The following is a 55,838-nucleotide window of genomic DNA, read 5'->3' as shown; positions in this document are numbered from 1 at the left end:
TGAGCGCAAGTTGGCCGGTCGGTTGGGATGGTTTGGTCACAACGACGACCCTCCGCACACGCGGATGTCTTGCCCGGTAATGGCGGCAGCAGCAGGCGACAACAGGAAGGCGACCAGCGCCGCGATTTCACCTGGCTCGATCAGCCGGCCCATCGGCGGCAGCTTGGGCTGCTCCGACTGTCGCGCCGGGTCGGCCAGCATGCCGGTGCGCGTGGCGGCCGGCGACACCACGTTGACGGTGACGCCGCGCGCCACCACCTCGGCTGCCCAGCTGCGCGCCAGCGCGACCATGGCCGCTTTGGTCGCGGCGTATTGACTGCGGCCCGCCACGCCAGAGGCCACGCGGCTGCCGATCAGCACCACGCGGCCCTGGCCGGCGGCGGCCATCGCGGGCACCAGCCGGTTGGCGATGCGGCTCAGCGCGTCCACGTGCAGCTGCCACATGCGGGCGCCATCGTCCGGCAGCAGGCTGCCCAGCGGCGCCACGCGCATGACGCCGGCCGCGTGCACCAGCGCCTGCGCGCCGACGGCGGCTGCGCTGGTGGCCTCGGTCGCCACCGGGTCGGCCAGGTCCACCTCGACTGGCTGGAAACGCGGGTGCGCAATCGTGGGCGCCGCGCGGTCGAAACCGGTCACCGCCCAGCCCTGGTCCAACAGCGTTTGCGCAATGGCCGCGCCGATGCCGGCACTGCTGCCGGTGACGACGGCACGCGCCTCATTCGACACGGATATTGGCCTCCTGGATGGTCTTGAACGCGCGCGCCGTGTCGTCCTTCTGAAAGCGCGCGAACTCGTCGGGCGTGCCACCGCCCAGCAGAATGCCCTGACTGGTCAGCCGTTCCTTCATTTCGCCGGCCAGCGCCTTGTTCACCTCGGCGTTGAGCTTGGCCGTGACCTCGGCTGGCAGCTTGGCCGGGCCCCACAGGCCGTACCAGCTGTAGAACTCATAGCCGGGGATGGTCTCGCCGACGGTCGGCACGTCAGGCAGTGTGGGCAGGCGCGTCTTGGAAGTGACGGCGATGATCTTCAGCATGCCGCTCTTGTAGAACGAGGTGGCGCCCAGCACCGGGTCGACGAACCCCGCGATCTGGCCGCCGATCAAATCCTGGTAGGCCGGGGCCGAGCCTTTGTACGGGACGATCTGCACTTCCATGCCGCCACCGCGCTTGAGCAGCTCGGTCGAGAAATGCCCGGCCGAGGCGATGGAGCCGACGGCAAAGCTCAGCTTGCCGGGGTTGGCCTTGGCATGCGCGATCAGCGACTGGACATCGGTGACCGGCAAGTCCTTGTTGACCGAGACCGACAGCGGCGCCTTGGCCACCAGCGCGATCGGCGTGAAGTCGGTTGCCGGGTCGTAGGGCGGCGTCTTCAGGAAGTGCGTGGAAGTGGTGAAGGTGGAGGCGTTGAACAGCAGCGTGTAGCCGTCGGCCGGCGACTTGGCCACTGCACCTGCGCCGATGGTGGCGTTGCCGCCCGGCCGGTTCTCGACGACGAAGGTCTGGCCGGTCTGCTCGCCGAGCTTGAGCGCGAGCAAGCGACCGACCGTGTCCAGCGTGCCGCCCGGTGGGAACGGGATGATGACCCGCACCGGCTTGCTGGGGTAGGTGTCGGCAAGCGCTGCCGTGAATGGGAGCGCGAGGGCGAGGGCCGTCAGGGCCCGGCGTGAAATGACGTGCATGTGGGTCTCCAGTTCGACTTGGGAATGAAGGCCGGCAACCGTGCCGGCCGGGGGTCACTCGACGCCGTGCACCGCCAGCAGCGTGCGCATGCGCTGGACGGCCACATCGGGCTTTTCCAGCACGTTGGCCGCGTCGGCCAGCCGGAACAACTCGGCGAAATGCTGCAGCGAGCGCGTGCTCTGCTGGCCGCCGACCATGGTGAAGTGCTTCTGGTGGCCGTTGAGCCAGGCCATGAACACCACGCCGGTTTTGTAAAAGCGCGTGGGCGCCGCGAAGATGTGGCGCGACAGCGGCACCGTGGGGCCGAGGATGGCGTGGAACTCCTGCGTCTTGCCCTGCGCCAGCTTGCCCAATGCGGCGCTGGCGGCCGGCGCGATGGCGTCGAAGATGCCCAGCAGTGCGTCGCTCTGGCCGTGCATGGGGTCGCTGCCGTGGCCGTCACCGGCGATCAGCTCGGCGTAGTTGAAGTCGTCGCCCGTGTACATGCGCACGCCCCGGCCGTCGAGGCCGCCCACGGTCGGCAGGCGCCGGCGCATGGCGATTTCCTTGTCCTTGTCGAGCAGCGAGATCTTGATGCCGTCGACCTTGGAGGGGTTCGCCGCGATCACAGCCAGGGCCGTGTCCATCGCAGCGTCCACGTCCTTCGTGCCCCAGTAGCCGGCAAGGGCCGGGTCGAACATGTCGCCCAGCCAGTGCAACACCACGGGCTGCTTCGCTTGCGACAGCACGCGGTCGTACACGCGCTCGTAGTCGGCCGGGCTCTTGGCCACGCGCGCCAGCGCGCGGCTGGCCATGACGATGAGCTTGCCGCCCAGCTTCTCGATGGCGGCCATCTGCTCCTCGTAGCCGCGGATCACGTCGTCCACCGTCTTCACGCTGTCGATGTCCAGGTGGTCGGTGCCGCAGCCCGAAGCGACGAGCGCGCCGGGGTGGTCTTTGGCGGCATCGAGCGAGCGGCGGATCAGCTCCAGCGAGGTGGGCCAGTCCAGCCCCATGCCGCGCTGGGCCGTGTCCATCGCCTCGGCCACGCCCAGGCCGAGCGACCACAGGTGCTGGCGGTAGGCGATGGTGGTGTCCCAGTCGATGGCGGCCGTCAGCCAGGGGTCGACGGCGGCCAGCGGGTCAGCGACCACATGGGCTGCCGAGTACGCGATGCGGTTGAATTGGAGCCCGGCCGGCGGGCGTGCCAACGGCTGGCCGCGCAGCGTGTAGTCGGCCAGGCCAGCCGGCGTCGGGAGCTTGAGCGTGAGCGCCATGGTGCCGCTCCTCAGACTGCCAGCTCGGGCACGTCGACCCAGCGGCGTTCGTTGTGCGACTGCAGCGCGGCCTCGACCAGCTGCACGCCCTTGGCGCCTTCGGGCAGCGTCCAGGCGTAAGGCGCGTCTTCGACCACGTGTCGGATGAAGTGCTCCCACTGGATCTTGAAGCCGTTGTCGTAGACCATCGAATCAGGCACCTCTTGCCACTGGTCGAAGAAGTTCATGGTCTGCTTGACGTCCGGGTTCCACACCGGGCGCGGCGTGTTCACGCGGCTCTGGGCGCGGCAGTCCGATAGGCCCGCGACGGCCGAGCCGTGCGTGCCGTCGACATGGAAGGTGACCAGGTCGTCGCGGCGCACGCGCGTGGCCCAGCTCATGTTGAGCTGCGCGATGACGGATTCGCCCTTGTGGCCGGTCAGCTCGCAGGTGGCGTAGGCGGCGTCGTCGGCGGTGCACTCGTATGGATGGCCTGCTTCGTCCCAGCGCTTGGGGATGTGGGTGGCGGCCAGGCACGAGACCGAGTTGACCTTGCCGAACAGGTTGTCCAGCACGTAGCGCCAGTGGCACATCATGTCCAGGATCATGCCGCCGCCGTCTTCTTGGCGGTAGTTCCAGCTGGGGCGCTGGATGGGCTGCAGGTCGCCTTCGAACACCCAGTAGCCGAACTCCAACCGCACCGAGAGCATCTTGCCGAAGAAGTCGGCGCGGCGCAGCATGTCCAGCTTGCGCAAGCCGGGCAGGAACAGCTTGTCTTGCACGGCGCCGTGTTTGAGGCCTGACTTGCTCGCGGTCTTGGCGATCTCCATGGCCTCGGCCAGCGTGGTGGCAATGGGCTTTTCGCAATAGACGTGCTTGCCGGCGCGCAGGGCGTTGGCCAGCAGCGTGGGGCGCATCTGCGTGGTGCCGGCGTCGAAGAACACCGTGTCGTCCTTGTTCGCGAGAGCGGCTTCGAGGTCGGTGCCCCAGCGGGCGATGCCGTGGGCGCGGGCCAGGGCTTCCATCTTCTCGGCGTTGCGGCCGACGAGGATGGGGTCGGGCATGACCTTGTCGCCGTTCGAGAGCGTCACGCCGCCCTGGGCGCGTATCGCCACGATGGAGCGGATCAGGTGCTGGTTCATGCCCATGCGGCCGGTGACGCCGTGCATGATCAATCCGAGGCGTTGGGTTGCCATATCAGTAGTCCTGCAAAGTTGGGTGGATACGCGAGGAGGGGGTCAGGGCGCGGGTGCCAGGCCGGCGGCTTTGACCAGCTTGGCGTTGGTGCCGATCTCGGTCTTGATGTAGGCGTCGAACGCTTCGGGCTTCATGGTCCAGGCGTCGGCGCCCAGCTTCAGGAAGCGCTCCTTGACCTCGGGGCTGGCCAGCGCCTTGACGACCTCGTCATGCAGGCGGTTCACGATGTCGCGCGGCGTCTTGGCCGGGGCCATCATGCCGATCCAGAAGTTGAACTCGGAGCCTGGCACGCCGGCCTCGGCCGTGGTCGGCACGTCGGGCAGGGCCGTGGCCCGCTGGGGTGAGCCGACAGCCAGCGGCAGCAGCTGGCCGTCGCGGATCTGGCCGATGACGGGGGCGATGGGCGAGAAGTAATAGTCCACGCGGCCAGCCAGCACCTCGGTCACGGCTTCGGCCGAGCCCTTGAACGGGATGTTTGTGGCGTCGATGCCTGCTGCCATCTTGAACTTCTCGGCGTTCAGGTGCGTGGCGCTGCCCTGGCCGGCGGACGCGAAATTCAGCGTGCCGGGGTTGGCCTTGGCCTTGGCGAGCAGCTCCTGCACCGACTTGATGCCTTTGGAAGGCGAGATCACCAGCACGTTGGGCGTGCTTGAGATGGGCGTGACGCCGGCGAAATCGACCAGCGTGTCGAACGGCAGCTTGGCAAATGTCGAGGGGCTGACCGTGTGCGAGGACGAGTGAACCATGATGGTGTAGCCGTCCGGCGCGGCCGTGGCCACCGCCTGCTGGCCGATGGTGCCGCTGGCGCCGCCGCGGTTGTCGATCACCAGCGTCTGGCCCATGCTGGTGCCCATCTTGTCGGCAATGGCGCGCGCAATGATGTCCGTGGTGCTGCCGGCCGCGAACGGCACGACGACGCGGATCGGCTTCGTCGGGTAGCCGCTCTGGGCGGCGGCGACATGGGGCAGCAGGGCGGCTGCGGCGAGGACGACGGCGAGATAGGGGAAGGTCATGGTGAGCTCCATAGTGGTCTTGATTTCACCAGAAGGTGAATTACAGGATTCTAGGAACCGTGCCGCGCTGCCGTCAACGCACCTCAAGCCTCAGCTTCTAAGGACATACCCTAGGACCACTTCGCAGATGTGGGACAGGCGTTCGTGCTGCGCCTTGGGAGTCATCAGGTCGCGGCCGAACACGGCCGCCAGCGTGTGCTGGTTGGACAGGTAGAAGTACGCCATTCCGGCGATCGAGACGTACAGCTGCAGTGGGTCGACGCCGCCGCGGAACAGGCCCTCGGCGCGGCCGCGCTCCAGGATGGTGGCCAGCGTGTCGATCAGCGGCGAGTTCATTTCGCGCACCTTGCCGGAGCGCGCCAGGTGCGTGCCCCGGTGCAGGTTTTCGCTGTTGAGAAGGGTCAGGAACTCGGGGTGCGCGAGGTAGTAGTCCCAGGTGAACTCGGTCAACCGGCGGATGGCCTGGGCGGGGGGCAGCGCGTCCAGGTGCAGCTGCTTTTCGGCCTCGCGGATGTCCAGGTAGGTCTGCTCCAGGACCGCCAGAAACAGCCCGTCCTTGCTGTCGAAGTAGTAGTAGATCAGGCGCTTGTTCACGCCCGCGCGCTCGGCGATACGGTCAACGCGGGCGCCGGCCAGGCCGTGGCCGGCGAACTCCTCGCGGGCTGCGTCCAGGATGATCAGTCGCGAGCGGTCGGCATCCCGGGTGCGTGGTTCGGCGGGCTTGTCGGCGGGCGAAGGCAGGGGGCTCATGGCTTGAATAGTTAACTATATGGTGAATAAAAGCAAGGCGAGCCCGTGGCCCTGGGCTGGGTGTGGAGCGGCGCGCGGCAGATAATGCGGCGGCCGGGGCGCCCCGGCCTTTTCATTTCCACGCAGGATTCTCATGAGCAAACAGATCGCAGGCCATTTGTTGGTGCAGTGTCTCGTCGAGCAGGGCGTGAGCCACGTCTTCGGTGTGCCCGGTGAAAGCTACCTGGCCGCGTTGGACGGCTTTCATGTCTACCGAGACCGCGTCCAGTTCGTCATCAACCGACAGGAGGGCGGGGCCGCTTTCATGGCCGAGGCGCACGGCAAGCTGACGGGGCGCCCGGGTGTGTGCTTCGTGACACGCGGGCCGGGTGCGACCAACGCCTCGATCGGCGTGCACACGGCCTTCCAGGATTCCACGCCCATGGTGCTGTTCGTCGGCGACGTGGCCAGCGATTCGCGCGACCGCGAGGTGTTCCAGGAGGTCGACTACCAAAGCTTCTTCGGCCCCAGCACCAAGGGCTTTGCCAAGCGGGTCGAGCGCATCGACGACGCCCGGCGCATTCCGGAGTACGTGGCGCGTGCATTCGCCACGGCCATGAACGGCCGCCCTGGCCCGGTGGTGCTGGTGCTGCCGGAGGACATGCTCGTGCAAGAGGTGGATGCCCTGCCGCTGGCCCGCGTCGAGCCGGTGCAGGCCTGGAGCGACCCCGGCGCGCTGCGCACGTTGCGCGAGATGCTGCTGGCCTCCAGCAAGCCCTTCGTGATCGCCGGCGGCAGCGGCTGGACGCCGCAGTCGGCCCAGGCGCTGCAACGCTTTGCCGAAAGCTGGAAGCTGCCGGTCGGCAACGCTTTTCGCTTTCAGGACACCTTCGACAACTGGCATCCGCTGTATGCGGGCGACGTCGGCATCGGCCTGAACCCCAAGCTTGCACAGCGCATCAGGGACAGTGACCTCATCATCGCGATCGGCCCGCGCCTGGGCGAGATGACGACGGGCGGCTACACGCTGCTGGAGGCGCCGCGCTCCAAGCAGAAGCTGGTCCACATCCACGCCAGCGCCGAGGAGCTCAACCGCGTGTACCAGGCCGATCTGGCCATCAACGCGACGATGAACGCGGCTGCGCGTTCGCTGGAGGTGCTGGCGGCGCCGACCACGCTGCCCTGGGAGGAGTGGGCACAGGGCTGCAATTCGGATTACCTGGCCAATCTGCAGCCGCAGGCGCTGCCGGGCAGCATCGACATGCCGGCCATCGTGGGACTGCTGCAAAAGCACCTGCCGGCGGACGCGGTGGTGACCAACGGCGCCGGAAACTTTGCCAGCTGGATGCACCGGTTCTTCCGCCACCACGGGCTGGCCAAGGGCCACAAGACCCAGCTGGCGCCCACCAACGGCGCCATGGGCTATGGGGTGCCGGCCGGCATTGCGGCGGCCATCACCACGGGCCGGGTGGCGTTCACGATCGCCGGGGATGGCGACTTCCTGATGAATGGGCAGGAATTGGCGACGGCCGCGCAGTGCGGCGCCAAGAGCATCATCCTGGTCCTGAACAACGGCATGTTCGGCACCATCCGCATGCACCAGGAGCGCGAGTACCCGCGCAACGTGAGTGGCACGGCGCTGGCCAATCCCGACTTCGTGAAGCTGGCCGAGGCCTATGGCTACGCGGGCGTTCGCATCACGCACACAGGGGAGTTCGAAGCGCAGCTGCTGGCGGCGCTGGAGCGGCCGCAGGGCACGCTGATCGAGGCGATCTTCGACCCCGAAGTGATCACCACGCGCGGCACGCTCTCGGCGATCACCGAGGCGGCGCTGAAGAGGTTCGCTCAGGGTTAGCGAGCGCCGGCTGCAGGCGCAAAAAAGGCCGGGGAGTCCCGGCCTTTTGACTGACGGTCAGTGCCGTCTTACTTGAGGTGCTTGCCGATCAGGCCAGCCATCTCGAACATGGACACCTGGGCCTTGCCGAAGACATCCTTCAGCTTGGCGTCAGCGTTGATCATGCGCTTGTTGGTGGCGTCTTGCAGCTTGTTCTTCTTGATGTAGACCCACAGCTTGCTGACCACTTCCGTGCGGGGCAGCGCGGTGGTGCCGACGACGGCAGCCAACTGCGCGCTGGGGGTCAGGGCCTTCATGAAAGCGGCGTTGACGGCGCGCTTCTTGGCAGGGGCCTTCTTGGCCGGAGCGGCTGCCTTCTTGGCAGGAGCCGCCGCCTTCTTTGCCGGAGCGGCTGCCGTCTTCGCAGGTGCCGCCTTCTTCGCAGGTGCGGCGGCCTTTTTTGCCGGTGCCGCCTTCTTCGCTGGTGCCGCTTTTGCCGGCGCTTTTTTCGCAGTTGCCATGATGAATTTCCTTTTTGGTGTTGAGTCTTCACCAGCGAAAGAATGCTTCCTCACTGGCACAGCGGATGCTAATGGAGATGAAACGCGTTTCCAAGAGGAAAGACAGCTTTTTTCGCTGGGAGAGTGGGTGGTTTTCACTCTGGTGGAAGGCTCTGCGCATCGGTTGCGCGCAAGGTGCGGCAAGGCCGCCAAATCGAGCTGCTGCAAGGTGTGGCGCGGAAGCGCATGCCGGCTCATTCCTGGTCTGCCCGCTCTTGGCCATGGGAAGATCTTTGTGGATTCCTGAAAGTTCAATCCTTGATTTGTTTGGATAAGGTAAATTTGCGAACAGCCTTCATTTTGATAAGTTAATTCCATGAACACCGAAGCCCATGCGCTCGACGGATACGACGACAAGATCCTCTCCGAGCTGCAGCGCGACGCCCGTCTGACCATGGCCGAGCTGGGTCGCAGGGTGCACCTGAGCCAGCCTGCGGTCACCGAGCGGGTGCGCAAGCTGGAGATTGCGGGCGTCATCAAGGGTTACCGCGCGCAGATCGATCTGTCGCGTCTTGGCTACGGAATTCGCGCGCTGGTACGGGTGGGGCGTGCCGAGTACGCGCGGGTCGTCAAGCTCATCGACCAAACACCGGAGGTCATCAATGCCTTCAACGTGACCGGCGAAGACAGTTGGATGTTGGAGATCGCGGTGATCGACGTGGCGCATCTGGATGCAGTCGTCAGCAAGTTCTGTCTGCTGGCGGACACCTCGACCTCGATCGTGCTGAACGCTCCACGCGAGCATGCGCCAGTGCTGGCAGCGCGACAGGAGAACGTGCGCCCTGCAGCGCACCGCATCACAGCGCGTTGATGTCGCGCCGCCCGGGCATGGTGGCCAGCGCGACGCCGACGAGTGCCAAGGCGAACGCCAGCACCTGCAGTACGCCCATCGTCTCGCCGAGCGCCAGCACGCCGACCAGCGCCGCGCCGATCGGCAGCAGCACGGTGAAGACGCCGGCCTGCGCGGCCGGCACGGCGCGCAGGCCGGTCATCCACAGCCAGACCGTCCAGATGCTGGCCGCGAGCGCGTAGAACACGAGCAGCGCCCAGGTGCCAGCGGTGACGCCCCGGAAGTCGAACGACGCGGCAAAGTACAGACCGAACGGCGTCGCGAGCACCAGGCCCCACAGGTTGATGAGGGCGCTGATGCGCTTGGGCCCCAAGGTGCCGGTGAGCTTCTTGCCGATCACGGCATAGGCGGCCTCGCACAGCACGGCGGCGAAGAGCAGCGCGTGGCCGAGGACGGCATGCCCGCCAGCAACAGTGCCTGCAGCGGGCGTGGGACGCGACAACGCCAGCAGCCCGATGCCCAGCACCGCGCAGGCCACCGCGGCTCCAACGCGGGGGGTGATGCGTTCGCGCAGCACGATCCAGCTCGCCACGGCCACCGCCGCCGGGATCGTCGCCATGACGACACCCGCCGACACGGCACTGGTGAGGCTGACGCCGTAGATCATGCAGATGGAGAACAGGAAGTTGCCGAGGAACGATTCCAGGAACACCAGGCGCCGCACCGACGGCGTCATCGGCGCCTCGCCGGCCGGCTTGCGCAGCCAGGGCAGCATGGCCACGGCCGCGATGCCGAAGCGCAGCCACGCCAGTAGCAGAACCGGGAAGGCGGCCGCCAGCGGCTTGGACAGCGCCACGTAGCTGCCGACCAGCGCCATGCTCGATGCGAGGCAGACGCAGGCCACGAGACGGCTCGGTGCGGGGCTCAATAGACTCATGCTTTTTAGGGTGGAACCAGAGGGACGGTGATGGAGCAGACTTCAGAGAGTGCCGACGCGCAGCCCATGCGCCATGTGTTCGTCTACGGCACGCTGCGCCGGGGCGGCAGCAACGACATCACCCGGCTGAACCCTGCGCCTGTCTGGATCGGCGAGGCCCACATTGCCGGCACCTTGTATGACTGCGGGCGCTATCCGGGTGTTGCGCTGGGCGGTGGTGGGCGTGTGGTGGGTGAGGTGTATGCGGTCGATGCGGTGCTGGAGCGCATTCTGGATGAGATCGAAGAGGTCTATCCCCAGCAGACGGACGAGTACCTGAAGCGTGAGGTTCAAGTGCTTGTGGCCGGTGCGGCGTTGCAGTGCCTGGTCTACGAACTGAGCCCTCGCTACGTCGACCCACAGACCCAGGTGATTGTGGGAGGCGATTGGCTGGCGCACCTGCAGACCCGTTGAATGGCAGCGGTGCGGGCTCAGTCACGATCGGAAACAGCATTTCTCATCATGAAATTTGACCGTGCGCGGGTCGCATCCGAGGCGGCCGCTTTGGAGAACTTGGTTTCTTAATGTGGAAAGAAATTCCTAAAGCATTGAAAATAAACGGCAAAATTCTTGTCTTCTATAAGACATATTTTTGATCTCATGTCTTATAGAAGACTTAGAATTTGCGCATCGAAGACCTGCCGGCAGGCATCGCAATCTTCGACACCCTGATTTCTAGCCACTACCGGAGAAGCTCATGCCCCAATCCCTCACCGAACAACTGAGCCGCGAACAACAAGTTGCCGCACTCGAAAAAGACTGGGCCACCAACCCCCGATGGAAGGGCGTGAAGCGCGGTTACAGCGCAGCCGACGTCGTGCGTCTGCGCGGCTCGTTCCCGATCGAGCACACGCTGGCTCGCCGCGGCGCGGAGAAGCTGTGGGAGAAGATCAATGGCGGCGCCAAGAAGGGCTATGTGAACGCCTTCGGCGCGATCTCCGCCGGCCAGGCCATGCAGCAAGCCAAGGCCGGCCTGGAAGCCGTGTACCTGTCGGGCTGGCAAGTTGCTGCCGACGGCAACACGTCCGAGAACATGTACCCCGACCAGTCGCTGTACGCCTACGACTCGGTGCCCACGATGGTCCGCCGCATCAACAACACGTTCAAGCGTGCCGACGAAATCCAATGGGGCCGGGGCATCGAGCCGGGCAGCAAGGACTTCATCGACTACTTCCTGCCGGTCGTGGCCGATGCGGAAGCCGGCTTCGGCGGCGTGCTGAACGCTTTCGAGCTGATGAAGAACATGATTGCCTCCGGCGCTGCCGGCGTGCACTTCGAAGATCAGCTGGCTGCCGTCAAGAAGTGCGGCCACATGGGCGGCAAGGTGCTGGTGCCCACGCACGAAGCCTGCGAGAAGCTGATCTCCGCCCGCTTCGCAGCTGACGTCATGGGCGTGCCCACCATCGTCCTGGCGCGCACCGATGCAGAAGCCGCCAACCTGGTCACGTCGGACCACGACGCCAACGACAAGCCCTTCCTGACCGGCGAGCGCACGCAGGAAGGCTTCTACCGCGTCAAGAATGGTCTGGAGCAGGCCATCAGCCGTGGCGTGGCCTACGCCCCGTATGCCGATCTGGTGTGGTGCGAAACCGGCGTGCCGGACATCGGCTTTGCCCGTGAGTTCGCGCAGGCCGTGCACGCTGCGTGCCCGGGCAAGCTGCTGTCCTACAACTGCTCGCCTTCATTCAACTGGAAGAAGAACCTGGACGACAAGCAGATCGCCTCGTTCCAGGAAGACCTGTCGGCACTGGGCTACAAGTACCAGTTCATCACGCTGGCCGGCATCCACATCAACTGGTTCAACACTTTCCAGTTCGCCCACGCCTACGCCCGCGGCGAAGGCATGAAGCACTACGTCAACATGGTGCAGGAGCCCGAGTTCGCTGCGCGCGACAAGGGCTACACCTTCGTCTCGCACCAGCAGGAAGTCGGCGCCGGCTACTTCGACGACGTGACCACCGTGATCCAGGGCGGTTCGTCCAGCGTCAAGGCGTTGACGGGTTCGACCGAAGAAGAGCAGTTCCACTGATCTTCTAAGACCCATGCAAGGGCCCCGGCAGCGTGCTGTCGGGGCCTTTTATCTTTGTCGCGGCTAAAATCCGCCGCTGCTGCAACGAACAAGGGCGAGAAAGGCATGCTGGTTATGACACCGCGAACTACGACGGGGACTCCCACCGGCCTTTGAGGCCGCACGTTCGCGCCTGCCTGCATTTCCCACAGACCAAAAGCGCGGACATCCTCCGCGCTTTTGTCGTTCTGGCGCCCTCTCATTCGCTTCCCACGGTTTTCAACATGATCCACATCACGCTTCCAGATGGCTCGCAGCGCGAGTTTCCCGGCCCGGTCTCGGTGGCCGACGTCGCCGCTTCCATTGGCTCCGGCCTGGCCAAAGCCGCGTTGGCCGGCAAGATCCACGGCAAGGTTGTCGATACCAGCCACGTCATCACGGCCGATAGCCCGCTGTCCATCATCACGGCCAAGGACGCCGATGGCCTGGACGTCATCCGCCATTCGACGGCGCACTTGCTGGCCTACGCCGTGAAGGAGCTGTTCCCGGAAGCGCAGGTGACGATCGGCCCGGTGATCGAGCACGGGTTTTTCTACGACTTCTCCTACAAACGTTCCTTCACGCCCGAGGATCTCGCGGTGATCGAGAAGAAGATGGCCGAACTGGCTGCCCGGGACGAGCCGGTGACGCGCCGCGTGCTGCCGCGCGATGAGGCCGTGGCGCACTTCAACGGGATTGGCGAGCACTACAAGGCCGAGATCATCGCCAGCATTCCGGCGGGCGAGGACGTATCTCTCTACCGCGAGGGCTCCTTCGAAGACCTATGCCGCGGCCCGCACGTGCCCAGTACCGGCAAGCTGCGTTTCTTCAAGCTCATGAAGGTGGCTGGCGCCTACTGGCGCGGCGACCACCGCAACGAGATGCTGCAGCGCATCTATGGCACGGCCTGGGCGACCAAGGACGAGTTGCAGCAGCACTTGACGATGCTGGAGGAGGCCGAAAAGCGCGACCACCGCAAGCTCGGCCGTGAGCTCGATCTGTTCCACCTCGACGAGCATGCGCCCGGCATGGTGTTCTGGCACCCCAAAGGGTGGACGCTGTGGCAGGAGATCGAGCAGTACATGCGCCGCGTGTACCGCGACAACGGCTACCTGGAGGTCAAGACCCCGCAGATCCTGGATCAGGGGTTGTGGGAAAAGACGGGGCATTGGGACAAGTACCGCGAAAACATGTTCATCACGGAGTCGGAGAAGCGGGACTACGCGCTCAAGCCGATGAACTGCCCGGGCCACGTCCTCATCTTCAAGCAGGGCATCAAGAGCTACCGCGATCTGCCGCTGCGGTTTGGCGAGTTCGGCAATTGCCACCGCAACGAACCATCGGGCGGGCTGCACGGCATCATGCGTGTGCGCGGGTTCACCCAAGACGATGGCCACATCTTTTGCACCGAAGAGATGATCCAGGGCGAGGTGACGGCGTTCACGACGTTGCTGCAGAAGGTGTACCAAGATTTCGGATTCACCGACATCCTCTACAAGCTGTCGACGCGGCCCGACAAGCGCATTGGCAGCGATGAGAGCTGGGACAAGGCCGAGGCGGCGTTGGCGGATGGTCTGCGCGCGTCCGGCTGCGAGTTCGAATTCCTTCCCGGTGAGGGCGCGTTCTACGGCCCCAAGATCGAGTATGTGCTCAAGGATGCGTTGGGTCGCCAGTGGCAATGCGGCACGATCCAGGTCGACCCGAACCTGCCGGAACGGCTGGAAGCCGAGTTCGTGGGTGAGGATGGCGCCCGCCACAGGCCGATCATGCTGCACCGTGCCATCGTCGGCAGCTTCGAGCGCTTCATCGGCGGGCTGATCGAACACCATGCCGGCGCCCTGCCGGCATGGCTGGCGCCAAAGCAGGTGGCGATCCTCAACATCACCGACGGCCAAGCGCAATACTGTCGCGAACTTGCCAAAACGCTGGCGGATCAAGGGCTTAGGGTTGAGCTTGATCTGCGCAACGAGAAGATTACCCGTAAAATACGCGAGCATTCGATGCAAAAGCTTCCCTACATCCTTGTCGTTGGCGATAAGGAGCGTGAAGCAGGTGCTGTCGCAGTGCGCGCCCGAGGCAATGTCGATCTCGGTGTGATGCCGCTTCAAGACTTCCAGTCGAGAATTGCCAGCGACATCGCTTCCAAGGCTTGAGTCCCAGGTCCCTCCAAGGACTTCTCTGCCGTGGCCCGCGCGCCTGCAATGGCTTTCGCTATTTTTTGAATAGCACTTGATGTTGAAGGACTTGAGCCATCGCTACTGATTTTCGTGACCGTCGTCACCGTGAAGAACGTAAACACCGCCTGAACCGTGAAATCATGGCGCCCGAAGTCCGTTTGTCGGGTCCGGAGAACGAGCCTTTGGGCATCGTCAGCCTGATGGAAGCTCTGCGCATGGCCGGAGAGCTGGACGTTGACCTGGTGGAAATCGTGGCCACAGCCAATCCGCCGGTGTGCCGGCTGATGGACTATGGCAAGTTCAAGTACCAGGAGCAGAAGAAGGCGGCCGACGCGAAAGCCAAACAGACGGTCATCGAGATCAAGGAAGTGAAGTTCCGACCCGGTACCGATGACGGCGACTACAACATCAAGATGCGCAACATCAAGCGTTTCTTGGCGGACGGCGACAAGTGCAAGATCACCTTGCGTTTTCGTGGGCGTGAAATCACGCACCAGGAAATCGGCATGGCCTTGTTGCAGCGCATCCGCAATGATTTGCAGGATCTCATCATCGTCGAGCAATTTCCCAAGTTGGAAGGCCGCCAGATGATCATGATGATTGCGCCGGCCAAGAAGAAGCCGGTCGCCAAGCCGGCGTCCGAGGCGGCACCTGCCGCTTCGTAAGCAGGGCGAATTTCGAATTCGTGGTGTGCAGGTCGGTCACCTGCATGCCGTGATGGCGCCGGGCGCAAGCCTGGTGCCGGATGCGGGCCCGCAAGGTCTGCGTTCCCAAAAGTGGCTCGGGGCCAACAAGTCCGGAATCGGTTTCCGGCGCCTCACGAGCACAAACAAAGAGGAGCATGCACATGCCCAAAATGAAGACCAAGAGCAGCGCGAAGAAGCGATTTCGCGTTCGTCCCGGTGGCACCGTCAAGCGCGGTCAAGCCTTCAAGCGTCACATCCTGACGAAGAAGACCACCAAGAACAAGCGTCACCTGCGCGGTTCGGTTGCTGTGCACGAGACCAATATGGCCTCCGTCGCGCAAATGCTGCCCGGCCGTGGCATCTGATCACGACGAACAAGGAGTAATGCATGCCTCGCGTTAAACGTGGTGTAACCGCCCGTGCCCGTCACAAAAAAGTTCTGACCCTCGCCAAGGGTTTCCGCGGCCGTCGCGGCAATGTCTTCCGCATCGCCAAAGAAGCGGTGATGAAGGCAGGCCAATACGCCTACCGTGACCGTCGTACCCGCAAGCGCGTGTTCCGTCGGTTGTGGATTGCCCGTATCAACGCCGCCGCGCGTGAATTGGGCATGACCTACAGCCAGTTCGCCAACGGGCTGAAGAAGGCGGCGATCGAGATCGACCGCAAAATGCTGGCCGACATTGCCGTGCACGACAAGGCCGCTTTTGCCGGCATCGTCGAGCAGGTCAAGGCCAAGCTGGCGGCTTGAGTGTTGAGGGGGTAGCCCAGCCATTACGGCTGACCTGCCCCGCATCGGCTCAGGACATTGCAGGCCGAGACTTCGCGCGAAGTCTCGGCTTTTTTCTTTGCCAAGAGTTTTTATGACCGATCTGGATGCCATCGTCGAGCAGGCGCGCGCCGATTTCGCTGTTGCCGCCACACCCGCTGACCTTGAGAACGCGAAAGCCCGCTTCCTCGGAAAGTCGGGCCGTATGACCGAACTGATGAAGGGCATGGCCGCACTCAGCGTCGACGAGAAGAAAACGCGCGGCGCCGCGATCAACCAAGCCAAGCAGGCCATCGAGACGGCGCTGAACGCAGCCCGTCAGGCGCTTGCCGCCAGCGATCTCGCACTGCAACTCAAGGCCGAAGCGCTCGACGTCACCTTGCCTGGCCGTCAGCGGGGCGCGGGGGGGCTGCACCCGGTGTCTCGCACGATGGAGCGCATCGAGGCGATCTTCGCCAGCATGGGTTTCGACGTTGCCGATGGTCCGGAGATCGAGAGCGACTGGCACAGCTTCACCTCGCTCAACAACCCGCCCAACCACCCGGCGCGTTCGATGCAGGACACGTTCTACGTGGACATCCAGGGCGAGGACGGCATTGCCTACAACCTGCGACCGCACACCAGCCCGATGCAGGTGCGCTATGCCCATCAGCACGTGGCCAAACACGCTGCCGCGTTTGCCGCAGCGGCGGCCGACACCACCGGCCAGCTCAAGGCGCCAGAGATCCGCGTGATCGCGCCCGGCCGTACCTACCGCGTCGACAGCGATGCCACGCATTCGCCGATGTTCCACCAGTGCGAAGGCCTGTGGCTGGGCGAGAACGTGAGCTTCAAGGACCTGAAGGTCGTGTTCACCGATTTCTGCCGCCGCTTCTTTGAAAGTGACGACCTGGTGCTGCGCTTTCGGCCCAGCTTCTTCCCGTTCACCGAGCCAAGCGCCGAGATCGACATCCAGTTCCAGAGCGGCCCGCTGGCCGGGCGCTGGCTCGAAGTAGCAGGTTCCGGCCAGGTGCATCCCAACGTGGTGCGCCACATGGGGCTCGACCCCGAGCGCGTGATCGGCTTTGCTTTCGGCATGGGCCCGGATCGGCTCGCCATGCTGCGCTACGGGGTGAATGATTTGCGCCTGTTCTTCGACGGGGATCTGCGCTTCCTGTCGCAGTTCCAGTAACGCCACGCCTGCCGATCGACTAGAAGAGACCAACGAGATGCAATTCCCCGAGTCCTGGTTGCGCAGCTTTTGCAACCCGCAACTCAGCAGCGCCGAACTGGCCGAAACGCTCACCATGGGCGGCCTGGAAGTCGAAGACCAGCGCCCCGTCGCGCCGCCGTTCTCGAAGATCGTGGTCGGCGAGATCCGTGAGGCTGCGCAGCATCCCAACGCGGACCGGCTGCGCGTCTGCCAGGTCGATGTCGGGGGCGACGCTCTGCTGAATATCGTCTGCGGTGCGCCGAACGCGCGCGTCGGCATCAAGGTGCCGTGCGCGCTGGTGGGTGCCGAGCTGCCGCCCGGCGATGACGGCCAGCCCTTCAAGATCAAACTGGGCAAGCTGCGCGGTGTCGAGAGCCAGGGCATGCTGTGCTCGGCCCGCGAACTCAAACTCAGCGACGACCACGGCGGTCTGCTTGAGCTGGCTGCCGATGCGCCGGTGGGCACCGATGTGCGCGCATGGCTGGCGTTGGACGACGCCTTGCTGACGCTCAAGTTGACGCCCAACCTGGCGCACGGTCTCAGCGTATTCGGCGTGGCGCGCGAGCTCGCCGCCCTGACCGGTGCGCCGCTGAAGCAGCCAGAGCATCCGGCCGTCACTGCGCGACTGGACGAGCGTCTGCCCGTCAGCGTCGAGGCGCCCGATTTGTGCGGCCGCTTTTCCGGGCGCATCGTGCGCGGCGTCGATACGCAGGTGGCCACCCCCGCCTGGATGGTCGAGCGCCTGGCGCGGTGTGGGCAGCGCAGCGTCTCGCCATTGGTCGACATCTCCAACTACGTGATGTTCGAGTACGGCCAGCCCACGCACATCTTCGACCTCGACAAGATCCACGGCGGCCTGGTCGTGCGTTGGGGCCGTGAAGGCGAACAGCTCAAACTGCTGAACGGCAACACGGTGACGGTGGATGCCAAGGTCGGTGTGATTGCCGATGCGCAGACGGTGGAATCGCTGGCCGGCATCATGGGCGGCGACGCCACGGCCGTGTCCGACGACACGCGCAACATCTACATCGAGGCCGCCTTCTGGTGGCCCGAATCGATCCAGGGCCGTTCGCGCCGCTTCAACTTCTCGACCGACGCAGGCCACCGTTTCGAACGCGGCGTGGACCCGAGCCGCACCGTGGCCATCATCGAGCGCATCACCCAGCTGGTGCTGGACATCTGCGGTGGCGAGGCCGGCCCGGTGGACGACCAGACGCTGCGCCTGCCCGCGCGTGCGCCCGTGACGCTGCGCGTGGCCCGCGCCGCCCGCGTGATCGGCATGCCGCTGACCCAGGCGCAATGCGCCGACGCGCTGCGCCGGCTCGATTTCCCGGTGCAGGAAGCCGATGGCGTCTTGACCGTCAGGCCACCCGCGCACCGCTTCGACCTACTGATCGAAGAAGATCTGATCGAAGAGATCGCACGCCTGATCGGCTTTCAACATCTTCCGACCACGCCGCCGCTCGCCCCGATCACGGCGCGCGTGCAACCCGAGTCGCAGCGCGGTCGCTTCGCCTTGCGCCACCGCGTCGCAGCGCTGGGTTACCAGGAGACCATCAACTTCAGCTTCGTGCAGGCGCAGTGGGAAGCCGAACTGCATGGCAACGCCAACCCGATCACGCTGCTCAATCCGATTGCCAGCCAGATGGGCGTGATGCGCTCGTCGCTCATCGGCTCGTTGCTGCAGGTGCTGAAGTTCAACCTTGACCGGCGCGCCACCCGTGTTCGCGTGTTCGAAGTCGGTCGCGTCTACCTGCGCGATGCAGCGGTCGCCACCACGGACACTACCGTCAAGGGCATCCACCAGCCCATGTGCGTAGCGGGCCTGGCGTTCGGCGAAGCCGAGGCCACTGGCTGGTCGGGCAAGGGGCAAAGCGTCGATTTCTTCGATGTGAAAGGTGACGTGCAGGCCCTGCTCGCGCCGTGCGCTGCCAGCTTCGAGCCCTTCGAGCACCCGGCGCTGCATCCCGGCCGTTGCGCCCGCATCGTGCTGGATGGCGAAGTCATCGGCATGGTGGGTGAGCTGCATCCCCGCTGGCGCCAGTCATGGGACTTTCCGCAGGCGCCCGTGTTGTTCGAGCTGGACATGGCGGCCGTGCTTGCCCGCCCGGTGCCGCAAGCCCGCCCTGTGCCAAGGTTCCAGGGGGCGGAGCGCGACATCGCCGTCGTGGTCAAGGAAACCGTGACCCATGCGGCGCTGATGGCGGCCATCCACGCCAGCGATACCGGAGGGGTGCTGCGCGACGCGCAGCTGTTCGATGTCTATCGGCCCAAGCCGGGTGCCGCGTCGAGCGCGCTGGACGCCGACGAGAAAAGTCTCGCGGTGCGCCTGTTGTTGAACGCCGACGATGCCACACTCACGGAAGAGCAGATCGAGGCGGCTGTCAAGGCCGTTCTCGCCACGCTGGCCGAGCTTCTGGGCGCGCGTCTGCGCGGATGAGTCGATCATGGACGATGCCGATGAACGGAGAAGTGCAGTGAAGATTGCAGTGGAAAGCCTGGAAACCCCGGCGCTGACGAAGGCGCAGCTGGCCGAGTTGCTGTTCGAGCAGATCGGGCTGAACAAGCGCGAGTCCAAGGACATGATCGATGCCTTCTTCGACCTCGTCACCGGCAGCCTGGTCGACGGCACGGACGTCAAGATTTCCAGCTTCGGAAATTTTCAGATCCGTGTGAAGGCGCCGCGACCCGGACGCAATCCCCGCACCGGTGAATCGATTCCGATCGCCGCTCGCCGCGTGGTCACTTTCCACGCCAGCCACAAGCTGAAAGAGCAGATCCAGGGCTGATTCGCGCCGCATGCGAACTTGTGTCGCAGTTACTTGGCGTGGCCGAAGGCTTGGAGTAACCTTCGCGCCTTTTTTCACCTGCCCGAGTCCTATGGGTCACGCCCTGCCTGCCATCCCCGCCAAGCGCTACTTCACCATCGGTGAAGTCGGCGACCTGTGCGATGTGAAGCCACACGTGCTGCGCTATTGGGAGCAGGAATTCACCCAGCTGCGGCCTGTGAAGCGGCGCGGCAACCGGCGCTATTACCAGCACCACGAAGTGCTGATGATTCGGCGCATCCGCGACCTGCTGTACGACCAGGGTTTCACGATCAGCGGCGCCCGCAACAAGCTGCAAGAGCTGGTCCAGGTCGAGCGTGACAAGCGCCGCGTCGACGAAACCGTGCCGGGCGATTCACAGCGTGATGCCCACGAAAGCGTGGAACGCCCCGACGAATCACCGGCGGCCACCCTGCCGGTCGGCGATGCCGGCGTGCGCGCAGAGCTGAGCCTGGACGACGTGCGCCGCGAACTCCACGAAATACGTTTGCTGCTCTCCGATCCGCCCTGAAGCTTTGGCTATAATCGCGGGCTTCGGTGTGTGGCGCAGCCTGGTAGCGCACTTGCATGGGGTGCAAGGGGTCGAAGGTTCGAATCCTTTCACACCGACCAAACAAATCGACGGGTCAGCTCTCACAAGGAGCTGACCCGTTTTTCTTTGTCCAGCGCGGCCGCGCGCCCACATTTCTGCCCTCGCGCTGATCTCGATGTCCGGGCAGCCAGAGTCGGCCTTGGCTGAAGTAGGCGGGTGTTCAGCGCTGTGTCATTCATCGCCGCACGGGCGTTTGATGCAAGGTGCACATCAATTCACCCGAACATTGCAATTCTCAACATCGATCCCGGATTTGAGAATGCCGCATGAGCAAAACCATCCCCTGTGTCCTGATGCGTGCCGGCACCTCGCGCGGCCCCTTTTTCCTGCGTGAATGGCTGCCCGAGGGCGACGAGGGGCGTGACCAGGCGCTGATCGGCGCCATCGGTGCTTCCGACCCGCTGCAACTCGACGGCGTGGGGGGCGGCAGCACGCTGAACAGCAAGGTCGCCATCGTCTCGCGCTCCAGTGTGCCGGGTTGTGATCTGGACTATCTCTTCGCGCAGGTAGGCGTGGGCCACCGGTCGGTCGATACGCGGCCCAACTGCGGCAACATGCTCTCGGGCGTGGCACCGTTCGCCATCGAGCAGGGCCTGATCGAAGCGCAGCACGGTACGACCAGGGTGCGCGTGCACAACGTCAACACCGGCGCGCGGATCGACGTCACCGTGCGCACGCCGGGCGGACGCGTCACCTACGCGGGCGACGCGCGCATCGACGGGGTGGCCGGCACGGCGGCGCCCATCCTGCTCGATTTTCTGGACGCCTGGGGCGCCGTCACTGGCCAGGTGTTCCCCACCGGCCAGCGCATCGACACCATCCAGGGCGTGGAGGTCAGCTGCATCGACGCCGCCATGCCCCTCATGATCGTGCGCGCCGCAGACCTGGGCGTGAGCGGGCGCGAGCAGCCCGTCGCGCTGGACGCCGACAGCGCCTTGCTCGCACGCATCGAGTCGCTGCGGCTGGAGGCCGGCCTGCGCATGGGCCTGGGCGATGTGTCGAGCAGCGTCATCCCCAAGCCGGTGCTGGTCAGCGCCGGAGATTCAGAGAACAGCATCACCTCACGCTACTTCACGCCACTGCGCTGCCATGCGTCCCATGCGGTGACGGGCGCCATCGGCGTGGCCAGTGCCTTCGCGCTGCCGGGCACGGTGGCCAGCGGTATCGCGCGCGCCGCCGGATGCCACCAATTAACGGTGTTGCACCCGGCGGGGCAGATCGATATCGAGGTTGAACTCGGCGGCGCCGGCGAGGCCGTCAGCATGCAGCGCGCAGCGTTGGTGCGCACCGCGCGCAAGATCATGCAGGGCGAGCTGCACCTGCCGGACTATGTCTTCTCGCGTCCAGAAGAGGCCACCAGGCCATCGAAGCGCAAGCCCATCACGCTGATCGTGCCCACCAGCGCGGGCGGTGGCAACGACACCATGGCCCGCATCATCGCCAGCAAGCTCGCGGCCCTGCTGGGCCAGGAGGTACTGGTGGACAACCGCGCCGGTGCCAACGGCGCCGTGGCCAGCGAGTACGTGGCCCGCGCCGAGCCCGATGGCCAGACGCTGATGTTCGGCTACGTGGGCACGCATGCGATGAACCCTGCGCTGCAGAAGCTGGGCTACGACCCTGTGGCCGATTTCGCGCCAGTCGGCCTGGTCGGCTCGTCGCCGACGCTGATGGTGGTGCACCCCGACCTGCCCGCGCGCGACGTGCAATCGCTGGTGGCGGCGCTGCGTGCGCAGCCGGGCCGCTATGGCTATGCGTCGGCCGGCGACGGCACGCCGCCGCATTTCGCCGCCGCGCTGTTTCAGCTGGCGACCGGCACCACGATGACGGGTAGCACCTACCAGGGCGCCGCCCCGGCGATTGCCGACACCGCGAGCGGCCGCACGCAGCTGATGTTCCCCAGCCTGTTCACAGCCCACCCGTTCGTGCGCAGCGGACGGCTGCGGGCGTTGGCCGTGGCCGGGCCGCAGCGGTTGCCTGGCATGCCCGAAGTGCCGACCTTGGCCGAGGCCGGCGTCCCCGGGGTGGACGTCACGCAGTGGTATGGATTGTTCGCCCCGGTGCGCACGCCACAGGCACGGGTCGACGCGCTCAACAGGGCGCTGAACGAGGTGCTGGCTGACCCCGCCGTGCTGCAACTGTTCGAGCGCCACGGTGCCAGCGTGGCGGCCGGCACGCCCGAGGCGCTGCGTCAGCGCGTGCAGGGCGATCTGGCGCGTTGGCAGTCCGTCGTGGCGCAGGGCGGGCTGGGGCTGCGAGACGCGCGTGCCTTGGCACCCGACTGATCTTGGGTGCGCGTTGGCGACGCCGTCGCCGCGCCTGCGCTCGGACGCCGAGGCCATCCAGGCCCGCCGATGCCGGGTTGCAGACTTCATATTTGCAACGTTTTGTGATCTACTTGCGGCGCGCATTTGTGCGCGATGTCGAGCGGTGCATGAGCGCATCCGCCGTCTACAAGATCACAACTACTGGGGAATTCAATGAGCACATCCATTGCTGCGCGTTTGGGCGTTGCATCGCGCGCGCTGGCCGGCACCTGCGTCATGGCCATGGCCTGCATGGCGACGTCTGCGCAGGCCGCATACATCAACATCCTGCCGATCAAGATTTGCGATGACGTCGGCCTTAGTTGCGCCAACAACGGCAACGAGCTGTTCCTGTCCGCCACGAACAAGATCTGGGCGCAGGCGGGGCTGACGTTCAACTATCTTCCCTTCATCACCACCAACTCCAGCGACTTTCTGTCTCTGGATGACCAGCAGGAAGTGGCCGATCTGTTCAGTGCCGCGCCCGCTGCGGCCAGCAACCCTTTCACCATCAGCATGTGGTTCGTTGCGAGCCACTTCGATGCGTACGGCGAGGTCGACACCTTGGGCGGCAACAAGATCGTGATCGACGAGCTGATCTTCTCCGAAGGCCGGCTGGACACCATTGCCCATGAAGTCGGCCACCTGCTCGGCCTGACCCATGACGACGCCGGCGTCGATACCAACTTCCTGATGCGTTCTGGCTCGGATCGTCTGACGCCGAGCACGCTGGCCGACATCACGCCCGACGGCGCCGCGCTGGACCGCCTGACGGCGGAGCAGATCAACGTTGCGCTGGCCGACCCCAAGGTTCTCAACGAAGTTCCGGAGCCGCATTCCCAGGCGTTGATGTTGGCCGGCCTGGGCGCTATGGCGCTGGTGATACGCCGTCGCAATCGAACGCGTGCCTGACAGGCGAGACGCATTGATCGTGTTGGCGGGTGGCCTGATGGCGGCCAGCGCCACCGGTCGGGACGAAAAGGTGCGGCCTCCGGCCCAGCGGCGCTTTGCATCGCCTTGTGCGTCATTCGAACTCGACGTGACGGGTGCGCCGGGTTGGCCGGGTCCACAGGTGCACGCCGAGCTGTTCTATGTCGGCGCCCAAGGCCGCCACAGCCTGTGGTCGCAGCCGTTGCCGCAACGCTACGGGCCCGCTCGGGTGCTGGTGTCCAATGAGGGCACAACACTGCTCGTGGACGAGTGGATCAAAACCCCCAGCCCCTACGCTTTGATGGTGATCGGGCCCACAGGCACGCTGGTCGGCAGGCATGCAATGTCAGACATCGCCGCCGCATCCGGCATCTCTGCCGCCGACCTTGCCGCCAGGGCGACCGACGGTCCCTGGATGTCGGCTCCGCCGCGCCTCGACACGAAAGTCAACCGCGTCGTGCTGGAGGCTGGCGGCGTGCAGCTGACTCTGGATCTTGCGACGGCGCAGCTGTCGCGTGCCGCCGCCGGGCCGCCCGCTCCGTCGCAGCGGCAACGCTGAGACCGCACACCCACAGCACGCCACAGGGCGCCACGGGTTGCTGCGGGCAGCCCATATTGCGGAACTTTCGGCCGGTCAGAAGTTGTGTCGCATCCCCACGCTGACCCCGGTCGCTTTCTGCTTGTTCGCCGCGCCCTGGAAGTTGCCGTTCCACCGCGTGTGGTCCGCCTCCAGATAGACCGCGCTGCGTTTGGACAGCTTGTATTCCGCAAACGCCACCGTGCGCCCATAGCCGTCGTCGGCCCGCGCACTGCGCTCGCGCGCCACGCGGTAGTGCGCAAGCGTCAGGTCGACCTGCGCGGTGGCTGGCACGGTGGTGCCCAGCCCCAATGTGCGCATCTCGGTGCGCGCGGTGGCGCTGGTGTCGGCCTGGCTGAGCGCGTAGATGCCGGCCAGGCGGACGCCACCGTCCAAGGTATACGCCGCGCCCAGTACCGTTCCACGCAGGCCCAGCGTGTCGTCGTTGTTGCGAAAGCGCTGGTGCGCCGCCGACAGTTGCAGCTTGCCCAGCTTGTAGCCCAGGCCCGCGCCGGTCGAATCGGATGCGCCGCCATTGCCCGCGACCTCGCCCATGCTGTGCATCAGCCGCAGGCTGACGCCTGCAAATTCACCGCTGTACTTGATGCTGTTGTTCAGCCGGTACGAGCCGGTGTTGGAGCCGCTGGCGCCAAAGCCCACGCCCAGCTGGTGCTGGCTCAGTGCCGCCACGTTGATGCTGGGGTTGAAGCTGGCCAGCCGCATGCCGAGCGGGTCGATGGGCGAGACGGCGTCGGCCAGCAGCGTGGTCTGGCGCCCCAGGCTGACCAGGCCCCAGCGGCTGCCCAGGCCGGCCCACGACTGGCGGTCGAAGTACATGGTCGAGCTTGCCGGCGCGCCGGTCTTGGCGTTGATGCCCGATTCCAGTTGCGCCTGGGCGCTGAGGCCGCCGCCCAGGTCTTCCTGCACGCGAATGCCCCAGCGGCTGGTGTTGTTGGCGCCGCTCACCATCGTGGTGGCCGACGTGGCACTGGGCGTGAACTCGGCAAGGCCGTTGGCGCGGCGCATGGAGAGGTCGACGATGCCGTACAGGCGCACGCTGCTCTGCGCGTGGGCGCTGTCGGTGGCGAGGGCGCACAGCGAGGCCAGCGCGCTCATCGCAAAGGGCGCCAAGAGGGTGTTGCGCATGGGTGTTCCTTAGTTGGGGAAACGTGCTCAATCGGCCTTCAAGCCGGTGGCCTGCACGACCTTCTTCCACTTCACCTGCTCGGCAGCAATGAAGGTGCGCATCTGCGGCAGGCTCATCGTCTCGACCTCGGCGCCGTGTTCTTCCAACTTCTTCTCGATGGCCTTGTCGGCCAGGATCTTGTTCAGCACCGTGTTCAGATGCTCCAGCACCGGGGCCGGTGTCTTGGCCGGCGCGAACATCGCGTACCACTGCGACACGTCCACGCCGCTGATGCCCTGCTCGGCCAGCGTGGGCACGTCGGGCAGCAGCTCGGAGCGCTTGGCACCCGCCACCCCCATCGCCTTGAGCTTGCCGTTCTTCACGAAACTCATAGCCGTGAACAGGCTGGGGAACATGATCTGCGTCTGGCCGGCCAAGGTGTCGTTCACCGCCGGTGCGGAGCCCTTGTAAGGCACGTGCAGCATGTCGACACCGGTGGAAAGCTTGAACATCTCGGCTGCGAAGTGCGGCGCCGTTCCGTTGCCGGCCGAGGCATAGGTCGCAGGTTCCTTGCTGGCCTTGAATTGCGCTACCAGCTCCTTCGCGTTGTTGGCCTTGATCTTGGGGCTGGCGACCATCAGCGTGGCCGACGTTCCCACCATGCCCACGGGCTCGAAGTCGGCCACCGGGTCGTAGCGCAGCTTTTGCAGCGCCGGGTTCATGGCGTGCGTGGCGATGTAGCCCAGCATCAGCGTGTAGCCGTCGGGTGTGGCGCGCTTGACGAACTCGCTGGCGATGGCGCCGTTGGCACCGGCCTTGTTCTCCACGATCACGCTCTGCTTCAGCGCGACCGACAGGGCTTGCCCGATGGTGCGCGCCATGGCGTCGTTGGCACCGCCGGCCGAGGTGGGCACGACGATGGTGATGCTCTTCTCGGGCCAGGCGGCTGCTGCATTGCCGCAGGCAAATGCGGCGGCGAGGGCGATGGCGCCGACGAGGGCTTGTTGCTGGAACTTCATTTGTCTACTCCGGTGGATTGCAAAGATGGGCATTCAGAACAGGCTGAATGGTCGGCTGCACGATCACGTTTGTGAATTGCATCTTTGCGAAAGATTGATGCACACTGTGGATCAACGGAGACTCCAAAAAGCAGCCCTGCGCCATGGCCATCAACTTCAATCTCAACGACCTGCAGGCCTTCCGCACCGTGGCCGAGCTGTCCAGCTTCCGCAAGGCGGCCGAAGCGCTGCATGTCTCGCAACCGGCCTTCAGCCGGCGCATCGAGAAGCTGGAAGAAGCGTTGGGCGTGAAGCTGCTGGAGCGCACCACGCGCAAGGTGAGCCTCACCGCCGTGGGCCGCGACTTCGACCGCAAGGTGCAGCAACTGCTGGACGACCTGGACAACACGCTGCTCGGCATTCGCGGGGTGGCCGGCACGCGCATGGGTGAGGTCACCATCGCCTGTGTGCCGTCCACGGTCTACTACTACCTGTCGCAGGTGGTCTCGCGCTACCACGAGCGCTACCCGAAAATTCGGGTCAAGGTGTTCGATGCCGGGGCCAACGAGGTGCTCGCGGCGGTGGCGCGCAGCGAGGCCGATTTTGGGCTCAACTTCATCGGCAGCCAGGAGCCCGACATCGAGTTCAAACCGCTGTTGGAAGAGCGCTTCGTAGCCGCGTGCCGGCGCGACCACGCGCTGGCGAAAAAGCGCAAGGTGAGCTGGGCCGAGCTGGGCCAGCACGACTTCATTTCGGTCAGCAAGTCATCTGGCAACCGGCTGCTGCTGGACCAGGCGCTGGCCGGTGTGCCGGGCCGGCCGCAGGCCATCTACGAGGCGCAGCACGTGACAACCATGCTGGGGCTGGTGGAGGCAGGCCTGGGGGTCGCGGCCGTGCCATCGATGGCGATGCCGGGTGCCGACCATCCGCTCTTGGTCAGCGTGCCGCTGGTCGACCCCATCGTCACTCGCAAGGTGGGGCTGATCCGGCGCAAGGGCCGCTCGCTGTCGCCGGCGGCGCAGCAGCTCTACGATTTCTTCGCGGAGATGAAGGGCAAGCGGGCTGCCGTGGCGAAGCGCGCGCCGGCGTGAAGCAGTTGGGGCGCGATGACGAGTGCGGGATCGCATCACCTGCGTGCACGACGCACTTGGCGCTTTCGCGGCATTGCCAGCCAGCCTGCATGCCGGGCGTGACGGGTGTGACGGGCGAGCTGTTCCGCAATGCTGCGGCTTCTTCGAGTTAGAAGGGCAGCCCTTTTGAGGTCTTGGCAGTCGCTGGGGTTGCGCTCTGTAGAGGGCCGCCCGGCCTGGGGTGCCCGCCATGGCCGCCCGGTGGACGCGTCCCTCGCCCAGGGGCTCGGGCAGCCTGCGGTGCTCGGCCTGCGGGCGCATTGCACAACTCGCACCACTCACTGCGTTCGTTCACCTCGAACAAGTGCAATGAGCTAGTCATTGAGGCGTGCTGCGCCGCCGCCCGCAGTCCTGCGCTCCTCGGCGCGTCCACAGGTTGGCCACGGCGGCCACCCCAGGCCGGGCTACGTGGCTGGTGGCTGAAGCGCTGCCGGGGGGCTGCTCGCGTGACGCGGGCTCGCTTTCCGAACTACCAACGGCCTCTCTCTTGGAACTACCAGCGCGCACCGCGCATCGGAGTCAGCCGCACCGAGCCCGGCATGGGGCACCCCCAGGGCCGGCCCTGCAGACGCGCCGAGGAGCGCAGTGGCATGGGCGGCGGCGCAGCACGCTTCGTAAACTGACTCATTGCACCTGTTCGAGGTGAACGAACGCAGTGAGTGGTGCGAGTTGTGCAATGCGCCCATGCCGCGAGCACCGCAGGGCACCCCGAGCCCCTGGGCGAGGGGCGCGGAGCCGGGCCGGCCCTGGGGGTGCCCCATGCCGGGCGGCCCCCAGCACACCGGGCGGCCCCCAGCACACCGGGCACACCCAGCACACCCAGCACACCCAGCACACCGGGGACTTACGGCGACGCACCAGCGCCAAGACCTTGAAAGGCCCCGGCAAGCCTCAGTGGCTCCGGTGCTGATCCCCTTGTGACCAACTGGCCCGACCAGCCAACCGGTTCGAGATGCCGCTGACCAGCGACGTGGTGCGCTGAACGCGGCGCACCGCATCGCGCGCCAGCAGGTACGCTTCGGCCTGCCGCTCCGACATGCACGGCACTGCGCTGAACCGCATGGCAGCGCTGCGGGTGGTGCGGTCTCGTCCCGACGACGGAGTCGGGGAATGCGAACTCATGATCAAACTCCTTCCTCCTATTGGTTAGCAATGCTGCGCTTGGCGGGTGACGATGGACCCGGCGGAAAAATAGCGGCTTCAGGCCGAAATTTCAAGTCAATGTTGGCAGGGGTTCAGCGCCTGGCGGCCAGCACCCGGTCCACCATCACGCCCGCCTGGCCCAGGTGATTGGCCGGCTCGCACATCGCCTCCAGCTGCGCGCGCGTCACGTGCTTGGTGATCTCAGGGTGCACGGCCAGGATCTCGATCAGCGGCCGGTTCTTGGCAATCGCTTCACGGCACAAGTCATACACCAGGTCGTGCGCATACTCGCGGCCTATGTACGGCCCCAGGCCCATCATCACGGCCTCGGACATCACCAGGCCGTTGGTCATGTCGATGTTTGAACGCATGCGGCGGGCGTCCACCTCCAGCCCCTTCAGGATGAACTTGGTCTGCTTCAGCGCGCCCGACATCAGGCAGAAGATCTCGGGCAGCGACACCCATTCGATCTCCCACGGGCCGGTGGAGCGCTCGTGGTCGGCCACCATCGCGTCCATCAGCGCAGCCGCATGCTGGCGCGCCACCGAGATGTTGGCGTGGATGTACAGGCACGAAATGGGGTTGCGCTTTTGCGGCATGGTGGACGACGAGCCGCGGCCCGGCGCGTAGGGTTCGAACACCTCGGCCACCTCGGTCTGCATCATGAGCTTGACGTCCATCGCGATCTTGCCGAGCGAGCCGCCGACCAGCCCGAGGAAGGCGCCGACCTCCGCGATGGTGTCGCGCACCGTGTGCCACGAGATCAGCGGCTGGGCCAGGCCCAGCTCCTTCATGAGCCCGGCCTGCGTTTCCATCGCGCCCTTCTCCAGCGACGACAGTGTGCCCGACGCACCGCCGAACTCACCCATGAACACCCTTGGCTTCAGTTGCTGCAGCCGCTCGCGGTGGCGGTCGATGCCGGCCAGGATGCTGGCCATTTTGTAGCCGAACGTGATCGGCGTGGCCTGCTGCAGGTTGGAGCGGCCGATGACGGGCGTGTCACGGTACTTCTTCGCCAGCGATGCCAGCGCATCGCCGATCTCGTCGAGGTCTTGCTCCACCAACGCCAGGCCTTCGCGCATCTGCAGCACGGCCGCCGTGTCGGTGATGTCCTGCGTGGTCGCGCCCCAGTGGCAGTACTCGCCCAGCTTGTCCCGGCAGTGGGCGTTGATCTGGTTGACCACCGCGATGATGGGGTAGCCGATCTGCTCGGTCTTGGCCTTCAGCTGCACCCAGTCGATCTGCGACAGCTCGCAGTTGCGCACGATCTCGTCGGCCGCCTCTTGCGGAATGATGCCGAGTTGGCCCTGCACCTTGGCCAGCGCGCGCTCGATGTCCAGGTACTTGGCGGTGCGGTTCTCGTCGGACCAGACCTCGCGCATGCGCGCGTCGCTGAACATGTCGCCGAAGATGCGCGAGTCGACGATGGAGGCTGCCATGGTGGTCTTTCGTGTGGGGTGTGTGGTTGAAGTTCAGATGGCCTGCGCGGCGCGCAGTGCGGCGATGTCGCTGCTGGCATAGCCGAGTTCGGCCAGGATGCTGTCGGTGTGTTCGCCCAGCGCGGGCACCGGGTCCATGCGCGGGCCGTCGGCCTCGCCACCCCAGCTACCAGGCGGCAGCATGGCGGGCAGCGGTCCTTGCGGCGAGCCGACCTCGGTCCAGCGGCCACGGGCCTGCAGCTGCGGGTGCGCCCAGACCTCGGCCATGGTGTTGACCTGGGCGTTGGCGATCTGGGCCTGCTCCAGCCGCTCGACCACCTGGGCCGCGGTCAACGCGGCAAAGGCGTCCACGATGATCTGGCGCAGCGCCACGCGCTCGGCCACGCGCTTGAAGTTGGCGGTGAAGCGCGGGTCGGTCGTCAGCGCGGGTCGCTGCAGCACGGTGGCGCAGAAGCTCGCCCACTCGCGCTCGTTCTGCAGGCCCAACATCACGGTGCCGCCATCGCCTGCGGGGAAGGGACCGTACGGATAGATCGTGGCGTGGCTGGCGCCCGTGCGCGGCGGCGGCGCGGCGCCTTCGAAGGCGTAGTACAGCGGGTAACTGGTCCACTCGGCCAGCGATTCGAGCATGGAGATGTCGATGCGCTGCCCCTGGCCCGTCTGGCTGCGCTGCATCAGCGCGGCCAGGATGTTGGTGTACGCGTACATGCCGGCTGCGATGTCGGCGATCGACGGGCCGGCCTTGCAGGGCTCGTCCGGCGTGCCGGTGACCGAGACGAAGCCGGCCTCGCTCTGGATCAACAGGTCGTAGGCCTTCTTGTCGCGGTAGGGGCCGGGGTTCACTGGGTCGTCGCCATAGCCCGAGATGTCGCAGACGATCAGGCCGGGCTTGCGCTGCGAAAGTGCTTCATAGCCGATGCCCAGCCGTGCGGCGGCGCCGGGCGCGAGGTTCTGCACCACCACGTCGGCCTTCTCCAATACCAGGCGTTCGAGCACCTTGGCGGCCTCGGGGTGTTTGACGTCCAGCGTCAGGCTTTCCTTGGACCGGTTGGTCCAGACGAAGTGCGAGGCCAGGCCGCGCACGCGCTGGTCGTAGCCGCGTGCGAAGTCGCCGCTGCCCGGGCGCTCGATCTTGATGACCCGCGCGCCCAGGTCGGCGAGTTGGCGGGTGGCGAATGGCGCCGCGATGGCGTGTTCGAGCGTGACGATGGTGATGCCTTTGAGGGGTTGCATGGTGCTTGTCCTTCAGCGCAGCGTTGCGGTGGCGTCCATCGTCAGCCAGCCCTCGTGGTCCGATGCCCACAGGCGCACGGTCTTGCCGTCGGCCTGCAGTGCGCCGTTGACGTGAAAGGGGTGCAGGTCGAAGGTCGGCCGCACGGCCTTGAAGCGGAAGCTGGCCACGTCGGCGCCGGGCATCTGGCGACGCAGCAGGTCCATTAGCAAGGTGGCGATCAACGGGCCGTGCACGATCAGGCCGGGGTAGCCCTCAACCTGGGTCACATACTTGCGGTCGTAGTGGATGCGGTGGCCGTTGAAGGTCAGCGCCGAGTAGCGGAACAGCAGCACGTCGTCGGGCACGATCTCGCGCCTCCACGTGCCTTGCGTGGCGGCCTGCGGCGGGGGTGCCACGTCGTTGGGGCCTTGGGCCTCGCGGTAGACGATGTCGTGGAACTCGACCAGCCCAGGGTCGGTGGCGCCGTTGCAGCGCAGGTCATGCCGCACCTTCACGAACACGAGTTTGCCGGTGCGGCCCTCCTTGACGGTGACGTCGTCGATGGTCGAGGTGCGCGCCACCTGGTCGCCGACGCGGATCGGCGTGTGGAACGTGAACTGGCTGCCCGCCCACATGCGGCGCGGCAGCGGCACGGGGGGCATGAAGCCGCCGCGCTTGGCATGGCCGTCCGGGCCGATGTCGGACTGCCGGTGCTTGGGTAGGAAGTACAGCCAGTGCCACAGCGGTGGCAGCGGCGAGCCGGCGGGCGTGGCGGCGGCGGGGTGGTCCAGCGTGGCGGTGAGAGCGACGACGGGGGCCGTGGTGATGTCGTCGTGGACGGTCTCGCTGCGGCCGATCCAGGTCGCGAGATCGGTGGCGGTCGTGGTTGGGGTGGCGGTCAATCGTGTCTCCGGTTGCGCAGCTGTGGCAGCAGCGATGGACCAGAGTCTCCGCGCGGCAGGGACCTATGTGAATTGCATTATTCGGAAGGATTGATGCAGCGATCGGATGGTTGGCAGCTTGGGTGAACCGCGCCGGGTCGCCGTGCCCGGTCCGCATGCGTCCGCAGGAGACCTGCCCAGCATCACCCCTCAGCGGCGAAGCGATAGAGCGCCTGCGGGTTGCGCACCAGGAGTTGATGCAGATACTCCGGACCCGGAGCGATCTCTGCCAGCGCATCCACCAGCACCCCATCGTCCGGTATGTGCGTGTGGTTGGGGTGCGGCCAGTCGGTGCCCCAGACGCAGTGCTCGGGAAAGCGCTCGACCAGCGTGCGCGCCAGCACCACGCCGTGGCGGTAGCGCTGCGCGGGCGGTGCGTGCGCGTCGATGCGGTCGATGCCGCTGACTTTCACGTAGAAGCGTGGGTTCTCCAAGAGGCGCAGCAGCGCCTGGAAGTCGGCATGCTCCGGCCCGCGCGTGGCGTCCACGCGGCCCATGTGGTCGATCACCACCGGCACCTGGCTGCGTTGCAGCGGCTCGGCCAGTTCGTGCACCAGCTCGCTCTCGAAGTGCACCTGCAGGTGCATGCCGACAGCCGCCAGGCGCGGCGTCAGCGCCAGCACATCGTCCACCGTCACGCCGCCGCTGATGTGCCGCATGAAGTTGAAGCGCACCCCCCGAAAGCCGGCCTGCGCCAGGCGCTGCAGTTCAGCGTCAGGCACGTCGGGCGCGACCAGCGCCACGCCCAGGTAGCGGCCTTCGCCTGCGGCGATGGCGTCCTCCACCACCCGGTTGTCGGTGCCGTGCATGATCGACTGCACGATCACGCAGCGCGCGATACCCAGCTGGCGGTGCAGCGCGAACAAGGTCTCCTTGGGCGCCTCCACCGGTGTGGTGCGGCGATCTGGTGCGTAGGGAAAGCGGGCAACTGGGCCGAACACGTGGACGTGGCTGTCGCAGGCCAATGGGGGCAACTGCAGGCGCGGGGCAGTCGGTTGCTCCAGGTACGTGCGGACGGGGATGGTGGGGTCGGCAATGGCGGTGGACATGGCGGCGTCTTGCAGGTTGGATGTGGATTCAGGCGGCGATCGGCAGGCCGACCAGGCGTTCGAGTTCGGCGTGGTCCAGGCCTTCGACAGCGTCGATCAGCTGCAGGCCGTGCGGCGTGCAGGCCAACGTGGCCAGGTCGGTGTAGATGCGCTTGACGCAGCCGATGCCGGTCAGCGGGTAACTGCAGCGCGGCACGATCTTGCTGGTTCCCTGCTTGGTGAGCAGGTCCATCATGACCCAGGTCTGCTTGGCGCCGATGGCCAGGTCCATGGCGCCGCCCACGGCTGGGATCGCGCCCGGCTCACCGGTGCTCCAGTTGGCCAGGTCGCCGGTGGCGCTGACCTGGAAGGCCCCCAGCACGCAGATGTCCAGGTGGCCGCCGCGCATCATCGCGAAGCTGTCGGCATGGTGGAAGTAGGCGCCGCCGGGCAGCAAGGTCACGGGCTGCTTGCCGGCGTTGATCAGGTCGTAGTCTTCGGCACCTTCGGCCGGCGCCGGGCCCATGCCCAGGATGCCGTTCTCGCTGTGCAGGATGACCTCGCGCCCGGCCGGCAGGTGGTTGGCCACGGCCGTCGGCTGGCCGATGCCCAGGTTCACGACAGCGCCGTCGAAGATGTCGGCGGCCACGCGGGCGGCGAGCTGGTTCTTGCTGCGGCGCTGGTAGGGGGTGTGGGCCATGTTCATGCTGCTTGTTTGAATCCGCCGGCCTGTGTGGCGACGCGGTCGATGCGGACGATGTGGCTGACGAAGATGCCCGGCGTGACGATGGTCTCCGGGTCCAGGCTGCCCAGCGCGACGATCTCGTGCACCGTGGCCACCGTGGTCCGCGCCGCCATGGCCATCACCGGCCCGAAGTTGCGCGCGGCCTTGCGGTACACCAGATTGCCCCAGCGGTCGCCGCGCTCGGCCTGCACCAGCGCCAAGTCGGCGTGCAGGGGGTACTCCAGCACATAGGGCTTGCCGTCGATCTCGCGGGTTTCGCGCCCCTCGGCCAGCGGCGTGCCGTAGCCCGTGGGGCAGTAGAAGGCGCCGATGCCGGCCCCCGCGGCGCGGATGCGCTCGGCCAGGTTGCCTTGGGGCACCAGCTCCAGCTCGATCTGGCCGCTGCGGTACAGCGCGTCGAACACCTGGCTGTCGGGCTGGCGCGGAAAGCTGCAGATGATCTTGCGCACGCGGCCGGCCTGGAGCAGGGCCGCCAGGCCGGTCTCGCCGTTGCCGGCGTTGTTGTTGACGATGGTGAGATCGCGCGCACCTTGTTCGATCAGGCCGTCGATCAGCGCGGTGGGAATGCCCGCCGTGCCGAAGCCGCCCACCATCACGGTGGCGCCGTCGCGCACACCGGCCAGCGCATCGGCCACCGACGCAGAGATCTTGTCGATCATGGTTGCGGACTCAGTGCGAGATGTTCAGCGCCACCAGGAAGCGCGACACCATGTTGTAGGCCGCCACGGTGGCCACCAGCTCCACCACGCCCTGCGGATCGTGGCGCGCGTTGATGCGCTCCATCAGCTCGGCAGGCACCTTGACGTCGCGCGTCATGCGGTCGGTCAGCTCCAGCAGCAGGCGCTCTTCGTCGTTGAACACGTCGCCCGGCACCGCCTCGCGCAGCGCGTCGATCTTGTGCTGCGCAAAGCCCGCCTTGAGCGCATGCGGCACATGGGCGTCGAATTCGAAGGCGGCGTCGTTGAGCACCGCCACGCGCAGGATCACCATCTCGCGCAGGTCGGCCGGCACGCCGGTGCGGTTGCGCACGGCGGTCAGCATGGCCTCCCAGCCGGTGACGATGGGCGCGCTGTTCAGTAGCACCTGGTAGAGCAGGGAGATGCGGCCCCGCTCGGCGAGGATGCGCGATTCGATGGCGGCCAGCTCGGGCCGGGTGCCGGGCACGACGAGGGGCACGCGGATGTGGTCGGTCGTCATGGTGTTTCCTTCGTGCTGCGCACTGCGGGGCTGAGCGCCTTCGGGCGGCCGGGCGGCGCTCACTCTTCGGCCTTGATGTTGCGGGTCTTGATGAGCGTGGCCCACTTGTCCGTGTCGGACTTCAGCAGCGCCGCCAGCTCCTGCGGCGTGGACGACTTGGGCTCGGCGCCGCCATTGAGCAGCTTGGCGTTGACCTGCGGGTCGGCGATTGCCGCGCGCACCGCCTTGTTGAGCTGCTCGACCACGGCGGCCGGCGTCTTCGCCGAGACGAACAGGGCATACCAGTTGTTCGTGTCGACCGCCTTGATGCCTTGCTCCTCGAAGGTCTTGACGTCCGGCAGCGAGGGGTGGCGCTTGCTGGCCGCGATACCGATGGCCTTGAGCCGGCCGCCCTGCACCTGCGCCATGATGGCCGGCACATCGGCGAACACGCCCTTGACCTGGCCGCCCATCAGGTCGGTGAAGGCCGGCGCCATGCCCTTGTAGGGAATGTGCAGGAAGCGCGCGCCGGTCGATTCTTCGAGCTGGATCAGCGCCAGATGCGGAATGCTGCCGGAGCCCGACGACGCCATCGGTGTGGACTCTTTGCCGGCCTTGACGGTCTTGACGAATTCGGCTGCGTCCTTGGCCGCGTCCTGCGCGTTGACCACCAGCACTTCGACGTTGTTGGCCACCAGCGAGACCGGTGCGAAATCACGCTGCGTGTTGTAGGAGAGCTTGGGCACCAGCGTGGGGTTGATGGCGGCGGCGCCGACGCTGGTGATCCACAGCGTGCTGCCATCGGCGTCGGCGCGCAGCGTCTCCATGGCGCCCAGCGCGCCGTTGGCACCGGGCTTGTTCTCCACGATCACCGGGCGCTTGAGTTCGCGGCCCAGCTGCTCGGCCAGCGTGCGCGCGACGAAGTCCACCGGGCCACCGGGGCTGAACGAACTCACGATGCGCACGGGCTTGCCGCTGGTCTGCGCGAAGCCGAGGGGGGCCATGGCCAGGGCGGCCGCTGCCAGCAGGACGTGTCTTTTCTTCATGGGTGTGTCTCTTTCGGATGGGGGGTGGTCAGTCGCAGCGCGCGGTCATGCCGCCGTCGACGATCAGCTCGGTGCCGGTGACGAAGCGGGCCTCGTCGCTGGCCAGGTACAGCGCCGCGCTGGCCGTGTCGCGGCCGTCGCCCATGAAGCCCAGCGGAATGCGCTTGACGCGCGAGGCCAGCAGCGATTCCACATCGCCCCCGGTGCGCTGTTTGGCCAGGCGCACTTCCACCATCGGCGTGTGCAACTGGCCCGGCACCACGGTGTTCACGCGCACGCCGTCGGGTGCATGCTGCACCGCCACCACGCGCGACAGATGGATCACGCCGGCCTTGCTGGCCGCATAGGCCACCTGGGCACTGCCCGTCCAACGCAGGCCGGAGGTGGACGCCACGTTCACGATGGCACCGCGCTTGCGCGCCACCATGTGCGGCAGCACGTACTTGCAGGTCAAGAACACGCTCTTGAGGTTGATGTCGATCTGGCTGTCCCAGGCCTCTTCGCTCAACTCGATGGGGCCGCCCGAGGACGAGCCGCCCACGTTGTTGATCAGCACGTCCGGCGCGCCGTAGGCCTGCAGGCAGGCCTCGACCATCGCCCGCACGCTGGCAGCATCGGTCACGTCGCACAGGCAGGTGGTGATGGACGACGCGGCCTCGCCGGCCAGCGACAGTGTCTCGTCCAGGCGGGCCTGGTCGCGGTCCACCGCCAGCACCTTGGCGCCTTCTTCGGCCAGGCGCACGGCCATGGCCCGGCCGTTGCCCCAGCCCGCGCCGACGCAGCCTGCGCCTGTGACGATGGCGACCTTGGATTCGAATCTCTGCATGTTGGCTCCTGGTGGTGGTGCAGCGCGAAGTGCGCGCTGCGTGCCGCCAGTGTGCGAGGAGCAGGGCAGAAGTTAAACTCGATGGCTCCTATATCAGCTATGTCTGGTGGCTATGGACTTGCGGCAACTGGAATACTTCGTCGCGGTGACCGAACAGGGCAGCTTCAGCCGCGCGGCGGCCACGCTGAACCTGGCGCAGCCCAGCGTCAGCCGGCAGATCGCGCTGCTGGAAGAAGAGCTGGGCCAGCGCCTGCTGGAGCGCACCGGCCGCGGCGTCACACCCACCCCTGCCGGGCAGACCTTGCTGGCGCATGCGCGCGTGATGCTGAACGCTGCCAGCCAGGCGATGTCCGACCTCAAGGAGATGCACGCCGAGCCGGTGGGTCGCGTGGTGGTGGGCCTTCCCAACCGCGTGGCCATGGGCCTGGGCGTGCCGCTGATCCGCGAGTTCCGCCAGCGCTTTCCGAACGCGTTGCTGTCGGTGGTCGAGGGGCTCAGCCTGTCGCTGCGCGAAGGCATGATCGCCGGCCGCATCGACCTGGGCCTGCTGTTCGACCCAGCCCCCACGCCGCTGCTGTCGTATGAAGACCTGATGCGCGAGCGCATGGTGCTGGTGGCGCCCAAGGGCTACCGGCTGCCGGCGCAGGTCAGCCTGGCCGCGCTGGCCGACTTTCCGTTGGTGCTGCCCGGCACGCACAACCCGATCCGCACGCTGGTGGATGCGGTGCTGCTGCCGCGACGCATCACCTTGAACGTGGTGGCCGAAGTGGGCGCTGTGCACACCGCGCTGACGGTGGTCGAGGAGGGCCTGGCCTGCTCCATCCTGCCCGACAGTGCGCTGCACCTGAGCAACCGGCGCGCGCAACTGCAGGTGGCCCCGATCGGCCCCCCCGCCATGCGCAACCTGCTGGTGCTGGCCATGCCGCGCGCGCGGCCGGCCAATCGGCTGGTGACGGAGACGGCGAAGCTGCTGCGGGCACTCGATTTCCGCAAATGAGTTGGTTGCGGCGAAGGCGGTGGCCGATTGATCGGGCCGGTGGGCCTATCAGGGCCATGCCTTCCAAGGGCTTTGCGATCGCTGGGGTCGGGAGGCGGGAGAGGGCTGCTGGAGAGGGAGGCCGCTGGAGAGGGCCGCCCGGCCTGGGGTGCCCGCCGCGGCCGCCCGGTGGACGCGTCCCTCGCCCAGGGGCTCGGGCAACCTGCGGTGCTCGGCCTGCGGGCGCATTGCACAACTCGCACCACTCACTGCGTTCGTTCACCTCGAACAAGTGCAATGAGTCAGTTATTGAGGCGTGCTGCGCCGCCGCCCGCAGTCCTGCGCTCCTCGGCGCGTCCACAGGTTGGCCACGGCGGCCACCCCAGGCCGGGCTACGTGACTGGTGGCTGATGCGCTGCCGGGGGACCGCTCGCTTGACGCGGGCTCGTTCGCCGGACAACCAACGGCCTCTCTCTCGGAACTACCAGCGCGAACCGTGCATCCGAGTCAGCCGCACCGAGCCCGGCATGGGGTACCCCCAGGGCCGGCCCTGCAGATGCGCCGAGGAGCGCAGCGGTATGGGCGGCGGCGCAGCACGCTTCGTGAACTGACTTATTGCACCTGTTCGAGGTGAACGAACGTAGTGAGTGGTGCGAGTTGTGCAATGCGCCCATGCCGCGAGCACCGCAGGGGACCCCGAGCCCCTGGGCGAGGGGCGCTGAGCCGGGCCGGCCCTGGGGGTGCCCCATGCCGGGCGGCCCCCCCCGCACACCCGGCACATCCAGCACAAACAGCGCTCTGCGTCGCTTGGCGCCTGAGCTGCAGGCTGGACGGCGTGGACGGCGTGGTCGCCGCTTGCGGTGCGGCCTGCGTGCTGGTCAGGGCACCAGCCCCGCCACGTCGTCGACTGCCTCCAAGCCCCACAAGCGCTGCAGCAACACCGCAGTGCGCTGCACCCCCAGCACCGGCGCCACCAGCTCGGTGAACTTGTCCCCCAGCTCGGCATCGGAGAGCGGCGCGTCGGGGTCGCCGCGGCGCGTGGGCTGCAGGTGTTCCCACTGCGTGCCGCCCTGCATCGTGATGCGCACCTGCGCGGCGCGCTGGCCGGGGAAGGCAGCGTCGAGCTGGGGGTGCACCGCCAGACGCACGCGCGCCATCAGGCCGCGCAGCGCGGCATCGGCCAAGCGCTCGGGCGTGAAGGCGGCCAGCCGCACGCTGCCGTGGCGCAAGGCCGTGGCCACGACGAACGGCAGGCTGAAGCGCGCCTCGGCGGCAGTCGTCGGCGCCGGGTTGCCGGCCACCTCCAGCGCCGGCCGGTAGGTGGCCACGTCCACCGTGTCGATGGCGTCCCAGGCCAGGCCGTGGGTCTGCTGCAGATGCAGCGCGCCGTCGATGGCGGCGAAGGTGTGGCCGCAGCAGGTGTGGTTCTTGAAGGTCATGGCCTGGACGTTGTAGACCTGCCCCAGGTCGCCCAGCACGGCCTGCCAGTCCGGGTTGTCGCCCATGGCCCGGCCCATGCCGAACTCACCCTCCAGCACGTCCAGCGAGCCGATCACGCCGCGGGCGGCCAGTTGCGCCGCCAGCACGCCCCCTTCGGCCGCGCGGCCGGCGTGCAAGGGCTTGGACATAGAGTCCATGCGGAAGGCCTGCTGCAGCCCGGCCGCAAAGGTGGCGCAGGTGGTCAGGGCATGCGTGAACTGGGCCGGCGGCAGCCCCAGCAGCGAGGCGGCGGCCGCCGCTGCGCCAAAGGTGCCCACGGTGCCGGTGTTGTGCCAGTAGCGGTAGTGCGCGCGCCCCAGTGCGCGGCCGATGCGGGTGGAGACCTCGTAGCCCGCCACCACGGCGCGCAGCAGTGCATCGCCGCTGCTATGCAGGGCCTGTGCCTGGGCCAACGCGGCGGCAATCGTCGGCGCGCCGGGGTGGTAGATGGCCTCGCGGTAGATGTCGTCCACCTCGGTCGTGTGGGCGGCCGTGCCGTTGATGAGCGCCGCCGCACGCACCGTGGCCGCGCGTCCCAGCGCCAGCCGGGCGCCACCCCGGTCCAGGTCGTCGGCCAGCGCCTGTTCCATCAGGGTGGCGGGCGCGCACACCGCGCCGGAGACCAGGGCACCGGCCCAGTCGACCACCGCCCGCTTGGCGTGGTGCATCACCTCGGGTGACAGCGGGGCTGCCTGCAGGCCGGCGCCGAATTGGCCGAACTTCTCGCACACATACATCTTGGAATCCTCCGGAATCGATGGTCAGAAATGGGGTGCTGCCGATGATGGGCCAGGGCCGCCGCGCCGGGGTGGCCATCGGCATTCCATTTGGTGCGGGAGCCATGACCAAGGCGAATGCCTCGCCGGGCGAGGGCCGCCACATGATCGACGCCACCCCCACTACAGCCCCTCATCACCATGGACTTCAACCTCTCCGAAGAACACCAGGCCTTTGCCGACAGCGTGGCCCGCTTTGCCCAGGACAAGCTGGCCGACGGCGCGCTGGCCCGCGCGCACGCCGCCGAGTACCCCTGGGACACGGCCCGGCTGCTGGCCGCACAAGGCCTCTTGGGCATTGCCTTCCCCGAGGCCGATGGCGGCCAGGGCGGCACGCTGATGCACGCCGTGCTGGCGATCCAGCAGATCGCGCTGGTCTGCCCCAAGAGCGCCGACATCGTGCAGGCCGGCAACTTCGGCCCCATCCGCACCTTCGTCGAATACGCCACGCCGGCGCAGAAGGCGCGCTACCTGCCCGACCTGCTGGCCGGCCGCAAGCTGATCTCGCTGGGCATGACCGAGCCGGACGCGGGCTCTGCCGTGACCGAGCTGAAGACCACGGCCACGCCCGATGGTGCGCACTTCCGCATCAAGGGCAGCAAGGTGTTCTCCACCCACAGCCCGGAGGCCGCGCTGTTCCTGGTCTACGTGCGCTTCGGCCCCGGCGTGAACGGCATCGGCTCGGTGCTGGTGGAGCGCGGCACGCCGGGCTTCGAGATCGGCAAGGCGTCCAGCTTCATGAACGGCGAGCAGTGGTCGCCGCTGTTCTTCGACGACTGCCGCATCCCGGCAGAGAACGTGTTGCTGGGCGAGGGAGGCTTCAAGAAGCAGATCGCCGGCTTCAACGTGGAACGGCTGGGCAATGCCTCACGCGCGCTGGCGCTGGGCCGCCATGCCTTCAACCTGGCGCGCGAACACGCGTTGACGCGGGTGCAGTTCGGCCGCGCGCTGTGCGAGTTCCAGGGCCTGCAGTGGAAGTTCGCCGACATGGCGATGAAGCTGGAGCAAGCGCAGCTCATGCTCTACCGCGCCGCGCTGGAAGGCGAACACGGCCTGCCCAGCGCGCAGAGCACGGCCATGGCCAAGCTGGCCTGCAACCTCGCCGGCTGGGAGGTGGCCAACGAGGCGCTGCAGGTGATGGGCGGCCTGGGCTTCAGCCAGGAATCGCTGGTGGAGTACTGCGTGCGCCGCACGCGCGGCTGGATGATTGCCGGCGGCTCCATCGAGGTGCTGAAGAACCGCATCGCCGAAGGCGTGTTCGAGCGCAGCTTCTCCCAGCGCGCCGCCAAGACCTGATCCCCACTTCCTCGCGCCTTTCCCTCGAACCTCACGGAGACAACCCCCATGCAAAGACTTTTCCGATCCCTCGCCGTGCTCACCGCGCTGGCCTGTGCCGCCACATTCAGCCACGCCGACCCCAGCTACCCCAACAAGCCCGTGCGCATCGTCGTCGGCTACCAGGCCGGCGGCCCCACCGACATGGTGGCGCGCCTGCTGGCCGCCAAGCTGCAGGTGGCGCTGGGCCAGGCCTTCGTGGTGGACAACCGCGCCGGTGCCGGCTCCAACATCGCGTCCGAAGCGGTGGCCGCTGCCGCGCCTGACGGCTACACGCTGCTGGTGGCCGCAGCGCCCATGACCATGAACGGCTCGATCTATAAAAACCTGCGGTACGACGCCGAGAAGAGCTTCGCGCCCATCTCGCGCATCTCATCGGCTCCCGGAGTGCTGGCCGTGCGCATCGGCCTGCCAGCGACGTCGATCGCTGAGCTGGTGGCGCTGGCCAAGGCCAAGCCCGGCGCGCTGACCTACGGCACCACCGGCCTGGGTGGCACCCAGCACATGGCGACCGAACACTTTCAGCGGCTGACCGGCACCCGTTTGCTGCATGTGCCCTACAAGGGCGGCAGCGGCGCGCTGGCCGATTTGATCGCAGGCCATGTGGACCTGGCCTTCATGACCTCCACCGGCGCCATGTCCACGCTGGAGGCAGGCAAGGTGCGGCCGCTCGCCGTGGCCGGGCCCAAGCGCCTGTCCGGCATCCCCAACGTGCCGACCTTCGCCGAGGTCGGCCTGCCCGACATGCTCTCCGATTCCTGGAACGGCCTGCTGGCGCCCGCCGGCACGCCGCCAGACATCGTGCGCAAGCTGCACGAGGCCGTGGCGAAGGCCGTGCAGGCCCCCGACGTGCGCGCCAAGCTCGAATCGCAGGGCGCGCAACTGGTCGGCAACTCGCCCGACGAATTCCGCAAGGAGATCAGTGACGAAGTGCGCCACTGGAAAGCCCAGTTCTCGCAGATCAAGATCGACAACAACTGAAACCCATGAACGACCACCACACCCTCGACGCTGGCGCGCTGGCACGCGTGCTACTGCAGCCCGCCAGCATCGCGCTGGTCGGCATCTCCGACGACCCCACCAAGACCAGCGGGCGCCCGCTGCTGTTCCTGCGCCGCGCTGGCTTTGCCGGCCGCCTCTACCCGATCAACCCCAAGCGCGAGCAGGTGCAGGGCGAGCGTGCCTGGCCCAGCCTGGCCAGCCTGCCCGAGGTGCCCGAGCATGTCTTCGTGCTGACGCCGACCGACAGCGTGCTGCCCACCGTCGCCGAATGTGCGCGGCTGGGCGTGCCGGTGGTCACCATCCTGGCCAGCGGCTTCTCCGAATCGGGCGCCGAGGGCGCGGCGCGTGAGCAGGCCTTGCGCGACCTGGCGCGCAGCACCGGCATCCGCATCCTGGGCCCCAGCAGCCTGGGCCTGGTGCGGCCGGCCAGCGGCCTGGTGCTGACAGCCAATGCCGCCTTCGCCGAGCCCGACATGCCGCAGGGCGGTCTGTTCGTGGCCTCGCACAGCGGCAGCATGATCGGCGCGCTGGTCTCGCGCGGCAAGGCGCGCGGCGTGGGTTTTGCCGGCCTGGTCTCGGTCGGCAACGAGGTCGACCTGTCCATCGGCGAGATCTGCATGGCCACGCTGGACGACCCCGCCATCGAGGGTTACCTGCTGTTCCTGGAAGGCCTGCGCCACGGCGACACGCTGCGCGCGTTTGCCCGCGAGGCTGCGCGGCGCGGCAAGCCCGTGGTGGCCTACAAGCTCGGCCGCTCGGCCGCAGCGGCCGAGATGGCGGCCACGCACACCGGTGCGCTGGCCGGTGAAGACGATGTGGCCGACGCCCTGCTCAAAGACTTGGGCGTGGTGCGTGTGGACATGCTGGATACCTTTCTCGAAGTGATGCCGTTGGCGCGCAGGCTGCAGGCGCAGCCGGCCGGTGCGCGGCCCCGTCGCGTGGGCGTGGTCACCACCACGGGCGGCGGCGCTGCGATGGTGGTGGACCAGCTCGGCGTGCGCGGCGTGGTGGTCGAGCCGGCATCTGCGGCCACGCTGGCCCGGCTGGCGGCGGCGCAACTGCCGGCCACGCCGGGCCGTGTGCTCGACCTCACGCTGGCCGGTGCGCGCTACGACATCATGAAAGGCGCGCTGGACATCCTGCTGCAGGCGCCCGAGTTCGATCTGGTGGTGGCGGTGGTGGGCTCGTCCGCGCGCTTCAACCCCGACCTGGCCGTCAAGCCCATCCTGGATTGCGCCGGCCATGCCACGCCGCTGCTGGCCATGCTGGTGCCCGACGCGCCGCAGGCCCTGGCGGCATTGACGCAGGCCGGCGTGCCGTGCTTTCGCTCACCGGAGTCCTGCGCCGACGCCATCGCGTCCGTGCTGGCGCGCCGCGCACCCGGCACGCCGCCGGCCGAAGGGCATGCCGCGCTGCCGCCCGGCCGCGCACTGAGCGAGGCGCAGGCCTATGCGGTGCTGGACGCGCTGCAGGTGCCGCACGCTCCCGCTGTGGTGGCGCCGCTGGATGGGCCAGCGCCGGCGCTGCCCTTCGCCTACCCGGTGGTGGCCAAGGTCTGCTCGGCGAACATCCCGCACAAGACCGAGGTCGGCGGCGTGGTGCTGGGCATCGCCGACGCGCATGGGCTGGCGCAGGCCATGGCCACGCTGCGCGACAACCTGCGGCAGCGCGCGCCCGGCGTGGTGTGCGACGAGGTGCTGGTGCAGCCCATGCGCGGCGGCCTGGCCGAGGTGCTGCTGGGCTACCGCGTGGACGCCGAGGCCGGCCCCATGGTGATGCTGGCCGCCGGTGGCATCTGGGCCGAGGTGATGCGCGACCGCAGCATCCGGCTGGCGCCGGTGTCGCTGGAGACGGCGCACGACATGGTGCGCGAGGTGCGCCTGCTGCAAACCGTGGCCGGCCTGCGCGGCAAGGCGCGTGGCGACCTGGACGCGCTGGCCCGCGCCATCGTGCAGCTGTCGCAACTGGCGCTGCGGCCGGATCTGCGCATCCGCGAGGCCGAGGTCAACCCGCTGATGGTGCTGGCCGAAGGGCAGGGCGTGCTGGCGGTGGATGCGCTGGTGCTGCAGGGGTGACGGCTTGGCGGGCCGTGTGCCGCATCCACGGCATGCCAGTCGTCGCGCTCAGCCCGCGCCGTCGCGCCGCGTCAGCGCGGCCTCTTCCAGCAGCCAGTCGCGAAAGGCCGCGATCTTGCCGGAGAAGCGCTGCAGCGTCGGCGTGACCAGGTAGTGCCCCTTGCCGGTCGCCACCGGCCGGCCGAAGGGCTGCAGCAGCCGGCCTTGCTGCAGGTCGGTGTCCAGCATGTACTTCTGGCCCATGGCAATGCCCAGCCCATCGACGGCGGCCTGCCAGGTCAGCGCCGAGCTGCTGAAGGTCATGGTGTCGGCGCCATCCAGCAGGTCCGCGCGCTCGACGGCACGCAGCCAGGTGGCCCAGTCGCTCTTGCGGTATTTGGCCACCAGCCGGCGCTTGCGCAGCAGGTAATCGGGAAAGCGCGCGTGGCTGTGGCCCTCGGCCAGCAGCGCAGGCGCGCAGACCGGCTCGATGATGTCCTCGAGCAGCAGCGTGGCGTTGGCATCGTGCCAATGGCCGTCGCCCAGCACCACGGCCATGTCGCAGTTCTCGGCGCTGAAGTTCAGCGGCGTCGTGCGGTTGTCCACGGCCACTTCGATGTCGGGATGTCGGGCCTTGAAGGCCGGCAGCCTCGGGATGAGCCAGCGCGCCGTGAGCGTGGTGTAGGTGCGCAGGCGGATGCGCTGGTCCGCGTACTGGCTGGTCACCAGGCTGGTGGCGCTGGCGATCGCCTGAAAGGCCGGTGCGATGCGCCTTGCGTAGGCCTCGCCGACCTCGGTCAAGCGCACGCCGGCGCGCTCGCGCTGGAAGAGCTGCAGGCCCAGGTATTCCTCCAGCACCGCCACCTGGCGGCTGACGGCCGACTGGCTCACGTGCAGCTCGTCTGCGGCATGCGTCAGATTGCCCAGGCGCGCTACAACCTCGAAGACGCGGAGGGGGTTGAGCGGGGGGATTTTCATGGCGGCGGCGGAGCGCTGCGGATTGTAGGAGTCCGCTTGCGCGGCGGCCGCCGGCGCGTGACGTGGCCGCCAGCGCAGTGAGCGCGTGGAGCGCGCTCAGCGCTGGGCCGTGAACATGGTCCGCACGGTCTGCGTGAACCGTGGCCGCATGCGGGCGCTCCAGGCCGTGTTGCGCACCGCCAGCCAGTCTGGCGAGCCCAGCGCTTCCTGCGTCACCAGGTCGTAGCAGGCCAGCGACTGCGGCCCCTGGTCAAGGTTCCAGTAGCGCTGCGCGCGCACGCAGCCGGCCACGTCGGCCAGACCGGGCAGGTGCTCGGTGTCGTACCAGCGCTGCAACTCCACGTCGAAGCCGGCTTCGGGCGTCATCTCCACGACGTAGTGGAACGGCGCAGGCGCGCCACTGCTGCGGCCTGCGATCTCGTGCATCAACGTGAGCCGTGCCACTTGCACCTGGGCTGCGGGTTCGGCCACGCCGGCCAGCGCACAGGCAACACGGTGCGACAGTGCGATGCGGCCGGGCAGTGTGAGGTACAGGTAGGCCATGCCGGCCTCTGCGGACCATGCGCATCGACCGAGCGCAGCGCCCAGTTCTCTGCAGGCGGGCAGCTTGGCAAGGTGCTGCGCGAGCGCGGCAACGTCAGGCTGCGGGCCGTGCAGCCGCAGCAGCACGACATCGGTGGGCAGGCAGTCGGATGGCATGGACGTTGTCAGCCCCAATTGCACAGCAGAGGGCCATCTGGGGCGTTCAGGTGATCAGTCAATGACGATGCCCGCTTCCTTCACCGCCTTGCCGATCTTGACAATGTCGGCCGCGATCAACTGCTTGAACTGTGCCGGCGTGGACTGCGTGGGCACGAAGGACAGCTCGGCGAACTTGGCTTTGAGCGTCGGCGCCTGCACGGCCTTGCCGATCTCGGCGTTCAGGCGTGTGACCAGTGCGGCGGGCAGGTCGGCCGGGCCCCAGATGCCGTACCAGGACAGCAGCTCGAAGCCGGGCATGCCGCTTTCTGCCAGCGTGGGCACATCGGGCAGCGATGGGATGCGCGTCTTGCTCGTGACCGCCAACGGCCGCAGGCGGCCAGCCTGCACGAAGGGCGTCACGCCCGGCATCGGCGAGATGGCGGCCGAGACATGGCCGCCGACCACGTCGGTCAACTGCGGCACGGCGCCCTTGTAGGCCACGATCTGCATCTGCAGACCCAGCGCGCGGTTGACCATCTCCTCGCTCAGGTGGCTGGTCGTGCCCAGGCCCGACGTGGCCCAGGTGTACTTGCCGGGGTTGGCCTTGGCCAGCTGCACGAACTCGGCCATGGTCTTGGCCGGCACGTCGTTGTTCACGGCGACGATCAGCGGCACGAAGCCGATCTGGCCGATGGGCGTGAAGTCGCGCTCGGCGTCGTAGGTCTTCTTGGCCACCACAAGCGGCAGGTAGGCCTGGCTGGAGGCGTTGAACAGCAGCGTGTAGCCATCGGCCTTGGCCTTCCTCACGTTCATCGCGCCGAGCAGGCCCGAGGCACCAGGCGTGTTCTCGATCACGATGGCCTGGCCCATCTGGCGCTGCAACTGGTCGGCCACCATGCGCCCCACGGTGTCGATGGAGCCGCCCGGGGTGTAGGGGATCACCATACGGATCGGCTTGTTCGGATAGTCCTGCGCGGCCGCGATGCCGCCGGTGAACAGGGCAGTGCCGACCACGGCGATGTGCAGGGCGGTGCGGATGAGGGGCTTGAACATGGGGAGTCTCCGGTTGCTGTGAATGCGGGGGAAGTGCTGCGCCCGCCACGCGGCGCAGCGTGCTGGGCGCGGGTGACGCGCGGTGTGCCGTGTCAGGCGGCGGTCTGCGCCAGAAACACGCGGTGGGCGAATGCGGCAATCGCATCGGCCATGGCGCGCGGCTGCTCGGGTGCCAGCGCGTGGCCGGCGTCACGAATCACCTGCACCGTGACGCGCTCGCCCAGGTAGGGCTTCATCACGTTGGGCACGACCACGGCGTCGTATTCGGCCTGCAGATCCAGGATCGGCACGTGCGTGCCGGCCGAAAAATAGTCGTCCACCGGCGTGTTGATGCGCGCATGGCTCTGCGCTTCGTGCGTGGCCGTGCTCCAGCCGTCGAGCCAGACGCGCGGGTCATGGCCCGGCGCGAAGAAGGCGCGTTGCAGGCAGTCGATGCGCTGCGCTTCAGTCAGGCGCATGTCGCCCGAACCGTCGATGGCGTCGCGCAGTCGGCTGAAGGGCTTTTCGGTAGAGCCGGGCGGCAGCTTGCCGGCGGACGCGGCCGCCATCACGACGCCGCACACCAGGTCGGGCCGGTCGGCCGCCAGCATGCGCGCCGGCTGGCTGCCCCAGGCGTGGCCGACGACGACGACCGGGCCGCTCTTCACGTGGTCCAGCACCGCCGCCACATCGGCCGCAAAGTCATGGATGCTGAGCCCGTGCATCGGGCCCTGGCTTTGGCCGAAGCCCCGCGGGTCGGGCCGGATCACGCGAAAGCCGTCCAGCTGCAGGGAGGCCGCCACCTCGTCGTAGTCGCGGCCTGAGCGTGCCAGCGAAGGCAGGATGCAGACCACCGGCCCGCGGCCCTGGTCGGCGTACTCGATTTGCACCTCGGCATCGCTGTGCGGCGGGCGGTAGCGCACCAGATGGCGTGGTGCGGCGCTTGTCTCGGTGGTGGTGTTGTGCATGGGCTGGAGTCTGGCCCGCGACGGGGTGCGCCAGAAGGGGCGGGCTCCTATACCAGCTATGTCCTTTGGCTATGCGGGCCGGCCAAATGCCTGGCACTGGCCTGTGCGGCAACGTGCGCGTCGCAGCGATGGCTGAACGGCAGCACGCGCGACCACCGGTCTCGCACGCAGACAACCATCAACAGCCCTCGGGTTCGGGCCTTGAAGCCGCCGTGTGACGGCGCTGAAGGTCTAGTTGGCGCGCTCTATGCGCACTGTCACGGCCCCAGGCCGGTCGTACAGCTTCGCCCCGCCTTCGATGCGGCCGAGCAAGATGATCCCCGGCTGCGGCACCGACCCGTTGGCGTAGTAGATGACGAAGTCGCCGTCGCTCCACAGGCCCAGATCACCGTTCGAGAACGCGACAGTGCGTGGCTGGTCCGGCAGCGGTTTGGGCAGGCGCCCGGTCTTCTCCTGGCGCAGGTGGTCGCGCATGGGCAGCTCCAGCGGCAGCATGCGCAGCAACGCGGCGGCGCCGGGGTGGTCGGCCAAGGTGGCGGTCACGGTTCCCCATTCCGACACGATGCGGATCTTCTCGCCGGCCATGGCGGGCAGGGCCATCGCCAGTACGCCGGCCGCAACAGCTTGGCCCACGGATTTCAGTTTCATCCTGTCTCTCCTTGCAGAGCTGACATTTTCCATTGGTTGGAATCGGGCGCTTTCGCGCGCGGTCATGGGCCAGTACAAAGGCCAGTGGCCGGTGCCGCACACCCGTGCGGCGTTCCACCGCGTCGCGCTTCAGCTCGCTTCACACCATCTGACGGAGACAGACATGTCCAGACCCATCGCGCACCCCCCTCGCCTCGCCGACCCACTGCGGCCCAGTTCCGCGCCGCTGCGCCGCCGCAGGCTGCTGGTCGCAGGCGTGGCCAGCGTCGCGGCCTTTACGGGTTGTGCCGCGACACGATCGGGCGCGCCGGCACGCCGCAGCTTCAACTCCGCGGGCGTCGAGATCAGCTACCTGCAAGCCGGCGAAGGTGAGACGGTGGTGCTGGCGCACGGCTTTTCCAGCAGCGCCCAGCAGCAGTGGGTGGACACCGGCGTGTTCCAGAAACTGGCGGCGCGCTACCGCGTGTTCGCGCTCGACGGCCGGGGCCATGGCGCCAGCGGCAAGCCGCACGATGCGGCCCAGTACGGCCCCCAGGCCGCCGCCGATGCCATCCGCATGCTGGACCACATCGGCCAGGCGCAGGGCCACATCGTGGGCTATTCACTCGGCGCAATTCTGAGCGGCTACCAGGTCACCCAGACGCCGCAGCGCTTCAAGACCTGTGTGCTCGCCGGTGCCACGCCGCGCTTTCGCTGGACTGCGGAGGACCAGCGCAAGCTGGACATCGAGGCGGACGAGATGGAGCAAGGTTCGAAGAAGTCGCAGATTCTGCGCCTGTGGCCCAAGGACAAGCCGCAGCCGACGGACGCGCAGATCCGCGAGATGTCGGCCAGGGATCTGGCGGGCCAGGACTACCGGGCGCTGGCCGCGTCGCGCCGTGGCGGCTCGCGCGCGCTGATCACGCCGGCCCAGGTGGCCGCGATCCGCGTGCCGACGCTGGGCGTGGTCGGCACATCGGACCCGTACCTGGCTGAGTTCCGCGCGATGCAGGCGATGAATCCGGCGATGGAGCTGGTGACCATCGAAGGGGCCTCGCATTCGACGGCGCCGGGGCGGCCGGAGCTGGCGGCTGCGGTGCTGGACTTTCTGGGGCGGCACCGGGGGTGATCGGCTGCACCGCAGGCGTCATCACTGCGGCATCGCGCCACGCGCAGCGCGGGCGCGGACCACGACCCACCCGAGGCACCCCGTCATCAACACCGCAAAGCCAGCCAGCGTCCACATCAGCCCGTTGCCACCAACGGCCTTGATGGCGCTGCCCGCCAGCAGCGGCCCGACGATGGCCGTGGCGGTGTAGACCATGGAGACCACGCTCATGTTGTGCGCCATGTTGCCGCCCGGGGTCTTGGCGCTGGCGATGAGTGCCAGCGTCAGGTAGACCGTGACCAGCCCGCCCAGCGCGAACACGGCGATGTGCAGCTGCACCAGCGGCAGCGCGAAGCACAGCGCCACCGACACCAGCGCGCCGCCCACGCTGCAGCACAGGCAGGCAAAGGCCACGCCGCGGTGGTCGGCCAGCCAGCCGGCCACGTACTGCAGCAGCAGGCCGCCGGCGCCGAACGAGATCAACAGGCTGGCGATCTGCGGTGCGTCCAGCCCGTGCGCCCTGGCGCCCCCTGCAACCCCGGCAGCTGGCCCAGCCACAACGAGGAGGCGAACAGGCTGAGCTGCACGGTGGTGGCGCCCTGCTGCTCCAGCCACAGCGGCAGCACCACGAAGGGAATGCCGAACTGGCCCACCTGGGCCAGCGTGGAGGTGGCGTTGAGCGCCGCCAGGCTGCGCCAGGCCTGGCGCAGCGGGTCGATGGGCCGGTCGTTGGTCAGGTGGCCGAACACGTGAAGCTGTCGGCCTTGGCGGGGTCGCCGGAGCCCTTGTAGCGGGGGAATTGGGGGTACGGGCAGACCGGCCGCTGCAGCGCGGGCACCGTGCTGCCGCTCTGGTAGCGGGTGGCGACCAGGCTGTCTGGCGCCGTGCCGCGTTCGACCCAGGCGTCCAGCGCGCTCAGCAGGTCGATCGACAGCGGGCTGGTGCCCGGGCCGTCCAGCTCATGGCCGACGGAGGGCGAGGTCAGCATGCGCGCAAAGCCCTGCACCTTGCTGGCGCCCAGGCGCTGCTGCACCGAGCCGAGGTAGTCGGCCGTGCGGTAGATGCTGACGCAGCTGTCGGAGTTGCCATACCAGATCAGCAGCTTGCCGCTGCGGTCGGCAAAGGCGGCCAGGTCGGGGTCGGTGGCGTCGATCATGTTGGCCAGGCGCAGGTAGTCGGCCTGGAAGGCTGTGGGGTCATGGCTCAGCAGATCGGTGGCGGGGCTGCGGGTGACGAGTTTCGCCGCCTCCGATGCCGCCATGTAGTTGAACGAATCGCGCGCCTCGAAACTGGAGCCGAACAGGTAGACCTGCCAGTCCGACGTGCCCGCGCCGCCACGGCCGAAGCGCGGGTAGCCGCGCTCGCCGCGCGACACCGCCACGCCGGTGTCTTGGGCGCTGTAGATCAGCCGGACCGATTCGATCTGGCCGGCGGTCAGGCAGCTGGCGTTGTCGGCACCGGTGCAGAGCAGATCGGTGGGCACGTAGTGGCAGGCCAAGGGGTTGCCGATGATGCCGTCCTGCAGGCCGTCCAGGCCGTCGCAGGCGGCCATTTCGGCCTGGGCGAACAGCGTGATCTTCTGCGGGCTCAGCCAGTTCTCGCGTGCCTGGAAGATGTGGCGCAGCACGGTGGGCCCCAGGTTGGTCTGGTGCGCCTGCTGGCTGATGGCGGGCTCCATCGCCACCACGCCGTCGTAGTCGCCAGGGTACTTCTGGGTGGCCGCCAGGCCCGAGCGCCCGCCGTTGGAATGGCCCATGTGGTAGCGGCGGGCGGGGGCCTTGCCGTAGAACTCGGTGGCGATGGCGGTGCCCACCGCCAGCACGAAGTGGTTGGCATCGAAGGCATGGTTGCGCAGCGCCACGTCGCTGGCGCCCCAGGCGAAGCCCGGCCCCTGGTGGCCGGAGTCCGAGCTGATCTTCACGTAGGGGTTGGCCGCCGGCCCCACCAGACGCTGGTACCAGGGGTCGTCGGTGGGGATGAAGCCGTCGAACCCGCCACCGCCGATGGTCAGGGTCTTGCCGTTCCAGCCCGCTTGCGCCGGCAGCTCCACCGCCCACTGGACGGTGGACTCGGCCGAAGAGACGATCTGCCCGCGCACGATGCACACCTCGGGCAAGGTGGCCGAGGCCTGGCGCAGCTCCGTCGCGGTGACGGTGGCGGCATGCGGCAGGGCAGCGGTGCGGTAGTCGGCACAGGCCTGCGCCAGGGGCTTGGCGGCGGGCGGGGCATCGTCGCTGCTGCCACCGCAGCCGGCCAGGCCCAGGGTGGCAATTGCCGCCAGGGCGCCCAGGGCGTGCGACATGGGGAGGGGTGGGCGCTTGTGCGTGCGGCGTGCCGCGGGATGGCGATGGGACATGGGGGTTGGCTCCTGCTGTGATGGTTTTTCGAAGCGCCGGCCGCAAGCCGGTGCCTGACCGGCACGGTACGAGGCAGGGGGGTGCTTGCGACGTCTGCAAATGCAGACGGATGCTGCGTGGGCAGGCGCGCGCGGTCAGCCTGGCGCGACGCGACGAGTGCGATCGGCCGAGCGGGTGACCCGCCTCAGGCCTTGCGCAGCGCCGCGACCAGCTCGGGCTTGTTGCGCACGCCGAGCTGGGCGTAGGCACTGCGCAGGTAGGTGCGCACCGTGGCCGGCGTCAGGCCCAGCGTTGCGGCAATCTCCTTGCTGGAGTGCCCGCTGGCGTACAGCGTGGCCGCGCCCAGCTCGCGCGGCGACAGCGGGGCCTTGTGCTCGCGCGAGGGCAGGCTGATCGCCGTCAGCGGGCCACAGGGCTCCAGCCGCAGCCGGCACGCCTTGCCCGCCGTGAAGCTGCTGGGCCGGTCGCGCACGGCGCGCAGCACGGGTGCTGGCAGCACCGAGCCATCCCACTGCGCGTACGCGGCCTTGAGCGCCAGGCCGATGCGCATGCCCACGAAGAGCAGCGTGCCGCCGCGGTCGGCCAGGGCGTGGCCGTCCCACGCGCGGCTGGCCGGCGCGGCGGGCACCCGTTCCAACGCGCAGCGCCAGTGGTGCAGCAGGTGCGAGACGAACGCGCCGAACAGCACCTCGTCCTGCGCCGTGAAGGCGGCATGCGCCTGCCGGCGGTAGACGGAGACGAAGAACATCAGGCCGCTGTGGGGCAGCGTGTCGGTGATCGCCATGCAGTGGTACAGGCCGTGCCGGCGGCTGAACGCGTCGACATCCGGGGGCGGGGGCAGCAGGCCGTCGGCATCGCTCTGGCGTACCACCGCGCCCAGCTGTGCGATGGACTGCAGCGCGAAGTCGTCGCGCGTGGAGAGCTGGTTCCATTCCTGCGCGAAGCTGCGCGCCAGCCCGATGCTGCCGTGCAGCCAGTTCTGCGGCGCGGCCTGGCTGGTACCGGCCGACACCTCGCCCCACCACGCGGCATCGAAGGGCACCAGCGTGCGCAGGATGTGGACGGACTCCTGCAGTAGGGTCTGGGGCGCGGCCGAGCGTGCGGAGTCGGCCAGCTGCAGCAAGCTGGTGCTGAGGGCGTGCAGGGGCGCGAAGGCCGCGTCGCCGGGCGCGGGAGGTCGTGTGGCGGCAGGTTGCGAGCTCGGGTCGGAGAGGTTGGGAATCATCTGCGCTGTGCCGATATGCAGAAGATTAGGTGACAGATTTGGCGCTGAAATTGTTGGCCTCGGATATCAGGGCGTTGGCCGCCATCTTGCCGAAGGCATTGGCCGCTTTGGGGCTGTCTCCGGTGATCAGCTTGCGGTCATGGAAACAGCTGCCATCGGCTTTCGTGTTGATGATCTCGACGCCCAGGGCTTTGAGCTTTTCGCCGAAGTACCACGGCATGTGTCCAGGCATGTAGCCGAACAGCGGCGTCATCTTGTCTACGCTATCGGGAAAGACTGCCATCTTGTACCCCTTGTACAGAAATGCGTCGTTGGTTCCTCCGAGGGTGGCGGCGAGTAGCGCGGCCGGACCATGGCAGATCGACAGCAGGTACCTGTTGCCGTGGTAAGTCCACCGCAACAGTGTCTGCAGATCGGAGTTCTCCGGCAGCCCGAGCATGGCCCCATGCCCTCCTGGGATGAAAACCGCAATATAGAGATCGGCGTCTTCCATCGCGCCTTCGACGAGACGCCTCAAAGAGCTGGGGTTCTCGAACTTGTGCCGGTATCTGGCGTGGATACTGTTGACAGCTTCATCGTCCTGCGGCATCGCCCACATTTCAATCTTGACCGGGCTGCCGGTGGGCGTGCAGATGTCGACCTCGAACCCTGCCTTTTCGAAGTGCAGCATCGGGACCAGCATCTCTACCGGGTGATTGCCTGTGGAGAAACGCTTGCCGTTGCGCATCGTCATGTAGCGCTCTTCAGTGCAGACCATGAGCACCTTGAATCGGCCCGCGCCGTAGGCGTTCGGGTAGACCGCGTGGTCGTAGTCGGTCTTGCGGCTCGTGGCCAACTTCAAAGCCAGCGGCGATGGACTGAATCCACCCTGGTCGTCTAGCTTCGGTTCCAGCCCAATTGCCTTCTTGAGGATCGACATCGCGTTGTCTCCAGGTTATTGAATTTTGACGCACCGACCTCTGTGAATCGCAATTGCTGCGCATGGAGATCTTGTGTGTGGAGCGTGTGGGCTCGCCCCGACTGTCGACCGCTCGGACCCCACGCTCAACGCGCGAGGCCCACGGCATCCATCACGAAGCGGAACACCAGGGCCACCAAGGCCAGTGCACCGACGCTGGAAGCCCAGATCGCCAACAGCCATCCGAGACGGCGCAGCCACTGGGGGGGTGTGCGGTCAGTGGTAGCCATCGCTGTGCCGCACCTTGCCACGGAACACGTAGTAGCTCCAGGCGGTGTACATCAAGATGGCGGGGATGATCAACAGCGCCCCCACCAGTGCAAAGCCGAGACTTTGCGGCGGGCCTGCTGCCTGCCAGATGGAAATGCCGGGGGGAATGATGTTGGGCCACAGGCTGATACCCAAACCCGTATAGCCGAGAAACATCAGGCACAGCGTGAGGACGAATGGCGAGGCATGTTCCTGCCCTGCAATCTTCTTGAGCAGAGACCGGGCCACCAGAAGAACCAGCAATGGCACCGGCGCAAAGTACAACAGGTTGGGCAGACTGAACCAACGCTGCGCAATGCCCGCATGCTGCAACGGGGTCCAGACACTCAGCGCGGCGATCACGCCCAGCATGGTCCACACCAGAGGCTTGGCTAGTGACCGCATCCGCTGCTGCAGCTCGCCTTCTGTTTTCATGATGAGCCAAGTCGCGCCCAGCAAAGCGTAGGCGGCCAGCAAGGCGACCCCACAGAACACGGAGAACGCTGAGATCCAGTCGAACGGGCCGCCCACGAAGTTGCCGTCGACGACGCTCATGCCGTTCAGATACGCGCCGAGCGTGATGCCCTGGAAGAACGTGGCGGTGATGGACCCCCCGATGAACGCCGCGTCCCACCAGCGGCGCGTGTTCGCACTTGCCTTGAATCGAAACTCGAAAGCCACGCCGCGGAAGATGAGCCCGATCAGCATCAGGATCAACGGCAGATAGAAGGCGCTGAGGATCACCGCATATGCCAGCGGGAACGCCGCCAGCAGTCCTGCACCGCCCAACACCAGCCATGTCTCGTTGCCATCCCAGACGGGTGCCACCGTGTTCATCATCACGTCGCGGTCGGACTTGTCCGCCACCAGCGGAAACAGGATGCCGATGCCCAGGTCGAACCCGTCCATGATGACGTACATCATGATGCCGAACAGGATGATCACGGCCCAGATCAAAGGAAGATCAATACCCATGGCGCGTCTCCTGAGCTAGTGTCCTGTCGCAAAAATAACTTGCACGATTTTTGCAAGCCTTTCGGTATATTGGTTGCCGGAGGCAGAGATGCGTCAGATGCGTGCGGATGCGGTTATCGAGCTGGGACAGGAAGAG

General features: G+C 67.2%; 54 protein-coding genes and 1 tRNA gene. 22 read left to right on the top strand and 33 right to left on the bottom strand.

Going from position 1 to position 55,838, the window contains the following annotated elements:
• Positions 1-36: 36 nt before the first annotated feature.
• The 6 genes from AC099J_RS09715 to AC099J_RS09690 form a co-directional block, all read right to left on the bottom strand.
• Positions 37-726, bottom strand: coding sequence for an SDR family NAD(P)-dependent oxidoreductase (locus AC099J_RS09715; RefSeq protein ID WP_479615044.1), 690 nt, complete (start codon positions 724-726; stop codon positions 37-39).
• Positions 716-1,678 (bottom strand): Bug family tripartite tricarboxylate transporter substrate binding protein, encoded by a 963-nt coding sequence (locus tag AC099J_RS09710; RefSeq protein WP_479615043.1) that lies wholly within the window; start codon positions 1,676-1,678, stop codon positions 716-718. The genes AC099J_RS09715 and AC099J_RS09710 overlap by 11 nt, the downstream gene beginning before the upstream one ends.
• A 54-nt stretch (positions 1,679-1,732) precedes the next feature.
• Positions 1,733-2,935, bottom strand: coding sequence for a dihydrodipicolinate synthase family protein (locus tag AC099J_RS09705; RefSeq protein ID WP_479615042.1), 1,203 nt, complete (start codon positions 2,933-2,935; stop codon positions 1,733-1,735).
• An 11-nt stretch (positions 2,936-2,946) separates the two neighbouring features.
• Positions 2,947-4,110: a Gfo/Idh/MocA family protein gene (locus AC099J_RS09700; RefSeq protein ID WP_479615041.1), complete on the bottom strand. Its 1,164-nt coding sequence runs from the start codon at positions 4,108-4,110 to the stop codon at positions 2,947-2,949.
• A gap of 42 nt (positions 4,111-4,152) precedes the next feature.
• Entirely contained in the window at positions 4,153-5,124 is a 972-nt protein-coding gene (locus AC099J_RS09695) for a tripartite tricarboxylate transporter substrate binding protein (protein ID WP_479615040.1), read from the bottom strand.
• Positions 5,125-5,214: 90 nt separating this feature from the next.
• Entirely contained in the window at positions 5,215-5,874 is a 660-nt protein-coding gene (locus tag AC099J_RS09690; RefSeq protein ID WP_479615039.1) for a TetR/AcrR family transcriptional regulator, read from the bottom strand.
• A gap of 133 nt (positions 5,875-6,007) precedes the next feature.
• On the opposite strand from AC099J_RS09690, the gene AC099J_RS09685 reads away from it, so the two are divergent.
• On the top strand, positions 6,008-7,708 hold the full coding sequence (locus tag AC099J_RS09685) for a thiamine pyrophosphate-binding protein (protein WP_479615038.1): 1,701 nt from the start codon (positions 6,008-6,010) through the stop codon (positions 7,706-7,708).
• 68 nt (positions 7,709-7,776) lie between these two features.
• Here the strand turns inward: AC099J_RS09685 and AC099J_RS09680 are convergent, their stop codons facing one another.
• On the bottom strand, positions 7,777-8,208 hold the full coding sequence (locus tag AC099J_RS09680; RefSeq protein ID WP_479615454.1) for an SWIB/MDM2 domain-containing protein: 432 nt from the start codon (positions 8,206-8,208) through the stop codon (positions 7,777-7,779).
• A 355-nt stretch (positions 8,209-8,563) separates the two neighbouring features.
• Here AC099J_RS09680 and AC099J_RS09675 point away from each other — a divergent pair, with 355 nt between their 5' ends.
• Positions 8,564-9,058, top strand: coding sequence for an Lrp/AsnC family transcriptional regulator (locus AC099J_RS09675; RefSeq protein ID WP_479615037.1), 495 nt, complete (start codon positions 8,564-8,566; stop codon positions 9,056-9,058).
• Here the strand turns inward: AC099J_RS09675 and AC099J_RS09670 are convergent.
• Entirely contained in the window at positions 9,045-9,974 is a 930-nt protein-coding gene (locus AC099J_RS09670) for a DMT family transporter (RefSeq protein WP_479615036.1), read from the bottom strand. The genes AC099J_RS09675 and AC099J_RS09670 overlap by 14 nt on opposite strands.
• 30 nt (positions 9,975-10,004) lie before the next feature.
• Here AC099J_RS09670 and AC099J_RS09665 point away from each other — a divergent pair, with 30 nt between their 5' ends.
• The 14 genes from AC099J_RS09665 (at position 10,005) to AC099J_RS09600 (ending at position 24,093) form a co-directional block, all read left to right on the top strand.
• Complete coding sequence (locus tag AC099J_RS09665) at positions 10,005-10,427, top strand: gamma-glutamylcyclotransferase family protein (protein WP_479615035.1); 423 nt, start codon at positions 10,005-10,007, stop codon at positions 10,425-10,427.
• A gap of 283 nt (positions 10,428-10,710) precedes the next feature.
• Positions 10,711-12,042, top strand: coding sequence for an isocitrate lyase (gene aceA, locus AC099J_RS09660; protein WP_479615034.1), 1,332 nt, complete (start codon positions 10,711-10,713; stop codon positions 12,040-12,042).
• Between the two features lie 263 nt (positions 12,043-12,305).
• Positions 12,306-14,213 carry a threonine--tRNA ligase gene (gene thrS / locus AC099J_RS09655; RefSeq protein WP_479615453.1) on the top strand — a complete coding sequence of 636 codons (1,908 nt, stop codon included), beginning with the start codon at positions 12,306-12,308 and terminating at the stop codon, positions 14,211-14,213.
• A 98-nt stretch (positions 14,214-14,311) separates the two neighbouring features.
• Positions 14,312-14,902 carry a translation initiation factor IF-3 gene (infC, locus tag AC099J_RS09650; protein WP_479615452.1) on the top strand — a complete coding sequence of 197 codons (591 nt, stop codon included), beginning with the start codon at positions 14,312-14,314 and terminating at the stop codon, positions 14,900-14,902.
• A gap of 182 nt (positions 14,903-15,084) precedes the next feature.
• Positions 15,085-15,288 (top strand): 50S ribosomal protein L35, encoded by a 204-nt coding sequence (gene rpmI / locus AC099J_RS09645; RefSeq protein WP_479615033.1) that lies wholly within the window; start codon positions 15,085-15,087, stop codon positions 15,286-15,288.
• Positions 15,289-15,311: 23 nt separating this feature from the next.
• A complete protein-coding gene (rplT, locus tag AC099J_RS09640; RefSeq protein WP_479615032.1) occupies positions 15,312-15,671 on the top strand; it encodes a 50S ribosomal protein L20 in 360 nt (119 codons plus the stop codon).
• Positions 15,672-15,783: 112 nt separating this feature from the next.
• Entirely contained in the window at positions 15,784-16,860 is a 1,077-nt protein-coding gene (gene pheS, locus AC099J_RS09635) for a phenylalanine--tRNA ligase subunit alpha (RefSeq protein ID WP_479615031.1), read from the top strand.
• A gap of 37 nt (positions 16,861-16,897) precedes the next feature.
• Positions 16,898-19,321, top strand: a complete 2,424-nt coding sequence (pheT, locus tag AC099J_RS09630; RefSeq protein ID WP_479615030.1) for a phenylalanine--tRNA ligase subunit beta — start codon at positions 16,898-16,900, stop codon at positions 19,319-19,321.
• A 7-nt stretch (positions 19,322-19,328) separates the two neighbouring features.
• Positions 19,329-19,670 (top strand): integration host factor subunit alpha, encoded by a 342-nt coding sequence (locus AC099J_RS09625; RefSeq protein WP_479615029.1) that lies wholly within the window; start codon positions 19,329-19,331, stop codon positions 19,668-19,670.
• A 91-nt stretch (positions 19,671-19,761) separates the two neighbouring features.
• On the top strand, positions 19,762-20,220 hold the full coding sequence (locus tag AC099J_RS09620; RefSeq protein ID WP_479615028.1) for a MerR family transcriptional regulator: 459 nt from the start codon (positions 19,762-19,764) through the stop codon (positions 20,218-20,220).
• 24 nt (positions 20,221-20,244) lie between these two features.
• A tRNA-Pro gene (locus tag AC099J_RS09615) sits at positions 20,245-20,321 on the top strand.
• 246 nt (positions 20,322-20,567) lie between these two features.
• Positions 20,568-22,583 carry a 4-oxalomesaconate tautomerase gene (locus AC099J_RS09610; protein ID WP_479615027.1) on the top strand — a complete coding sequence of 672 codons (2,016 nt, stop codon included), beginning with the start codon at positions 20,568-20,570 and terminating at the stop codon, positions 22,581-22,583.
• 195 nt (positions 22,584-22,778) lie between these two features.
• Positions 22,779-23,516, top strand: coding sequence for a PEP-CTERM sorting domain-containing protein (locus tag AC099J_RS09605; protein ID WP_479615026.1), 738 nt, complete (start codon positions 22,779-22,781; stop codon positions 23,514-23,516).
• A 13-nt stretch (positions 23,517-23,529) separates the two neighbouring features.
• Entirely contained in the window at positions 23,530-24,093 is a 564-nt protein-coding gene (locus tag AC099J_RS09600) for a hypothetical protein (protein ID WP_479615025.1), read from the top strand.
• A 75-nt stretch (positions 24,094-24,168) separates the two neighbouring features.
• Here AC099J_RS09600 and AC099J_RS09595 read toward each other — a convergent pair whose 3' ends face one another.
• Both AC099J_RS09595 and AC099J_RS09590 read right to left on the bottom strand, forming a co-directional pair.
• The gene (locus AC099J_RS09595; RefSeq protein ID WP_479615024.1) at positions 24,169-25,257 is read right to left on the bottom strand and encodes a porin; all 1,089 of its coding nucleotides are present in this window, start codon (positions 25,255-25,257) and stop codon (positions 24,169-24,171) included.
• A 27-nt stretch (positions 25,258-25,284) separates the two neighbouring features.
• The gene (locus tag AC099J_RS09590; protein WP_479615023.1) at positions 25,285-26,256 is read right to left on the bottom strand and encodes a tripartite tricarboxylate transporter substrate binding protein; all 972 of its coding nucleotides are present in this window, start codon (positions 26,254-26,256) and stop codon (positions 25,285-25,287) included.
• Between the two features lie 143 nt (positions 26,257-26,399).
• Here AC099J_RS09590 and AC099J_RS09585 point away from each other — a divergent pair, with 143 nt between their 5' ends.
• Complete coding sequence (locus AC099J_RS09585; RefSeq protein WP_479615022.1) at positions 26,400-27,326, top strand: LysR family transcriptional regulator; 927 nt, start codon at positions 26,400-26,402, stop codon at positions 27,324-27,326.
• A 930-nt stretch (positions 27,327-28,256) separates the two neighbouring features.
• Here AC099J_RS09585 and AC099J_RS09580 read toward each other — a convergent pair.
• From AC099J_RS09580 to AC099J_RS09535, 10 genes are all read right to left on the bottom strand, one after another.
• Positions 28,257-28,487 carry a hypothetical protein gene (locus AC099J_RS09580; RefSeq protein WP_479615021.1) on the bottom strand — a complete coding sequence of 77 codons (231 nt, stop codon included), beginning with the start codon at positions 28,485-28,487 and terminating at the stop codon, positions 28,257-28,259.
• A 113-nt stretch (positions 28,488-28,600) separates the two neighbouring features.
• Positions 28,601-29,947, bottom strand: a complete 1,347-nt coding sequence (gene pcaB, locus AC099J_RS09575) for a 3-carboxy-cis,cis-muconate cycloisomerase (protein ID WP_479615020.1) — start codon at positions 29,945-29,947, stop codon at positions 28,601-28,603.
• 33 nt (positions 29,948-29,980) lie between these two features.
• Positions 29,981-31,180: a CaiB/BaiF CoA transferase family protein gene (locus AC099J_RS09570; protein ID WP_479615019.1), complete on the bottom strand. Its 1,200-nt coding sequence runs from the start codon at positions 31,178-31,180 to the stop codon at positions 29,981-29,983.
• A 12-nt stretch (positions 31,181-31,192) separates the two neighbouring features.
• A complete protein-coding gene (locus tag AC099J_RS09565; RefSeq protein WP_479615018.1) occupies positions 31,193-32,062 on the bottom strand; it encodes an HTD2 family dehydratase in 870 nt (289 codons plus the stop codon).
• A gap of 182 nt (positions 32,063-32,244) precedes the next feature.
• On the bottom strand, positions 32,245-33,150 hold the full coding sequence (locus tag AC099J_RS09560; RefSeq protein WP_479615017.1) for an amidohydrolase family protein: 906 nt from the start codon (positions 33,148-33,150) through the stop codon (positions 32,245-32,247).
• Positions 33,151-33,178: 28 nt separating this feature from the next.
• Positions 33,179-33,829 (bottom strand): 3-oxoacid CoA-transferase subunit B, encoded by a 651-nt coding sequence (locus tag AC099J_RS09555; protein ID WP_479615016.1) that lies wholly within the window; start codon positions 33,827-33,829, stop codon positions 33,179-33,181.
• A 2-nt stretch (positions 33,830-33,831) separates the two neighbouring features.
• Positions 33,832-34,533: a 3-oxoacid CoA-transferase subunit A gene (locus AC099J_RS09550; protein ID WP_479615015.1), complete on the bottom strand. Its 702-nt coding sequence runs from the start codon at positions 34,531-34,533 to the stop codon at positions 33,832-33,834.
• A gap of 10 nt (positions 34,534-34,543) precedes the next feature.
• Positions 34,544-35,071: a carboxymuconolactone decarboxylase family protein gene (locus AC099J_RS09545; protein WP_479615014.1), complete on the bottom strand. Its 528-nt coding sequence runs from the start codon at positions 35,069-35,071 to the stop codon at positions 34,544-34,546.
• Positions 35,072-35,130: 59 nt separating this feature from the next.
• Complete coding sequence (locus AC099J_RS09540) at positions 35,131-36,096, bottom strand: Bug family tripartite tricarboxylate transporter substrate binding protein (RefSeq protein WP_479615013.1); 966 nt, start codon at positions 36,094-36,096, stop codon at positions 35,131-35,133.
• A 28-nt stretch (positions 36,097-36,124) separates the two neighbouring features.
• Positions 36,125-36,922 (bottom strand): SDR family NAD(P)-dependent oxidoreductase, encoded by a 798-nt coding sequence (locus tag AC099J_RS09535; protein ID WP_479615012.1) that lies wholly within the window; start codon positions 36,920-36,922, stop codon positions 36,125-36,127.
• Between the two features lie 112 nt (positions 36,923-37,034).
• Between AC099J_RS09535 and AC099J_RS09530 the strand changes: the two genes are divergently transcribed.
• A complete protein-coding gene (locus AC099J_RS09530) occupies positions 37,035-37,919 on the top strand; it encodes a LysR family transcriptional regulator (RefSeq protein WP_479615011.1) in 885 nt (294 codons plus the stop codon).
• Positions 37,920-38,776: 857 nt separating this feature from the next.
• On the opposite strand, the gene AC099J_RS09525 is transcribed toward AC099J_RS09530, so the two are convergent.
• Entirely contained in the window at positions 38,777-40,114 is a 1,338-nt protein-coding gene (locus AC099J_RS09525) for an MmgE/PrpD family protein (RefSeq protein WP_479615010.1), read from the bottom strand.
• 180 nt (positions 40,115-40,294) lie between these two features.
• Here AC099J_RS09525 and AC099J_RS09520 point away from each other — a divergent pair, with 180 nt between their 5' ends.
• From AC099J_RS09520 to AC099J_RS09510, 3 genes are read left to right on the top strand one after another with little or no spacing between them, the layout of a single operon-like run.
• Positions 40,295-41,449, top strand: a complete 1,155-nt coding sequence (locus AC099J_RS09520; protein WP_479615009.1) for an acyl-CoA dehydrogenase family protein — start codon at positions 40,295-40,297, stop codon at positions 41,447-41,449.
• A gap of 48 nt (positions 41,450-41,497) precedes the next feature.
• Positions 41,498-42,469, top strand: a complete 972-nt coding sequence (locus AC099J_RS09515) for a tripartite tricarboxylate transporter substrate binding protein (protein ID WP_479615008.1) — start codon at positions 41,498-41,500, stop codon at positions 42,467-42,469.
• A 5-nt stretch (positions 42,470-42,474) separates the two neighbouring features.
• Entirely contained in the window at positions 42,475-44,565 is a 2,091-nt protein-coding gene (locus tag AC099J_RS09510) for an acetate--CoA ligase family protein (protein WP_479615007.1), read from the top strand.
• Between the two features lie 48 nt (positions 44,566-44,613).
• Here the strand turns inward: AC099J_RS09510 and AC099J_RS09505 are convergent, their stop codons facing one another.
• The 5 genes from AC099J_RS09505 to AC099J_RS09485 form a co-directional block, all read right to left on the bottom strand.
• Complete coding sequence (locus AC099J_RS09505) at positions 44,614-45,522, bottom strand: LysR substrate-binding domain-containing protein (RefSeq protein ID WP_479615006.1); 909 nt, start codon at positions 45,520-45,522, stop codon at positions 44,614-44,616.
• Between the two features lie 96 nt (positions 45,523-45,618).
• A complete protein-coding gene (locus tag AC099J_RS09500; protein ID WP_479615005.1) occupies positions 45,619-46,221 on the bottom strand; it encodes a hypothetical protein in 603 nt (200 codons plus the stop codon).
• Between the two features lie 54 nt (positions 46,222-46,275).
• On the bottom strand, positions 46,276-47,256 hold the full coding sequence (locus tag AC099J_RS09495; RefSeq protein WP_479615004.1) for a Bug family tripartite tricarboxylate transporter substrate binding protein: 981 nt from the start codon (positions 47,254-47,256) through the stop codon (positions 46,276-46,278).
• Positions 47,257-47,348: 92 nt separating this feature from the next.
• Entirely contained in the window at positions 47,349-48,203 is an 855-nt protein-coding gene (locus tag AC099J_RS09490) for an alpha/beta fold hydrolase (protein ID WP_479615003.1), read from the bottom strand.
• Between the two features lie 231 nt (positions 48,204-48,434).
• Positions 48,435-48,851, bottom strand: coding sequence for a cyclophilin-like fold protein (locus AC099J_RS09485; RefSeq protein ID WP_479615002.1), 417 nt, complete (start codon positions 48,849-48,851; stop codon positions 48,435-48,437).
• A 163-nt stretch (positions 48,852-49,014) separates the two neighbouring features.
• On the opposite strand from AC099J_RS09485, the gene AC099J_RS09480 reads away from it, so the two are divergent.
• Complete coding sequence (locus AC099J_RS09480) at positions 49,015-49,959, top strand: alpha/beta fold hydrolase (protein ID WP_479615001.1); 945 nt, start codon at positions 49,015-49,017, stop codon at positions 49,957-49,959.
• Positions 49,960-49,980: 21 nt separating this feature from the next.
• On the opposite strand, the gene AC099J_RS09475 is transcribed toward AC099J_RS09480, so the two are convergent.
• The 7 genes from AC099J_RS09475 to cydB all read right to left on the bottom strand — a co-directional run bounded on the left by AC099J_RS09475 (position 49,981) and on the right by cydB (position 55,702).
• A complete protein-coding gene (locus AC099J_RS09475; protein WP_479615000.1) occupies positions 49,981-50,421 on the bottom strand; it encodes an MFS transporter in 441 nt (146 codons plus the stop codon).
• Positions 50,418-50,687: a hypothetical protein gene (locus AC099J_RS09470; RefSeq protein ID WP_479614999.1), complete on the bottom strand. Its 270-nt coding sequence runs from the start codon at positions 50,685-50,687 to the stop codon at positions 50,418-50,420. Before AC099J_RS09470 ends, AC099J_RS09475 begins: the two co-directional genes overlap by 4 nt.
• On the bottom strand, positions 50,672-52,240 hold the full coding sequence (locus AC099J_RS09465) for a tannase/feruloyl esterase family alpha/beta hydrolase (RefSeq protein WP_479614998.1): 1,569 nt from the start codon (positions 52,238-52,240) through the stop codon (positions 50,672-50,674). The genes AC099J_RS09470 and AC099J_RS09465 overlap by 16 nt, the downstream gene beginning before the upstream one ends.
• 239 nt (positions 52,241-52,479) lie before the next feature.
• Positions 52,480-53,520: a helix-turn-helix transcriptional regulator gene (locus AC099J_RS09460; RefSeq protein WP_479614997.1), complete on the bottom strand. Its 1,041-nt coding sequence runs from the start codon at positions 53,518-53,520 to the stop codon at positions 52,480-52,482.
• A 25-nt stretch (positions 53,521-53,545) separates the two neighbouring features.
• Entirely contained in the window at positions 53,546-54,439 is an 894-nt protein-coding gene (hchA, locus tag AC099J_RS09455) for a glyoxalase III HchA (RefSeq protein WP_479614996.1), read from the bottom strand.
• A 125-nt stretch (positions 54,440-54,564) separates the two neighbouring features.
• Positions 54,565-54,708, bottom strand: a complete 144-nt coding sequence (locus AC099J_RS09450; protein WP_479614995.1) for a DUF2474 domain-containing protein — start codon at positions 54,706-54,708, stop codon at positions 54,565-54,567.
• The gene (gene cydB, locus AC099J_RS09445; protein WP_479614994.1) at positions 54,695-55,702 is read right to left on the bottom strand and encodes a cytochrome d ubiquinol oxidase subunit II; all 1,008 of its coding nucleotides are present in this window, start codon (positions 55,700-55,702) and stop codon (positions 54,695-54,697) included. Before cydB ends, AC099J_RS09450 begins: the two co-directional genes overlap by 14 nt.
• Positions 55,703-55,838: the final 136 nt, after the last annotated feature.

Source organism: Rhodoferax sp. RT4P68, from assembly GCF_056521305.1.
Note: the sequence above shows the minus strand (reverse complement) of the source record. Positions and strands in the feature narration are given on the sequence as shown.

Bases quoted from the DNA above. Each gene is read 5' to 3' on its own strand.
- AC099J_RS09585 (WP_479615022.1), top strand. From the start codon at position 26,400: ATGGCCATCAACTTCAATCTCAACGACCTGCAGGCCTTCCGCACCGTG.
- AC099J_RS09685 (WP_479615038.1), top strand. From the start codon at position 6,008: ATGAGCAAACAGATCGCAGGCCATTTGTTGGTGCAGTGTCTCGTCGAG.
- AC099J_RS09555 (WP_479615016.1), bottom strand. From the start codon at position 33,829: ATGGCCCACACCCCCTACCAGCGCCGCAGCAAGAACCAGCTCGCCGCC.
- AC099J_RS09550 (WP_479615015.1), bottom strand. From the start codon at position 34,533: ATGATCGACAAGATCTCTGCGTCGGTGGCCGATGCGCTGGCCGGTGTG.
- AC099J_RS09605 (WP_479615026.1), top strand. From the start codon at position 22,779: ATGAGCACATCCATTGCTGCGCGTTTGGGCGTTGCATCGCGCGCGCTG.
- AC099J_RS09595 (WP_479615024.1), bottom strand. From the start codon at position 25,257: ATGCGCAACACCCTCTTGGCGCCCTTTGCGATGAGCGCGCTGGCCTCG.
- pcaB (WP_479615020.1), bottom strand. From the start codon at position 29,947: ATGGCAGCCTCCATCGTCGACTCGCGCATCTTCGGCGACATGTTCAGC.
- AC099J_RS09490 (WP_479615003.1), bottom strand. From the start codon at position 48,203: ATGCACAACACCACCACCGAGACAAGCGCCGCACCACGCCATCTGGTG.
- AC099J_RS09495 (WP_479615004.1), bottom strand. From the start codon at position 47,256: ATGTTCAAGCCCCTCATCCGCACCGCCCTGCACATCGCCGTGGTCGGC.
- AC099J_RS09500 (WP_479615005.1), bottom strand. From the start codon at position 46,221: ATGCCATCCGACTGCCTGCCCACCGATGTCGTGCTGCTGCGGCTGCAC.
- AC099J_RS09540 (WP_479615013.1), bottom strand. From the start codon at position 36,096: ATGAAGAAAAGACACGTCCTGCTGGCAGCGGCCGCCCTGGCCATGGCC.
- pheS (WP_479615031.1), top strand. From the start codon at position 15,784: ATGACCGATCTGGATGCCATCGTCGAGCAGGCGCGCGCCGATTTCGCT.
- AC099J_RS09560 (WP_479615017.1), bottom strand. From the start codon at position 33,150: ATGTCCACCGCCATTGCCGACCCCACCATCCCCGTCCGCACGTACCTG.
- AC099J_RS09485 (WP_479615002.1), bottom strand. From the start codon at position 48,851: ATGAAACTGAAATCCGTGGGCCAAGCTGTTGCGGCCGGCGTACTGGCG.
- AC099J_RS09535 (WP_479615012.1), bottom strand. From the start codon at position 36,922: ATGCAGAGATTCGAATCCAAGGTCGCCATCGTCACAGGCGCAGGCTGC.
- AC099J_RS09625 (WP_479615029.1), top strand. From the start codon at position 19,329: ATGGACGATGCCGATGAACGGAGAAGTGCAGTGAAGATTGCAGTGGAA.
- hchA (WP_479614996.1), bottom strand. From the start codon at position 54,439: ATGTCGATCCTCAAGAAGGCAATTGGGCTGGAACCGAAGCTAGACGAC.
- AC099J_RS09570 (WP_479615019.1), bottom strand. From the start codon at position 31,180: ATGCAACCCCTCAAAGGCATCACCATCGTCACGCTCGAACACGCCATC.
- rplT (WP_479615032.1), top strand. From the start codon at position 15,312: ATGCCTCGCGTTAAACGTGGTGTAACCGCCCGTGCCCGTCACAAAAAA.
- AC099J_RS09525 (WP_479615010.1), bottom strand. From the start codon at position 40,114: ATGTATGTGTGCGAGAAGTTCGGCCAATTCGGCGCCGGCCTGCAGGCA.
- AC099J_RS09505 (WP_479615006.1), bottom strand. From the start codon at position 45,522: ATGAAAATCCCCCCGCTCAACCCCCTCCGCGTCTTCGAGGTTGTAGCG.
- AC099J_RS09680 (WP_479615454.1), bottom strand. From the start codon at position 8,208: ATGGCAACTGCGAAAAAAGCGCCGGCAAAAGCGGCACCAGCGAAGAAG.
- AC099J_RS09520 (WP_479615009.1), top strand. From the start codon at position 40,295: ATGGACTTCAACCTCTCCGAAGAACACCAGGCCTTTGCCGACAGCGTG.
- AC099J_RS09695 (WP_479615040.1), bottom strand. From the start codon at position 5,124: ATGACCTTCCCCTATCTCGCCGTCGTCCTCGCCGCAGCCGCCCTGCTG.
- AC099J_RS09620 (WP_479615028.1), top strand. From the start codon at position 19,762: ATGGGTCACGCCCTGCCTGCCATCCCCGCCAAGCGCTACTTCACCATC.
- AC099J_RS09670 (WP_479615036.1), bottom strand. From the start codon at position 9,974: ATGAGTCTATTGAGCCCCGCACCGAGCCGTCTCGTGGCCTGCGTCTGC.
- AC099J_RS09590 (WP_479615023.1), bottom strand. From the start codon at position 26,256: ATGAAGTTCCAGCAACAAGCCCTCGTCGGCGCCATCGCCCTCGCCGCC.
- AC099J_RS09665 (WP_479615035.1), top strand. From the start codon at position 10,005: ATGGAGCAGACTTCAGAGAGTGCCGACGCGCAGCCCATGCGCCATGTG.
- AC099J_RS09675 (WP_479615037.1), top strand. From the start codon at position 8,564: ATGAACACCGAAGCCCATGCGCTCGACGGATACGACGACAAGATCCTC.
- AC099J_RS09580 (WP_479615021.1), bottom strand. From the start codon at position 28,487: ATGAGTTCGCATTCCCCGACTCCGTCGTCGGGACGAGACCGCACCACC.
- AC099J_RS09450 (WP_479614995.1), bottom strand. From the start codon at position 54,708: ATGGCTACCACTGACCGCACACCCCCCCAGTGGCTGCGCCGTCTCGGA.
- AC099J_RS09700 (WP_479615041.1), bottom strand. From the start codon at position 4,110: ATGGCAACCCAACGCCTCGGATTGATCATGCACGGCGTCACCGGCCGC.
- AC099J_RS09460 (WP_479614997.1), bottom strand. From the start codon at position 53,520: ATGATTCCCAACCTCTCCGACCCGAGCTCGCAACCTGCCGCCACACGA.
- AC099J_RS09710 (WP_479615043.1), bottom strand. From the start codon at position 1,678: ATGCACGTCATTTCACGCCGGGCCCTGACGGCCCTCGCCCTCGCGCTC.
- AC099J_RS09480 (WP_479615001.1), top strand. From the start codon at position 49,015: ATGTCCAGACCCATCGCGCACCCCCCTCGCCTCGCCGACCCACTGCGG.
- rpmI (WP_479615033.1), top strand. From the start codon at position 15,085: ATGCCCAAAATGAAGACCAAGAGCAGCGCGAAGAAGCGATTTCGCGTT.
- AC099J_RS09545 (WP_479615014.1), bottom strand. From the start codon at position 35,071: ATGACGACCGACCACATCCGCGTGCCCCTCGTCGTGCCCGGCACCCGG.
- AC099J_RS09510 (WP_479615007.1), top strand. From the start codon at position 42,475: ATGAACGACCACCACACCCTCGACGCTGGCGCGCTGGCACGCGTGCTA.
- cydB (WP_479614994.1), bottom strand. From the start codon at position 55,702: ATGGGTATTGATCTTCCTTTGATCTGGGCCGTGATCATCCTGTTCGGC.
- AC099J_RS09705 (WP_479615042.1), bottom strand. From the start codon at position 2,935: ATGGCGCTCACGCTCAAGCTCCCGACGCCGGCTGGCCTGGCCGACTAC.
- AC099J_RS09515 (WP_479615008.1), top strand. From the start codon at position 41,498: ATGCAAAGACTTTTCCGATCCCTCGCCGTGCTCACCGCGCTGGCCTGT.
- AC099J_RS09610 (WP_479615027.1), top strand. From the start codon at position 20,568: ATGAGCAAAACCATCCCCTGTGTCCTGATGCGTGCCGGCACCTCGCGC.
- pheT (WP_479615030.1), top strand. From the start codon at position 16,898: ATGCAATTCCCCGAGTCCTGGTTGCGCAGCTTTTGCAACCCGCAACTC.
- AC099J_RS09690 (WP_479615039.1), bottom strand. From the start codon at position 5,874: ATGAGCCCCCTGCCTTCGCCCGCCGACAAGCCCGCCGAACCACGCACC.
- AC099J_RS09530 (WP_479615011.1), top strand. From the start codon at position 37,035: ATGGACTTGCGGCAACTGGAATACTTCGTCGCGGTGACCGAACAGGGC.
- aceA (WP_479615034.1), top strand. From the start codon at position 10,711: ATGCCCCAATCCCTCACCGAACAACTGAGCCGCGAACAACAAGTTGCC.
- AC099J_RS09465 (WP_479614998.1), bottom strand. From the start codon at position 52,240: ATGTCGCACGCCCTGGGCGCCCTGGCGGCAATTGCCACCCTGGGCCTG.
- thrS (WP_479615453.1), top strand. From the start codon at position 12,306: ATGATCCACATCACGCTTCCAGATGGCTCGCAGCGCGAGTTTCCCGGC.